The 57,671-nt window shown below is 39.9% G+C and carries 49 protein-coding genes and 1 pseudogene (2 of these 50 only partly in view); 11 read left to right on the forward strand and 39 right to left on the reverse strand.

Annotation, left to right across the window (positions count from 1 at the left end):
* A protein-coding gene (locus BW980_RS05315) for a hypothetical protein (protein ID WP_076453923.1) crosses the window boundary here: on the reverse strand, nt 1–1,242 show its 5' portion. Its footprint begins 438 nt before the window's first position; the window shows 1,242 of its 1,680 coding nt (coding positions 1–1,242); the start codon lies at nt 1,240–1,242; its stop codon lies off the left edge, out of view.
* A gap of 76 nt (nt 1,243–1,318) precedes the next feature.
* Between BW980_RS05315 and BW980_RS05320 the strand changes: the two genes are divergently transcribed.
* Complete coding sequence (locus tag BW980_RS05320; protein ID WP_245799958.1) at nt 1,319–2,911, forward strand: IS1182 family transposase; 1,593 nt, start codon at nt 1,319–1,321, stop codon at nt 2,909–2,911.
* Between the two features lie 76 nt (nt 2,912–2,987).
* Here the strand turns inward: BW980_RS05320 and BW980_RS05325 are convergent, their stop codons facing one another.
* From BW980_RS05325 to BW980_RS05365, 9 genes are all read right to left on the reverse strand, one after another.
* Nucleotides 2,988–3,800, reverse strand: a complete 813-nt coding sequence (locus tag BW980_RS05325) for a hypothetical protein (RefSeq protein WP_217694786.1) — start codon at nt 3,798–3,800, stop codon at nt 2,988–2,990.
* A 229-nt stretch (nt 3,801–4,029) separates the two neighbouring features.
* Entirely contained in the window at nt 4,030–4,446 is a 417-nt protein-coding gene (locus BW980_RS05330) for a hypothetical protein (protein WP_076453924.1), read from the reverse strand.
* A 317-nt stretch (nt 4,447–4,763) separates the two neighbouring features.
* Entirely contained in the window at nt 4,764–5,324 is a 561-nt protein-coding gene (locus tag BW980_RS05335; RefSeq protein ID WP_076453925.1) for a helix-turn-helix domain-containing protein, read from the reverse strand.
* Between the two features lie 10 nt (nt 5,325–5,334).
* Nucleotides 5,335–5,673, reverse strand: coding sequence for a type II toxin-antitoxin system HigB family toxin (locus tag BW980_RS05340; protein ID WP_076453926.1), 339 nt, complete (start codon nt 5,671–5,673; stop codon nt 5,335–5,337).
* Between the two features lie 183 nt (nt 5,674–5,856).
* A complete protein-coding gene (locus tag BW980_RS05345; protein ID WP_076453927.1) occupies nt 5,857–6,405 on the reverse strand; it encodes a hypothetical protein in 549 nt (182 codons plus the stop codon).
* A 105-nt stretch (nt 6,406–6,510) separates the two neighbouring features.
* Entirely contained in the window at nt 6,511–7,044 is a 534-nt protein-coding gene (locus BW980_RS05350; RefSeq protein WP_076453928.1) for a helix-turn-helix domain-containing protein, read from the reverse strand.
* A gap of 207 nt (nt 7,045–7,251) precedes the next feature.
* Nucleotides 7,252–8,031 (reverse strand): toxin-antitoxin system YwqK family antitoxin, encoded by a 780-nt coding sequence (locus BW980_RS05355; RefSeq protein WP_076453929.1) that lies wholly within the window; start codon nt 8,029–8,031, stop codon nt 7,252–7,254.
* A gap of 322 nt (nt 8,032–8,353) precedes the next feature.
* Entirely contained in the window at nt 8,354–9,277 is a 924-nt protein-coding gene (locus BW980_RS05360) for a S41 family peptidase (protein ID WP_076453930.1), read from the reverse strand.
* A gap of 278 nt (nt 9,278–9,555) precedes the next feature.
* Nucleotides 9,556–10,254 (reverse strand): YARHG domain-containing protein, encoded by a 699-nt coding sequence (locus tag BW980_RS05365; RefSeq protein WP_076453931.1) that lies wholly within the window; start codon nt 10,252–10,254, stop codon nt 9,556–9,558.
* A gap of 525 nt (nt 10,255–10,779) precedes the next feature.
* On the opposite strand from BW980_RS05365, the gene BW980_RS05370 reads away from it, so the two are divergent.
* The 6 genes from BW980_RS05370 to BW980_RS05395 all read left to right on the forward strand — a co-directional run bounded on the left by BW980_RS05370 (nt 10,780) and on the right by BW980_RS05395 (nt 17,345).
* Nucleotides 10,780–12,633, forward strand: a complete 1,854-nt coding sequence (locus BW980_RS05370; protein WP_076453932.1) for a tetratricopeptide repeat-containing sensor histidine kinase — start codon at nt 10,780–10,782, stop codon at nt 12,631–12,633.
* Entirely contained in the window at nt 12,630–13,367 is a 738-nt protein-coding gene (locus tag BW980_RS05375) for a LytR/AlgR family response regulator transcription factor (protein WP_076453933.1), read from the forward strand. Before BW980_RS05370 ends, BW980_RS05375 begins: the two co-directional genes overlap by 4 nt.
* Before the next feature lie 107 nt (nt 13,368–13,474).
* On the forward strand, nt 13,475–13,885 hold the full coding sequence (locus BW980_RS05380) for a hypothetical protein (RefSeq protein WP_076453934.1): 411 nt from the start codon (nt 13,475–13,477) through the stop codon (nt 13,883–13,885).
* A 60-nt stretch (nt 13,886–13,945) separates the two neighbouring features.
* Complete coding sequence (locus BW980_RS05385) at nt 13,946–14,599, forward strand: hypothetical protein (RefSeq protein ID WP_139327612.1); 654 nt, start codon at nt 13,946–13,948, stop codon at nt 14,597–14,599.
* A 12-nt stretch (nt 14,600–14,611) separates the two neighbouring features.
* Complete coding sequence (locus tag BW980_RS22520) at nt 14,612–15,844, forward strand: DUF6882 domain-containing protein (RefSeq protein WP_076453936.1); 1,233 nt, start codon at nt 14,612–14,614, stop codon at nt 15,842–15,844.
* A 10-nt stretch (nt 15,845–15,854) separates the two neighbouring features.
* On the forward strand, nt 15,855–17,345 hold the full coding sequence (locus tag BW980_RS05395) for a M48 family metallopeptidase (protein WP_076453937.1): 1,491 nt from the start codon (nt 15,855–15,857) through the stop codon (nt 17,343–17,345).
* A gap of 88 nt (nt 17,346–17,433) precedes the next feature.
* Here BW980_RS05395 and BW980_RS05400 read toward each other — a convergent pair whose 3' ends face one another.
* The 17 genes from BW980_RS05400 to BW980_RS05490 all read right to left on the reverse strand — a co-directional run bounded on the left by BW980_RS05400 (nt 17,434) and on the right by BW980_RS05490 (nt 34,133).
* Nucleotides 17,434–18,606, reverse strand: a complete 1,173-nt coding sequence (locus BW980_RS05400) for a hypothetical protein (RefSeq protein ID WP_076453938.1) — start codon at nt 18,604–18,606, stop codon at nt 17,434–17,436.
* 174 nt (nt 18,607–18,780) lie between these two features.
* Nucleotides 18,781–19,236, reverse strand: a complete 456-nt coding sequence (locus BW980_RS05405; protein ID WP_076453939.1) for a GNAT family N-acetyltransferase — start codon at nt 19,234–19,236, stop codon at nt 18,781–18,783.
* 465 nt (nt 19,237–19,701) lie between these two features.
* Nucleotides 19,702–20,346, reverse strand: a complete 645-nt coding sequence (locus BW980_RS05410) for a hypothetical protein (RefSeq protein ID WP_076453940.1) — start codon at nt 20,344–20,346, stop codon at nt 19,702–19,704.
* Nucleotides 20,347–21,038: 692 nt separating this feature from the next.
* On the reverse strand, nt 21,039–21,806 hold the full coding sequence (locus BW980_RS05420) for a DUF6090 family protein (protein ID WP_076453942.1): 768 nt from the start codon (nt 21,804–21,806) through the stop codon (nt 21,039–21,041).
* 240 nt (nt 21,807–22,046) lie between these two features.
* Nucleotides 22,047–22,388 (reverse strand): hypothetical protein, encoded by a 342-nt coding sequence (locus BW980_RS05425; RefSeq protein WP_139327615.1) that lies wholly within the window; start codon nt 22,386–22,388, stop codon nt 22,047–22,049.
* Between the two features lie 397 nt (nt 22,389–22,785).
* Nucleotides 22,786–23,253, reverse strand: coding sequence for a DUF423 domain-containing protein (locus tag BW980_RS05430; RefSeq protein WP_245799960.1), 468 nt, complete (start codon nt 23,251–23,253; stop codon nt 22,786–22,788).
* 206 nt (nt 23,254–23,459) lie between these two features.
* Entirely contained in the window at nt 23,460–24,227 is a 768-nt protein-coding gene (locus BW980_RS05435; protein WP_076453944.1) for a hypothetical protein, read from the reverse strand.
* A gap of 71 nt (nt 24,228–24,298) precedes the next feature.
* On the reverse strand, nt 24,299–25,078 hold the full coding sequence (locus BW980_RS05440; protein ID WP_076453945.1) for a copper resistance protein NlpE N-terminal domain-containing protein: 780 nt from the start codon (nt 25,076–25,078) through the stop codon (nt 24,299–24,301).
* Nucleotides 25,079–25,290: 212 nt separating this feature from the next.
* Complete coding sequence (locus BW980_RS05445) at nt 25,291–25,932, reverse strand: hypothetical protein (RefSeq protein WP_076453946.1); 642 nt, start codon at nt 25,930–25,932, stop codon at nt 25,291–25,293.
* A gap of 208 nt (nt 25,933–26,140) precedes the next feature.
* Nucleotides 26,141–27,124 carry a hypothetical protein gene (locus BW980_RS05455; RefSeq protein ID WP_076453948.1) on the reverse strand — a complete coding sequence of 328 codons (984 nt, stop codon included), beginning with the start codon at nt 27,122–27,124 and terminating at the stop codon, nt 26,141–26,143.
* Between the two features lie 92 nt (nt 27,125–27,216).
* Nucleotides 27,217–27,876, reverse strand: coding sequence for a hypothetical protein (locus tag BW980_RS05460; protein WP_076453949.1), 660 nt, complete (start codon nt 27,874–27,876; stop codon nt 27,217–27,219).
* Nucleotides 27,877–27,906: 30 nt separating this feature from the next.
* Nucleotides 27,907–28,164, reverse strand: a complete 258-nt coding sequence (locus BW980_RS05465; protein ID WP_175609855.1) for an immunity 17 family protein — start codon at nt 28,162–28,164, stop codon at nt 27,907–27,909.
* A 603-nt stretch (nt 28,165–28,767) separates the two neighbouring features.
* Entirely contained in the window at nt 28,768–29,376 is a 609-nt protein-coding gene (locus tag BW980_RS05470; RefSeq protein ID WP_076453951.1) for a short chain dehydrogenase, read from the reverse strand.
* A gap of 77 nt (nt 29,377–29,453) precedes the next feature.
* Nucleotides 29,454–30,014, reverse strand: coding sequence for a Crp/Fnr family transcriptional regulator (locus BW980_RS05475; protein WP_076453952.1), 561 nt, complete (start codon nt 30,012–30,014; stop codon nt 29,454–29,456).
* A gap of 271 nt (nt 30,015–30,285) precedes the next feature.
* Nucleotides 30,286–30,954: an RluA family pseudouridine synthase gene (locus BW980_RS05480; RefSeq protein WP_076453953.1), complete on the reverse strand. Its 669-nt coding sequence runs from the start codon at nt 30,952–30,954 to the stop codon at nt 30,286–30,288.
* Nucleotides 30,955–30,997: 43 nt separating this feature from the next.
* Nucleotides 30,998–32,950 (reverse strand): YgiQ family radical SAM protein, encoded by a 1,953-nt coding sequence (locus tag BW980_RS05485; RefSeq protein ID WP_076453954.1) that lies wholly within the window; start codon nt 32,948–32,950, stop codon nt 30,998–31,000.
* 307 nt (nt 32,951–33,257) lie between these two features.
* Entirely contained in the window at nt 33,258–34,133 is an 876-nt protein-coding gene (locus tag BW980_RS05490) for an alpha/beta fold hydrolase (RefSeq protein WP_076453955.1), read from the reverse strand.
* 120 nt (nt 34,134–34,253) lie between these two features.
* On the opposite strand from BW980_RS05490, the gene BW980_RS05495 reads away from it, so the two are divergent.
* Nucleotides 34,254–34,619 carry a MerR family transcriptional regulator gene (locus BW980_RS05495; protein ID WP_076453956.1) on the forward strand — a complete coding sequence of 122 codons (366 nt, stop codon included), beginning with the start codon at nt 34,254–34,256 and terminating at the stop codon, nt 34,617–34,619.
* Nucleotides 34,620–34,932: 313 nt separating this feature from the next.
* On the opposite strand, the gene BW980_RS05500 is transcribed toward BW980_RS05495, so the two are convergent.
* The 11 genes and pseudogenes from BW980_RS05500 to BW980_RS22525 all read right to left on the reverse strand — a co-directional run bounded on the left by BW980_RS05500 (nt 34,933) and on the right by BW980_RS22525 (nt 53,118).
* Nucleotides 34,933–35,814, reverse strand: a complete 882-nt coding sequence (locus BW980_RS05500; protein ID WP_076453957.1) for a hypothetical protein — start codon at nt 35,812–35,814, stop codon at nt 34,933–34,935.
* A 250-nt stretch (nt 35,815–36,064) separates the two neighbouring features.
* A complete protein-coding gene (locus BW980_RS05505) occupies nt 36,065–36,481 on the reverse strand; it encodes a hypothetical protein (RefSeq protein WP_076453958.1) in 417 nt (138 codons plus the stop codon).
* Between the two features lie 79 nt (nt 36,482–36,560).
* Nucleotides 36,561–36,701 (reverse strand): annotated as a pseudogene (locus BW980_RS05510) (tyrosine-type recombinase/integrase); the annotation flags it as partial.
* Between the two features lie 110 nt (nt 36,702–36,811).
* Nucleotides 36,812–38,089 carry a chloride channel protein gene (locus BW980_RS05515; protein ID WP_076453959.1) on the reverse strand — a complete coding sequence of 426 codons (1,278 nt, stop codon included), beginning with the start codon at nt 38,087–38,089 and terminating at the stop codon, nt 36,812–36,814.
* Nucleotides 38,090–38,423: 334 nt separating this feature from the next.
* Entirely contained in the window at nt 38,424–39,947 is a 1,524-nt protein-coding gene (locus BW980_RS05520; RefSeq protein ID WP_076453960.1) for a PKD domain-containing protein, read from the reverse strand.
* Nucleotides 39,948–39,971: 24 nt separating this feature from the next.
* On the reverse strand, nt 39,972–40,874 hold the full coding sequence (locus BW980_RS05525) for a DUF1735 domain-containing protein (RefSeq protein ID WP_175609856.1): 903 nt from the start codon (nt 40,872–40,874) through the stop codon (nt 39,972–39,974).
* A 16-nt stretch (nt 40,875–40,890) separates the two neighbouring features.
* The gene (locus tag BW980_RS05530) at nt 40,891–42,705 is read right to left on the reverse strand and encodes a RagB/SusD family nutrient uptake outer membrane protein (protein WP_175609857.1); all 1,815 of its coding nucleotides are present in this window, start codon (nt 42,703–42,705) and stop codon (nt 40,891–40,893) included.
* Between the two features lie 30 nt (nt 42,706–42,735).
* The gene (locus BW980_RS05535; RefSeq protein WP_083690368.1) at nt 42,736–45,561 is read right to left on the reverse strand and encodes a SusC/RagA family TonB-linked outer membrane protein; all 2,826 of its coding nucleotides are present in this window, start codon (nt 45,559–45,561) and stop codon (nt 42,736–42,738) included.
* 19 nt (nt 45,562–45,580) lie between these two features.
* A complete protein-coding gene (locus tag BW980_RS05540; RefSeq protein WP_175609858.1) occupies nt 45,581–47,488 on the reverse strand; it encodes a RagB/SusD family nutrient uptake outer membrane protein in 1,908 nt (635 codons plus the stop codon).
* Nucleotides 47,489–47,499: 11 nt separating this feature from the next.
* The gene (locus tag BW980_RS05545) at nt 47,500–50,673 is read right to left on the reverse strand and encodes a SusC/RagA family TonB-linked outer membrane protein (protein WP_083690369.1); all 3,174 of its coding nucleotides are present in this window, start codon (nt 50,671–50,673) and stop codon (nt 47,500–47,502) included.
* Between the two features lie 585 nt (nt 50,674–51,258).
* Nucleotides 51,259–53,118 carry a hypothetical protein gene (locus BW980_RS22525; RefSeq protein ID WP_076453967.1) on the reverse strand — a complete coding sequence of 620 codons (1,860 nt, stop codon included), beginning with the start codon at nt 53,116–53,118 and terminating at the stop codon, nt 51,259–51,261.
* A 370-nt stretch (nt 53,119–53,488) separates the two neighbouring features.
* Here BW980_RS22525 and BW980_RS05560 point away from each other — a divergent pair, with 370 nt between their 5' ends.
* Nucleotides 53,489–54,661, forward strand: coding sequence for a hypothetical protein (locus BW980_RS05560; RefSeq protein WP_076453968.1), 1,173 nt, complete (start codon nt 53,489–53,491; stop codon nt 54,659–54,661).
* Nucleotides 54,662–54,753: 92 nt separating this feature from the next.
* Here the strand turns inward: BW980_RS05560 and BW980_RS05565 are convergent, their stop codons facing one another.
* Entirely contained in the window at nt 54,754–55,350 is a 597-nt protein-coding gene (locus BW980_RS05565; protein ID WP_076453969.1) for an RNA polymerase sigma factor, read from the reverse strand.
* 106 nt (nt 55,351–55,456) lie between these two features.
* Between BW980_RS05565 and BW980_RS05570 the strand changes: the two genes are divergently transcribed.
* Both BW980_RS05570 and BW980_RS05575 read left to right on the forward strand, forming a co-directional pair.
* On the forward strand, nt 55,457–56,638 hold the full coding sequence (locus tag BW980_RS05570; RefSeq protein WP_076453970.1) for a FecR family protein: 1,182 nt from the start codon (nt 55,457–55,459) through the stop codon (nt 56,636–56,638).
* 101 nt (nt 56,639–56,739) lie between these two features.
* Nucleotides 56,740–57,671: the beginning of a SusC/RagA family TonB-linked outer membrane protein gene (locus BW980_RS05575; protein WP_245799962.1), read on the forward strand. Its footprint extends 2,803 nt past the window's final position; 932 of the gene's 3,735 nt are visible here — the first part of the coding sequence; its start codon is at nt 56,740–56,742; the stop codon falls past the right edge of the window.

The raw sequence follows: 57,671 nt of genomic DNA on the forward strand, positions 1-57,671 counted from the left end.
AGTTTGAGGGTCTTTATTGCCTAAAAAGTTTTTATAAAATTCTAAAAATTCTTCAGGTTTTTGAACTCTAGTATTTATATCTAATTTTTCAAAAACTTTAAGTGTTTTCTTGTAAGACCTTTTATCATTAATAACATAGAAATTGCAGGTTGACGCATATGCTGCGTGGAACGCGTCTTCTGTTGTATTCTTGAAAGTTTCTTTTCTACCTTTTTTAATGTTTACTTTATCTTCTTGATAACCGTGCATATCTAATTTTAGATATTCATTAGATATGTCATTAAACCATTTCGGGGCATGCTTGCCATTGTTTTTGAACTGGTCGACGGTAATACCAAGTTTATCGTAACTTTTGTCAATTAAATCAAATGGGTTTTCAGTATTAAAAATCTTATCCCTATTAATACCCATACCATTTTGTATTGTTTGTCTTAACTCCTTGTAGCCATCATTTTCATTTAGATTTATATTCATTTGAGAAAAACTTTTGAAAAAACCACCCATTGTAGGCTTATCTTTTAAACCAGGGAACATATTTTCCATTATGGCTGCGCTTTCAGGGTTTTTGAAAGCTTCTTTAAGCGAATCATCTAATGGTAGATTTTTAAGTAAATCGAACAATGGTTTAACTATCTTGTTCGTTTTTTCATCATCTTCGAAGGTCTTCATTAATCCTTCAATACTTAAATCTTTAAATGAGTCTTTACTTTCAATTGTGTGCTCAAATAACTCCTTAGGTGGATACTGTTCACAAACAATTCCCTTTCCATTGTTATATAAACAATAGTTCTCTGTTAGTTCTGAAATAAACTCTAAGTCCGAGTTAATCAGTTCCTGTTGTTTTTGATTTTCGCTAAAACTAGCAGATATATCAGTTATATGAGAACTAGAAAAAATAACAAATAAATTGTGATTATTTAAAAGGATTTCTTTTAACTCCGAATGTGCTCCATTTTTAATTTGAGATAGGACATTCCAGTCAAAATAAACTTTAATCATGTTTACTGGTGGTTTTTTGAGCTTGCAGATAACGGTTGAGCTAAGCGTAGTGCGGAGGTACGACATCTGCGACAGCAGTGGGCGAGTTGGCGCGCTGGCCAGTTTCCGTCTTAACACGAAGCTAAAGCTTTTGGTTTTGCTTTTTCTTTTTTTGTCCAAAGCTAAATCCCAAAGATTTAGCGCCATTATAAATATACACAGACCTTTCAATTTTGCCCTAAAGTCCGCATTACGTTTAGGCATTGTGCCTGTTGCACAAGTTAACGAAAAAACCACATAGGATCAAGGCGATCTTAACGTTGCGTTGTTAATTTTAGGTATGCAGGGAAAAAAGCATTACCAAGAAAAACTGTTCGCCCATTTCCAGTTGAGCGAGCGAATCCCCGAGAACAATTTCTACAGGCGGTTAAAGGAGGTTTTGGAACTCCGGTTCCTTTACGGCCTTACCGAAGGCTATTACGGGAACAGCGGCCAAAAGAGCATAGACCCGGTGGTCTTCTTCAAGCTCTGCCTTGTGGGCTATCTGGAGAACATCATCAGCGACCGCAAGCTCATGGCCCATTGTTCCCTACGGTTGGACATCCTTTATTTCATAGGGTACGATATAGACGAGGAGCTCCCCTGGCACAGTACGATAAGCCGTACCCGCCAACTGTTCCCGGAAAGTGTATTCGAGGAAGTCTTCACCACGGTTTTACGTATGTGCGTGGAGAAGGGAATGGTAAGCGGCCATACCCAGGCCATAGATTCCGCACCGGTCAAGGCCAACGCGAGCATGGACACCTTGGAACTTAAGGTGCCCGAAGGGGAACTGGACGAACACCTGCGCAAGGTACGGGTGCTGAGTGCAATGGACAAAGGGGAGCCACACCGTAAATCGCAGAACGACAGGTCGGACAAGGGCCAGCGCAGCGTTACGGCCAACCCCAACGAACTGGCGGCGATAAAGGGCCGGAACAAAAAATGGGCGAAGGACCAGGACCAACGCCCGGGCGCCAAGAACAAGGGGGCCAAGTATACGAGTAACAAAACACATTACAGCCCCACGGACCCCGATGCGAGGATCAGCGTAAAACCGGGCAAGGCCCGAAAGCTGAACTACCTGAGCCAATTGAGCGTTGATACGGCCCACCACGTCATTACGGACATCAGGGCCTACCATGCGGACGGGAAGGACAACCAACAGTTGCCGGATATCGTCCAAAGACTTCGGGCAAGGTTGTGGAAGCAGGGCCTGGTCTGGGAGAACTGTGTAGCGGACACGGGTTACAGTAGCGGGGAGAACTATGCCTTTCTAGAGGATATCGGTCTAAAGAGCTTCATTCCGCCCCATGGCACCTACAAGGGCGGTCCGGACGGATTCACCTATAACAATACAGAAGACCATTACGTATGTCCGCAGGGCAAGGTGATACCCTTCACCAAGGTGTTCAACGATCACCGTACGGGTACGAAAAAGAAAGCGTACCGCGCATCGAGCCTGATCTGTAAGGGCTGCCCGTTGAAATCCACATGTCTGGGCAAGGTGAACGAAAAACAATTTTCGGTCACCTATTACCGTGCGGAGTACGAGCGGAACATCAAAAGGGTGAACAGTAAATTGGGGCGCTATATGAAGGGCAAGCGACAGAGTACGGTAGAGCCCGTATTCGGAACGCTGACCCAGTTCATGGGGCTCAGGAAGATAAACACCATAGGATTGGCACAGGCCAACAAGGTGATGCACCTCTCGGCGATTGCCTATAACCTGAAGAAGTACCTGAAATTCACGGAAAAACGCTCAAAAAGCGGGGCGGGACGGCTTGATTTGGCAGTCTTGGCAAAAAGTGCGCTTCAATACTTGTTCGGGACTTGCATAAAGCATCGAAATTTGGTGCCTCGATTCTGGCCCGACATAAAAAAAGCCCCGTAAAGAGGCTTATATAAATCCGTTTTTTTGCTTTTCAATGGCTTGTGCAACGATTACCTTTGTTGGCATTTCGTACTTTTTATTTCAGATGCATTTTGGTATTGTCCTTTATTTCCTTACCTAAATCTGGTCTTTTTTTTACAATTAATTCTGTGAAAATTTTTTGAATGAATGGAGCCACCCAATACTGTGAATCTTCCTCTGGCGTAATTCCTATGTCCATAGAATCTGAGTAATCACTTGACATAAAAAAATGGTCATTCGAATAAAAAAGATATGCGAAATGTTGAATAAATAATGATTCAATGTCATAAGAAATAATGTCCAGATATTTTATTCTATTTGGATTGTGTATTTCATTGTCGTTCAATAACATATTATGGAAAAAATTGTAATGCGTATTGTCATTACATCTATCTCTGATTTTTTTTAACCTATCATCTTTCTTTAAAAGATTAGTTATTGGCATTAGCGTTTCGGATTCTTTGATGTATTTTGAAATAACTCTAAATTCTGGTATAGTTTCAGTTCCATTCCGCCAATTATCAATTTGTTCAACAATGAAATTGTCAATGCTAAAATTGTCTTGTAGATAAAGATTGGAATAGATATTTATGTATGTAGAATCATAATATTTTCTGATTAAGGCGTATGCATCATTAATCCTGCCTTTGCGTAAAATTTGACTGATAGAATTTATAGTGCCTTTTATCGACGAAATTGCATAAGTATCTAGGTTTATAAAAGACTTTGTTCCTTGCGACATCCAATTCATAATGGAAAATGACAATGACTCGTAAAAATCAGAATATGCAGTCAGTTCTGCGAAAATTCGATGTTTCGTGTATTCCTCTCCTAATTTGTCCTCTATTGTTATGTCTCCAAATTTCAATTTTGATATGATTTTTTAGTATGAATGCCAACGGTTGAGCTATGAACAGTACGGGAGCAAACTAGTGTTTGCTATCCGCCACACACATAGCAAAATCTTTTTGTTTTGTTTTTCTTTTCGTTGTTTAAAGCCAAATCCAAAAGATTTGGCGGACTTAGCAAACAAACCCAAGCCATTAAATTTAACTCATTTTGCCCTATTTGCTATAGGTGTTGTTGTACGCTGGCTTTTATTCGTTTTTTAAATCAATTTCGGTTATTCTTGGTTTTTCATATGCTAAAACAGTCAAACAACCATTAGTCGTAGCTATGAAAAATTCATTTAGGTCGTCAACCGCTCTACTAACATCTAAAATTCCGCTTTGCATTACTTCACCAGACTTCCAACCTCCTTTAATTATTCTAAAAAGGTGATATCCGTTTTTAAAATCAGGTAAATCCCAATAACTTAAAAAATCGCCTTCGTCTAAATATCGAAATCCATTAAATCCGCCAAATTCATATTCAATTCCGATTTGCTTTTCGGAATTTTTCCAAGTCGAAATCGTGATTTTTAAACCGAATACAGTCCATTGAAAATCAATAATATCGCTTTCCCGTTTTATTGAGAAATATTCCTTTCCGATTTTGTCAATTATCATCTTCATTTACGATTTTCAGCTTGCGCACAACTTGTTTATATGCGGAACATTCTGTCTTTTATCCTGCCAATCCGGTACAATATGCGGAGGTTACGGTTTAATTTATCACTATTATTTCAGTTAAGCGATAAAACTGCTATTTTTTATATACGATGTGCTTGTTGCTCAACCATATATTCCATCAATACATACTTGTTAGGTAGTTTTTTTGTAAAGCATAACTAATTGATGTACTGTGTTTAGTTATTTCCAATAATTCAAAAACTATCAATTTATTGCTGATGACGGCTTGTGCAAGGGTTACTTTTGTTGGCAGTAGTAATTTACGCTATTGCTAAATCGTCTTCACTTAATTTCAGTTTTGGATTATCTAATTTTTTAATCGTTGCTCTAATTTTCACTCTATCGGATTGTGGCAAAAAAGTCGGCACCAAATCGGTTAAATCAATTTTCAAAATTCGATTAATAACAATTAAATCCTTTAAAGAAAAAGGACTTACACCATTAATCAGTTCAGACATATAGGATTTGCTTTGGTGCCCCAAAACTTTCCCAAAGTCTTGTTGAGTTAGGTTTAAGTTCTTTAGTTTCTTTCTTATAAGCTCTTTTCTTCGCTGGATAAATAAACGTTCCTTTTCAGCAATCAATTCCGCAACATCGCTTTCACCTAGTTTTTTGTCAGATATTTTAGATTCCGCACTCCAATTCTCATTTTCGTACTGCTCAATTAAATCTCTTAACTTTTTTCGAATAGATTTGAATTTGGGGTTTTCTTTTGAAAGAACACGTAGTTTTCTGTCCGCAATCAATGCTCTTTCAAAATCCAGTTCATTCTGAATTTTTCCAGTTTTTATTAGTTGAGATATGTCAAATTGTGTTTTCATAATATTGTTTTTAAATCCAATCGTTAGACTTTAACCACTTTTTTATGGTGTTTCTATTGTTCTTAAAAGTCATTTCGTATTGCTGGTGTGTTCCTGCCCAAACTACCGTTGCTTCATTATCGTCAAACTCAATCAGAATCATTGTTCTGTGAACATTGATGTTAAAAAAATAAAATCCATCACTATGAACATTATCAGCATCCTGTCTCGTTTCGTTTAATTCCGTTTGGTCTTTCCAATCATTCTCGTCAACATCCTTAATTAGTTTGTCGATAGCTTTAATTAAAGGAGTATTTCCTTTGTTCTTTCTTTTTAGCTTTTCTAATATTTTCTTATTGGTCAGTCTCATTTACAATTGCAAATATAAAAAAAGTTCGGATATTGACCGAACTTTAGAAAATCTCTTTTATTGCTGCAACTAAGTGATATATTATGTTTTAATTAATTCAAAAACTATCAATTTATTGCTGATGACGGCTTGTGCAAGGGGTACTTTGTTGTGCATGGGCTTTTCCCGAAATTTATGTCTATTTTACAATAATCTGATTCCAAAAAACTGGTCGGATAATATTAAAATTGAACTTACTACCGTCGTAATTATTGTTGTCCAAAAGTTGAATTTCCAATTCACTCCATATTTTTTAGAGATTTTAAAGACTAAAAAAAATAGAAATCCAGAAACAATAATTGATATTGTAAAAAGCCCAATACCTAAGAATTCGCTTATTCGGCCTTCATCATTTGGATTGATGAAATTCATTATTCCTGCTAATGACCTCGTATATAAGGGAACGAATATAAAGGGATATATATATTTATTCCAGCCTTTTGTTTTGAGAGTGATAAATGCAATTATTGCTTGAAAAATAGTAATTAAAGGTCCAGTAGCCGAAATGTAAATTTTATGCCATTCCGTAGGTTCCTGTCCTTCAGCAAAGGATACAGAATTTAGTCTCATTATTGAGTCATATCCCAAAGATTCGCTTGTAAGCCAATGAGTAAATTCGTGGAGTAACCAAGTAAAACTAACAGCTACGATGCTTATAAAAATATATTTCCCGTTTATTCTTTGTTGGTTCATCTGTTTTATATTGAAGGGTTTAATCTTATTTTACAAAAATCTGACAGTTAGTATAAATTTTGAAAATAAGATACCGACAATATTGCGTCAATGGTATGACATCTTTTATAACAGTTTGATATTGGGCTTAATATATAATTCCGAATGATTGGTTAGACTTATCGAATTTTTAAAGACAATAAAGACATTGATGCAGATTGATACAATTAATAGAATAATGAGTATAGGAGTGTTTATTTGAAACCAATGCTGAAGGAAAGGACTAACTACTAATGAAATAGATGTAATAATACTCCAAATAATTTGAACGCTTAATATGTCTTTTCCTAGTGATTTTGTTTTTTCATTTTTACTTTTAAAAGTTAAAATAGCGGGTAGAATTATGTTCCCAAAAGGTATGATACAAAAAGAGAGTGCTGATATATTGATGATTTTAATTTTCTCTAAATCTATTTTTTTATTTAATAGGTCTTCTGGTTTAACTTTTAAAGTATTTGCTAGGGATTCTAATGTGAATCCTTTTGGGGTATTTCCTTTCTCAATTCTCTGAATAGTCCGCAATGATAAACCTGATTTTTCAGCAAGTTCGGTTTGGGTCAAATTATTCCTATTTCTATGAAATTGAACTTTATTTTTCATGTTTTGTAGTCATTTTCGAGCTTATGCACAACCATGAATTCCATCAATATGTACTTGTTAGGTTATTTTTTTTTAAACATAACTAGCTGATATATTAGATTTCAATTATTTCTGGTAATTCAAAAACTATCAATTTATTGCTGATGACGGGTTGTGCAACTACCTATTGTTTTTTCCATTACAGCCTTTAAATTAAATTACGATTCATTATTTATCTGAAATCTGCTCGCCATTTTCGTAATACTTTTTTAATTCTAACTTACCTGTTTTGTCAAAAACTTCAACAACACCGTGGTATTTGTCATTTTTAAAATTGGCTGTAAATTCGACTAGTCCATTTGATTGATAAACTGTAAATTTACCTGACCTAATTCCGTTTTCAAACTCAGATTTTTGTTTAAGTTTACCAGTGTTCTCAAAATAAAATTGCCATTCTCCATGTCTACCACTTATGGGAACTGATGTACGACCTAGTTTAGTTTCATCTCCATTTAAATAGTGTCCTTCAGCTTTGATTTTTCCAGTATTATAATAATAATATTTCCACAATCCATTTTGCAAATTATTTTCGTATTTACCAACAGATTTTAATTTACCATTACCATAAAATTCTTTCCAAATTCCGTTTTTTTTATAATTTAAAAATGTTCCGTAAGTTATAGTATCTCCATTTAATTTTAATTGTAAATATGGACCGGTTTTATTTCCTTTTATATAAGTGCTTTTTTGTTTTAGATTACCATTTTCTGCGTAATATTCAAGATATTTTCCATCTATTTTTCCTTTCACGCAATTAAACGTTAGTAATACTCGCCCTGACCTTGTAGTGTCCAAAACTTTTCCTGTAAATGGTTGTTCTTTTAACTTATAGATTCCATCTGCTTTATTCAAACTAATAGAGGAGGTTTGTTTTTCTTGGCAAGAAAATAATGTGAGCGATATTAAAATAGAGAGAGGATAAAGTTTGTATAAAAAAAAAATTTCCATTTTTAAAATAATTGGTAACAACGCGATATAGTTAATGATGCCATCCTTCTTATAGCACCTGCAAATCTATATCCTTCTTTTTAGCACCTCTAATGTACCACCTTTACGCACATCGGCCTTACGGATTTACGTAAGGCTGTTAAGAAATTTTTTAACAGGGGCTCCAGGGGGCTGCGAACCGTAGATAGGTCGGTCTTTGCCTTAAAAACCCTTTGTCCTTCTCTGTGGTCGCTTCAAGGACAAAACCGCCTTAAAAAGCGGTTATGGAAGTCGTTATTCTATTTGGTATGGGCTTGTGAAGGGGTACCGGTGTTATGCTGTGTTATTTCTCCTTTACCAGCCATTCGATCGCTTTTTCTTTGGGATTGTTCGTAATAATGTCGGGTGATATTTGACCTCCATATAATTTTTTTGTTCTATCGGCCATAATCGTTGTTGTTAGGACAAGTTTTGCTCCATCACTCAATGGATAAACCACATTTCCCGTAGATAGTCCGGCAGTGTTTTTTCCAAAGAATTTTGTGCATGGCAGTCCTTTAAACGTTATTGCTATGGCCTCTCCCGAACTGGCGGTCATTTCCCCTATCAAGACAGCGATCTTAGGTGCTTTCTTTTTTAAGGTATATGAGTTTTCAACTTCTAATTTAATATCTTTTCCAGTGTAGACGGTATTATTCGAAAAACTCCACTCGGCGCTATTTTTCTCCCAATCCAGAAAGTAACCTGAAATACCTTCTCCTAAAATTGGTGCTAGTCCTAAATACATCGGCCACATATTACCCCCGTAATTTTCTGATAAGTCAATTATCCAGCCGTTTATTTCGGGTCTATCGAGTTTTGTTATTTTACTTTGGATGTATGTTGCGAACTTTTTGGCGATTTCCCCGTCTTCATTAAATGCCGGAATTTTCAAATATGCAATTTGCCCGTCAAAAATTTTAGCATCAACGAAAGGCATCTTTTTATCAACTTCTTGAAATTCGGTTGCGGGTTGTTTCTTTATAAAGAAACTGTGTTGATCTCCTAATTGTCTTAGAACATCTTCAATAATAGGATATGTTTCTTCGATGGTATTTTTTTCTTTTACTCTCTTGTGCGCGGAATTCCTTAAATTTTTCCAGTCGACATTCTCAGTTTCAATCGAATTTTCCTGCATAATATCTATAGCCGAGTCCAGATATGTTTTCGGTTCGTTATTACACGAGAATAAAAGACAGGCTAAAATTATAATGAATAGTTTGTTCATTTTATGGCTTACGGTAATTTCTTACTTCAAAAATTCTTAAGGAAATAACTCTTGCACTTGATTTATCAGCAAAGTTCCTTAATATGAGTAATGCCGCCTAACAACGCGATATAGTTAATGATGCCATCCTTCTTATATAGACTAAGGTAGTAAATCCTATACACCTTGATCTTAAAAAAAAAAGTGGACTTCAGTGGTTTTAGGGCTTCCATCCAAGTGGCTAAAACTTTTGTCAGGGCAAAAAAAAGCCCCTTAAAGAGGTTTTTGTGGATCTGTTCTTATTCAATTTTTTTAATGAGTTCCACATTATAGCGTTCAATTTCCGTTAAAAATTGTTCGACTTCTTCGTGCTCGGGCCGATACCATTTTTGCTTTTTGAAATACTTATCCATATCCCCTCCTTCCTTAAAAATATAACCGTAGCGCGCAAAAATTTCATTTCTCATTAATTTCAAATCATCCTTACCCATTTGATTTAATTCCTCACGGTGTAATTTTCTAAAAGATGCTTGCCTATATTTTCCGGAATAGATGTCTTCAAACTTGAGCTCCGTTCTAGCGCCAATTTCAAATTCACTGTCTTCGATCCAGCTCGACCAGGGATTATTGATTTTCAGTCCTTTGATATAGTCGCCCGATTCCGTTTTGTATCTAATGAACTGCCCGGAATGTTGGTCACTGGTAAATTTTCCGTTTTTATCTATGGCGATATGGGTGAGGGTGATATAATTCGCTTTCAAGGTTCCGGTACTCTCTTCCCAATATCCGCTCAGAACCTGTCCGATGATACAGCCGTCAGAGAAAAACACACGAAGATCCGATTCGCTTTCACTTTCCCCAAAATGATAGCTTCCGGCGTATTCAATTTCAGATTTTGCAACCCAAGGGCTTAGATCGGACGCATTAATTTCTTGTCCGCCCCAATATTGGGCGAAAGCGAAATTGGAAGTAAATAAAAAGAGGATTACTATTCTCATATCTTGTTTTCAAATGGCTTACAAGGGCTGGGCCGTGGACCCAGGGTGCAAACCGGCGTTGGTTTTCCGCTATATCTTTAGCGGAATCTTTCTATTTTTTTGTCCAAGGCAAAACCCTATCGGCATTGCGATGTTATAAAAATACACAAACCCCGGGATTAAGCTTGAAGTCCGCCATCTTTGTCGCGTATGGCAAGCGTTATTTTTCTGGGTTAATTCCATGGCTTGTCCCCAAAAATCACCCCTATCGGCTTTTCGACCTTCGATTGTGGGGCTTACATAAATATCGGGGAGAAAATCGATGCCGTGCCGAGAAGTCCTTAGCTCGAACAATAGCTCGTTAAGGTCTAAACGACAGAGGGTTCTAGGGAGGTGAAACAGCTTTCGGGCCTTCTACTGCATTGATTTTTGTAAAATATTGCTTTAAAGGTGCTCCAACGACAAGAAAAACAAGGCAAATACCCTTATTTAAACATTGGCGATTTCTTACTTTAGCTTATTCAAAGAACATCGAGTTTCGCTTACATGATTTTAAAGAACAAAAGCTTTTGGCGCTTAGGATTTGCCATTTCACTCTTGCTAGGGTTTACGGCCTGTAAGAAACAAGACAGCATACGCCCCGGTATAGAAAAAAGACTCTCGGTGTTAGACAGTACAAGGCTGACGCGACCTGAAAAATCCCTTTCCGAATTAGATAGCCTATTGCAAAACAGTAAAGACCTGAACGACAAGGAACGGGCCCTGTTATTGTTCAACAAGGGGGAGGCCCTATACTTGAACGACAAATATTTGGAAGCCTTTAATACGCAGCAACAAAGCCATAAATTATTTGTTGAATTAAAGGACGGCTACAACGAGGCCCGTTCCCTCATTACCCTAAGTGGGGCCGCCCTTCATATGGGAGATATAGAAACCTCACAGCGATATGCCTTAGAAGCCTTGGAACTGAGTCGGTCGATAGGGGATAAGCGTATAGAAGGTAAAGCGTACAACCAATTGTTCAAACTGCATTTTAGGTTAAAGGATTACCAAGAGGCCTTGTCGTATATACAATTGACCGACAGTCTATATACCATAGAAGCAGACACCACCTCATTGATCTCAATAAAGGGCAATACGGCCAGTGTATATTTAAAACTAAAGGACTATAACAAAGCTTTGGCCAGTTACTCCGAAGCCATGGCCTTAAGCCAAACGAAAAGAGATCCCAAAACCTTGGTAAGTGTGCTGAACAATATAGGCTACACCTATATGGAAGCCGGGGAATACGAGAGCTCCGAGAAATTTTTAAGGGGAGCCATTACCTTGAACAAGAACATAAAAGCGATAAATGCGGCCCCCTACAAGGGTTTGGGTTCCCTATTTTTATTAAAGGCCCAAAACGACTCCGCAGAGGTCAATTTCAACAAGGCATTGGCCATCTATAGGGCGAACAAGGATATGAAGGAGGAAATAGATGTAAGGGATAAGCTTATTGCCATATCCATTATGTCGGGAGATTACACCAAGGCGCTGAACCACCAGGTCGTTAGGGATAGTTTACAGCTCAACGTAAACCACCTGGAAAAGAACCGGCTTTTAAACTTTGCCAACGTCAATTATGAAGTCAAACGAAAAGAGACCGAAATTCAACACCAGAAGGAAATAAACCGTAGAAACACCTGGCTTTTGATAAGTACGGTCGTCCTCTTTATATTTTTACTTATCATTGCGGCCTTTTCTATCTATAACACCAAATTGCGGGCCGCAAATAGGGCTTCGAAATTGGAACAGCGTTTATTGCGCGTACAAATGAACCCGCATTTTATTTTTAATACCCTTGCCGCCATTCAAAATATAATCTTGGATGGAAACCCCATAAAATCATCGAACCACATTGCCAAATTTTCGAAGTTGATCCGTCAAAATTTCGATTACGTACGAAAGGAATCGATTAGCTTGGACAAGGAAATGGAAATGGTTGCCAATTATATTGAAACCCAGCAACTGCGCTTTAACAATGCCTTTACATATTCAATAGAAATTGAAGGTATAGACGATCCCTCTAGCGTAATGCTGCCCCCAATGCTGTTACAGCCCTTTATTGAAAATGCCATTGAGTATGGCCTAAAGGGGAAGAAAGAAGGCGGGGAGCTTCTGATCAAAATAGAGAAAAACGGAAAGGACCTGTCCTTTGTAATATCCGACAACGGGGTGGGACGATCGGCAAAGGCGAAAGACGAAAAAATAACGGAAGAACTGCACGCAACAAGTGTATTTTTAGAGCGTTTAAAAATGAGGAAAAAGGGAGAGGAAAAAACCTTCGTTATCGAAGACCTATTCGATACGGACAACAACCCTGCAGGAACAAAAGTGTTTTTTAAATTGAAAATTCAATGATTAAGGCAATTATAGTTGAGGATGAATTTAATGCCCTGAACACACTCGACAAACTTATTCGATATACCCAAAAAGACATTGAGGTCGTGGCCAAAATAGACAATGTTCAAGACGCCATAGCCTTTTTGCAAGAGCAGAGTCCGGACCTTGTTTTTCTCGATATAGAGCTTATTGACGGGAATGCCTTTCAAATTTTGGAAGCCTTGGACAGTATCGCCTTCAAAATTATCTTTATAACCGCCTACGACGAATTCGCCATAAAGGCGATCAAGTTCGATACCATAGATTATTTGTTGAAGCCTATAGACTCCGATGAACTATCGGCCTGTTTAGATCGGTTCAGGGTGGCCTATGAAAAAGACCGGGTATATAAAAATGCCTTGGACAAGGTTGCTGAAATCAACGAAAAGGAAGTGCAGAAAACCTTGTTGATCAAAACGGCCGATGCCCAATATTTTCTTCAGATCAAGGATATTGTACGCTGCCAGTCCGATGGCGCTTACACCATCTTTCATACCGTAGACAAAAAAATCATGAGTGCCCGTAACCTAAAGTATTACGAGAATATTTTGAGCGAACATACCTTCGTTAGGGTACATCAATCGCATTTGGTGAATATCAAGTATATAAAAACGATCAGTGGCAATAATTCCGTTTGGCTCACGAATGACGAGGAAATACCGGTGGCCACACGGAAAAAATCGTATTTAAAACAGGTTTTGGATAGCCTATAGGCGCAAATACAAAACGGAAAACAGCAAATGTAAAACGGTTTTAAAATCCCCATTTTCACACCCTAGTTTTGAGGCAAATAAACAAATAACCCTTAAAACAAAAGATCATGGGATTAAAGGAAAACCGATTTACAAAAACATTTCAAGAAGAACAATTTCCAGAATTAAAGGCACAGCTTATAGCCGCGGCAGGTTTTGACGTAGCCTTGAATATTGAGTGGGAAACCTTATTCGAAGACCGTTTTTTACATCTTTATAAGGACTCGTACCCCAAAATATACTTCATACCCCTTATTGAAGCTTTTAAGGCCATTACTGCAGACGACATGGGCAAGGAAGCTTTGGCCGAAGGTTTAAAGGAAGTACGTATTACCAACACCCAAGACCATCACAACCCTAAAAATGCCTATTCGTTCGTCGATGGGATTTTAACGGTAGACCACAGTCCGATACTCAACGCGGATCAGGTAGAAAATAGAACAGAGGTGTTGACCGATCTATTGGAGAAAAATCTTTAAAAACCTTTTCGATCAATTGTTTCGCGACCAGTCGATAAGCATTCACAACCCTACTACCTTATGACAGATACACCGTATTACAAAGCCTTTGTGGCCCAGGCACCTGTCCATGTGATCCAAGCCGTTTTCGAGAATGAAGCACCTGTTTTAATAGGGGTTTCCTTAACTGACGGCGTCTACCTGGAGGGTATCGTCCTAGACATTCAGGACTATAACTATCAAAAATCGATCTGCCTGCTTACGGCGAACGAACAGGTCGTCTTTTTCGATTCACGGCACCTAGTGGCCCTAACGGTAAAACAACCCAAGAAAATGGCCGTGGCCTTATCGAAAGGCGCCATTAGCAGACCGATGGGAGCGGCAAACGAAAACCTTACCGTCTTGCAGCTGAAACGCTGGATACGCACCGAAAAGGCACAGTTGGGAAGTCAAGTCAAGGAATTTAAGATAGACGCCCTTCCCCTCGACGAGCTGAACAACCGGTTGAACATTAAAGATGTGTTCAAGGCCTTACAAACGGTCGTTTCCCAAATTACAAAAGACGATTTGGGACAAAGCGCCTGGCAAGCTATTGATACCATTGTCTTGGAACAGGCCGATAAGCTAAGCGTCAAGGTCCAAGCCGCAACAGTTATAATTTCATTGGCAATCGATAAAGCCTTGCCAAGTGACCTATCGAAAATTTTAGAAGAGCAATTATTACAAAAACTATAAAGAATAAAAGATATGGGACTTAAAGAAAAAAGAATAATCAAAGCATTTCAAAACGATTTGTATCCGGCCTTGGAGGCCGAAATAAACAAGGCCGCAGGTTACGTCGTACCTATGGATATTAAGTGGGATACCTTAATGGAAGACCGCTTTTCACACATCTACCACAACACTTTTCCCAAAATATATTTTCAGCCCTTGATCGAAGCGTTTAAGGCAATCTGTATCGATGAAATGGGAGTTGAACTTTTACAAGCGGGATTAAAAAAAGTAATCATCGTAAACGAAAACAATGAGCATAGTCTAGGGAAGGCCATCACTTTTGAAGAGGGAGTGCTGAAAATCGACCATAGTCCGGTTATCAATGCCGATAATGTCGAAGACAAGGCAAATCGCATTATCGAGTTATTGGAAAACAAACTGGAGGAATTTGCCGAAACCTCTGCGGATAAGGCTCCGGCGGCCCAAGCCCCTGCCGCGGCAACTCCTGCACCTCAGGCCCCTGTTACGGCAGCTCCAGTGGCTGAAAGCCCTGCAGCTACCGGGGAAACCCAAGCATCGGAAAAGCAGGCCCCGAAATTTTCGATGCATGAGCTGTACAACCAATCGTTTGCCCTGGCCTGTGAAAAGCAGGAGATTTTTAGCGAGATCGTAGAAGGCTTGAATTGGAGCTGTGATATGCTCGAAGGTAAACTGACCTACGGTGATGACAAGGTTTTTGATATTCAGGTAATCGGAACCTATTCAGAGAACGAAAAAAGCTGGTTATGGGCTTGGGCCAACAACCAAAGTGGTATTCCCGAAGCCTTCTTGCAAACCTCATTGGGAATGAGGGATTTGGGAAAAGCCTATGACTTGGAAGATCTAACATCGCCGAAACTGCAAACGGATACCGATCCCGGCGCGTATTTTTCCGTTATCGCCTTAGGTGTTTTTAGAGACAGTTGTTATGTACCCTTAACCTTTAAAGGCCTAAAAGTGTATGTGACCGTGCGATCTGCAGAGGTAGACGACAAGTCAAGAACCGCACCGGCATTGATCTGCTCGCATTTCACCAACCTGACGGCAAGCTTCCAGTTTCCCCATAAGTACTGTTTGTTCTATTACCTAATGGCGAAAGGATATCAAGTGGAAAATTCCGGTAATAACATTTTGGCCAAAAAGGGGGACGATCAGATTTTGGGAATTTTTGACCTAAAAGGAAACCTAATGAAAATTTCAAATTCCAAAACAGCGGTTCAAGCTTAAAAAAAGAATTATGTCATATACATCAACAACATTATCAGATTTACAAAAAGAACATCAAGACGCCCTTAATACGGCCCAAGAAGAGATGATGGCCAATTTGAACGCGGCACAGGCAACGGGCGATTTTCAAAAAATACAGGAGGTAAGTGTTTCTTTTCAAAATACGGCCACAAAATTGGCCGATGATTATACCAAACGTATCGAAGAGATCAATGCCTTAAACGAAAAGGTGGAAGCGGAAAAAGTAGCGGATATTTATAGCGACAAAAGGGCCAATATAGACTTGAACCATTTGGTCTATGATGGCGATAGGGATTATGTTATCGAGTTTCAAAACAACGAATTGATACAACAGACCTTAGAAAAAGTCAACGAAACCAATGGCAAGTTCAAATCGAGAAAGCATTTGTTAAAGTCCAGTTTAAGGTTGACCAAAACCTTGGCCCCCATGCTTCACGAAATTGGGGAACATTGCAAACAAGCCTTACAACTGAAACCCGAAATTGAATTTTTCGTCTACCAGAGCGACCAATTCAATGCTTCTTGCTACCCGCCGGATGACAATAGACTTTATATCATTTTGTCTTCGGGAATGTTGGAGCGTTTTACAAAAGAGGAATTGACCTTTGTGATCGGTCATGAAATTGGCCATGTGCTTTTTGAGCATTTTGATTACCCTGTACGTCAAATCTTGGATATTGGCGCAAATGACCTGGCCCCCATACACGCGATGAAATTGTATGCCTGGCACAGAAATGCCGAAATAAGTGCTGACAGGGTCGGATTGCTTTGTTGCCAAGATTTTGAAACCGCCGGCCGAACCTTCTTTAAGCTGTCTTCGGGAGTGACTACCGATTCATTGGACTTTCAACTTAACGCCTATATAGAGCAATTTGTAGATTTGGAGGAAGCCTTGAACGATGCCAACCACGACCCATCGGATTGGTACAGCAGCCACCCCTTCAGTCCGCTACGGATCAAGGCCTTGGAACTTTTTAACAAGAGTGAGACCTATGCTTCCTTTAACGACAAGGTTACGGGAGAGGTCACCGAAGAGGCCATGGAGCTTGAAATTAAACGGATCATGTCGTTGATGGAGCCCGAAAACCTAGAAGAAAATGATGAGCATTCGGAAAAAATACAGCGCTTTATGTTCTTAGGGGGCTACTTGATATCAAATGCCGATGGCGTGGTTGACGAGTCAGAGATCCAAGCATTGAGCAGTATTGTGCTGCCTAAGGTCTTTGCCAATTGCATGATGACGATCAAGGGGCTTACCCAAGACGAGATGATAGAGGAAGTGCAGCAGCTATCGAACGATTTGGACCTGGTGCTCTCGGTAATGCAAAAGTTGAACATTCTCAGGGACCTATCCATTATATCGTACGCCGACGGACAGATAGACGACAGCGAAGTACATGTGCTGTACAACCTGGCAAGGCTCTTACGTATCAACACCGATTTTATAGATCGTGTAATTAGCGATGCCCAAGGCGTTTAGCCCTGATCGCATATGGGAGACAACAAAAAAGGGACGCATAATTGTGCGTCTCTTTTTGTTTTATATAGGAGCTTTGTTGGCAAACGTTTTACAAATCGTGATAATTATTCAGTAAGCTATTATAGAAGTAGGCTATTTCTTTGGAATTTACTCTTCCATAATTCATCTGCCCTCCTGTATATAATAATATATCATTTTCATTTATTCTTGTTTTTTTTAAAATAGCATAATCAAAACTATTTGGCCATTTGGGTTTTTTCAAGAGAATAACAGAGCTACTATCTACAAATTCGGTTTTAATATAATTCTCTCTTGCGCGTAAAAAAGCAATATTATCAGTAATATCCGAACTATTTAGAGTGTGAAAATCTATAAAATTATTTTTTGGTATTTTATGAATTGACCTCCATAGTTCTTCGACTTGGCTATCTGTTTTCATAATAGATAAAACTTCTATATTGCCACCAAATTCAAAAGAATAACTAGCGTTTGTAGCTAGAGTATCAATTGAAGAGATTAGTAGGTTAATCGTATTTTTTAATTTTTTTGATTCTAAATTGGATAGTGACTTTTTATATGTATTCCAGTGCCGTGCTTTATTAGTTTTATGACCTTTAAATAAATTCTTGGCCATTCTTAATTGACAAATGGATAAATCAAGAATATCTGCTTTAGAAGCATTTGAAAAGAAGCTTTCATTCGTTTTAGAGTAAATAGCGAATGAATTTATCTCTTTTAAGTATCTAAATCGAATAACAGCTATATTGTTTCTTGTGTCTTCATATATAATACTTTCTTTATCCGAATAGTATATTTTTTTGTAGGCGGCTTTATTTAAATCTTTAAATTTTTCAGTAGTTATTGCCGTTGAGTCATGAGTTTCTACAAAGTGAATTTTACCTTCTTTTCTACTATTACCGTCATACGGAATATTATTTTCTAACTCATATTGGCTATAACCCGAAGAGTTGTCACTTATAAATAAATCGTATAAATCCCATTCAAAAGCATTTGATTCTTTATTTAATTTTATTGAATATTGAAAAGGGATAGATATTTCGACGTTGTTTAAGTTAAGATTGTTATAGATATTATCAACAGCTAATTTTTTAGATATCAAGGCAGTATCTATTTCAACCTCTATCGCGTTATTTTCAATTTTTATGGGACTAGTTTGGGTTTCTGCAATAATTTTGGTTTGATTATTATTTTTACAACCCATTATAGTCGCTGTAATGAAAACTATTATTTTTAAGTTCATTTCAAAATTAGTTTGAAGGGTGTTTCTATATCGTACCAAATGTTGTACAACGGTGAGGCTACGGTCTGTCACGGAAAATGGCAGTAGGACTTTTCCGTCTAGAATCAAAGTTAGCTAATTGCGCTGATTTCCGTTTAGGAAATCCGTCGCAATAGATTATAGGTTTTTTTGGCATTAGTTTTTTACGGCCTTATACACCTTCGGATTGTGTTTCTCCATATAAAGTTCAGGATGAGGTAATTGCTTGAACCCAAACTTTTTATACAGCCAATCGGCGGTATCGGTTAATAAGATCCATCGTCTTAAGTTCTGTAGGTTCGGATGCTCCATTATTTCACCCATGAGCCATTTGCTCAATCCATTTCCCCTATAGGCTTCTAGCACGAAAACATCGCCCAAATAGGCAATGGTCGAATAGTCTGAAATTATCCGGGCATAGCCGATTTGTTCGTTGTTGTAATAAAGTCCGAAATTCAAGGAATTTTCAATAGATGTTTTTAGGGTACTTATTGGAATTCCCTTGCTCCAGTCCGCTTCGTTCGACAGGAATTTGTGAATACAGGAAATATCTAATTTATCCTTGTCGGTTGAAATCGTATATCCATTTTTATGGGTTTCCCTTATTTCCAATGTAGTTTTTTTTGATTAATGATAACGGTTATGGCTATGCCCCCCTACGGGCGCGCAGCGGAAGGGTTGATGCGCTGGCCAGTTTCCGTCTGAGCACGAAGCTAAAGCTTTTTGTTTTAATTTATTTTTTCTTGTCCAAAGCTAAAATTGAATATTTCACTGTCGCGGAATTTTCAATTTAGCGACCTCATAAATATATACAGGTTCTGAGATTAAGCCCGAAGCCCGTATTGTTTATAGGTTGTGTTGTCTTCAATGGCTCCAAAAAATATAGGAACTCGAATTTACTTAAAAATAACATTTGACCTATTTCGATAGGATTATATGCTCACTGTTTTTTGCAATATCGACTAGATATCACTTCATGGCTTGCGTAACTTCAGAATCTTACTTGAAACGAGCAGTTAATAATGATTTAATTTCAGCATTTATTAGCTCTAAAGTTAATCAAGATGATTGACTATTTCAATGCATTTCAATAATACCATATTCCCCTTGTTTACTTAAAACATCGGTCAAATGTCGCTTTACAATTTGCATAGGTTCTTCATCTACATTAAACTCAGTAGTGAATATGAGAAATAATTTATTGTTCTGCTGCACCCATATCCAACTTATGAAATTAAAATAGAGTTCCCGCTCTTCATACTCAATCAAACTCTCAAAACAAGATTTAGCTGTATTTTCATCTTTAAAATACCATTCTTCTATCCTAATATCCCCTGGGTTTTTTTGTTCTTTCTTTGTTAAAAAGGAGGCATTTATTTGTGTTGCTCTTGTAAAATCGTCGTTATCAAACTGTTTTGCCAAACTTTTGGCAAACCTTTTTAATTTAATGTCATTTATCCTCCTATCTAAATATTCTTTATTATTTATTTTCTTAGCTTCTTTATACAATTCGTTTAAGCTTTCATTGATTGTATTAAGTTGTACCGATGGGTTTTTATAAATGCTGTCAAACACAACACCGATTATTTTAATAGGAGGCTCTGAAACACTGTCTTTTTTTTGTTCCAATCGGTTATTAATTTGTTCTGCATTTTGATTCTTACTTTCCTTACAATTACAGAATATCAAGAGAACTAAAAGAGTACTAATAATTTGTTTCATCCTTATACAAGTGTTAATGGAGGCCGAGTAGCACTTTCATACTCAGCGGTTAATAATTGTCTATTACTTATTTCTGTAAAGCTCGTCAGTCCTGTTAAATTCAAAATTGTATTGTTAAATCGGTCCCACTCGCCAATACCACAAATTTCTACACACCCAATAGAACCAAAACCGAACATTGGATCCCTCGGCCCTCTATGGATAAAAAATCCATCATAGACCCACCATGCATCTTCCTGCATCGTAGTGACCCAATCCCATGTTAGATGGTGAGTTTGAGCTTCGGCCAAACCTACCATTCTAGGATGGCTAGAATAAGGTTTATGTACTCCAAAGCGTACGGCTTCAAAATCTTCTTGCACTAAGTTATTCGCTGCGTCCCTTTCCTCAACATAAACACGGTATAATGGAACTTTGTATAAAATTCGTGAATTTTGATCATCGGGAAAGCTTGTTATGTGTGCATTTCCTAACGTAAAACTGGAAACAATTATCTTGACTGGTCTCGTAATGATAGCACTTGTTGGTATTGATCTAAATTTGAGGTAATTTATTCTTTAAATTTTGTAGGTGATTATATGGATTTTAAAACCTTGACCCTTAAAAATTAATTCAATGGTTATAATTGGCTACAATGCGTTTTTAAAGTAAGCGTAAAGCAGTAATTACTTATCGCCACGGTCTTACTTTCGTTATTTCTCGAGTTCTCGCTCAATTTCCTTTAGTATGGTTTCTATTTCCGTCTTTATGCGGCCGAATAGCCGTGGTCCGTTCGTGGCATTTGCCAACAATCGATAACCCAATAGGTAATTTTCAAATTCAATTGATTCGAACATCAGCTTATTATCGAGCTTTTCGGAAATCGACGGGTACTCAAAATCCATAAATCCTATATCCATCACTATTTTCCGTATACTTCCCTTTTCATAAAGAATAGCGCGCAGTTTTTCGTCTGTGAATTTTGCTCCATCTATCTGTTTGTTCAATAAATTCAATGAACTGTCAAAAGAGGCTAAGTGTTGCCTTAAGCTTTTATTCAAAATGATATTGAGCTTACCTGAGCTAATGATGTCATTTAAAACTCCTGTTGCCGGCATATAGCTAATTTCACTGCCGTAAATGGGGGCGAGCTTTTGAGAAATTATTTGACTATTGACTGTGTCAAGCACATTTTGGTCAAACAAAGTCAATAGATATTCAAGTGACTGTATACGCAGTTCATTTTCTTGAATAGAGGCATTTATTTTTTTCAGGTTCGTTTCAAATTCTGATTGTAGGGATAATAAATATTCCTGCTCTAGACTTCTTTGTTCGTTGTAATTATTGGTATTGTTAATCTGTAAAGCGATTAATATCCCAATCACAACAAGTATAATTTCACCGACAGCATAAAGTAGATATTTACTGAATTTATTTTCAGTCAGCATTTTTTTGCGAATTGTTCTAAAGAATTTTATCATTGGTTATGGGTTGGTTGTTTTTTTAGTAAAATATAACTAGCTGATGCATTGAGTTTTAATTGTTTTTGATAATTCTAAAACTATTAATTTATTCCTGAGGACGAGTTGTGCAACGGTTACCGTTGTTCTAAACCGTTTTCTCGTCGATTCGTTCTTCTGATAACAGTTCTTTTTGTAAGACTACCTTTGTTATTAAAAAAAAGGATTATGGTCAAGGAAATAAAGTTAAATTGACATAGATTATTGTTTTTTGACTCTTAAGAACAATGTGTCATTCTTACCGTTTACAAAATGATGACTTTGAACAAATTCGGGATGTGTTCTTAACACTTGTATTGAATCTATCTTGATTTCTTTGTCTTTAACATAAAGAAATGTTTCAAACCAATTTTGTCTCGTTTTCATTTTAAAATAACCTTGGCTATTGGTCAATGATTTGGTTTCGGAATAATCTCGACCTTCAATTACCAAATTTTCTAAAGGCTTATGATTAACATCGTAAACATACCCTTGGTAGTAGGTTACCTTTTTTGATGAACAAGCGAACATAATGAGTACACATAAATAAAAAATCTTTCTCATATCGTTTTAATTTTTGTTAGCCAAATTAAACCAAGCACATCCTTTTCTGCAGCAACATATCTATCATAGATGTTTAGTGGGGGGTTGGAGGGGTAGTAGGTGTTCATCCCCCAATTTATAGGACAGCTTTTCTACAAATCTAGGTTAATTTATGTTGCTTTTTTAAACAGTTCGGTTTTAAGGGAAGCTTACAATAAAGCATCTAAATTTGGTGCCTCGATTCTGACCCGACATAAAAAAAGCCCCGTAAAGAGGCTTATATGAATCCGTTCCGTGGAGAATCAACGGCTTGTGCAACGATTACCATTGTTACCAAACCTTTTTTCTTCGCAACGATTCGCATTCTATTTTACCAAGATGTTTTTCAAGTCCATTCACGCGAAGATTTTTAATTCCGTCAAGATTCTAATATTTCGGAAATTAATGTTTTGTATTTTTGAATGTCCTTTTCGAATTTTTTCTGTACCCCAATCCATAATGCAATTCCTAGAGCTAGTACTATTGCACCGAACATGTAGATTGAAGGACTGCTATTTATTCCCGCAATAATCGCGATCAATAGACCCAAAACTAAAAAGATATGTGTAAATACTATCAATTTTATCAGAAAGTGCTGATTAAAGGAAATTTCTACATCGGTCTTATTTTCAGTATCTGTTTTTAATAATTTTCCATTGACAATAGTCCAATTTTGAAATACCATATACCAAGCGTAAAGAATCCTTTTACGCACTTTGAATGTTATTGAATTATTTTCATCACGATTTGTATTAAAAACAAATCCAACAGGTGTAAGTGCGGATTCTAATTTAGTACTAATCTCGTTAGGGTTATTTTTTACTTTAAAATTCCATAGTTTCATCATAGTATTTTTCTCAAATGTGTGGTAACAACAGGATATAATCATTAATGCTATCCTAGCTTATAAAGACTAAGATAGTAAATCACATGTATTTATGAAGGTGTAGTCTTACGGAAAAAGCAAGATGGATTACTACGGGTGTTTTAAAAAGGGCAGGGAAGGAGTTGTTTGTTTCCTGCCCTGTTTTTCTATGGTGAGGCCTTGTCCTGCTATTCCAATTGCTCGGTATATTTTAGGAAAAGCAAATTGTGCTTGGGGTTTATTATTTTTTCGATTTCAGCTTCAGGACGATGATATAGTTCTGATAAATCGGCTACGAGGGCTCCGTATTCTTTTTCTTGAAGTTTTTCGTTTTTGACAAAGCCGAGCAGTGAGGCTCCAATCCCTAATAATTCGTATCCGTATTTGTCGTAAAGTCTTTTGGCCAAAACATAGTTTTCAAAGGGATTTAGGTCACAACTGAAATATCCATTGGGAAAGGCACAAATGGCTTCATAGGATTTTTCTACAGGAACTATTTTCGCGATTACATATTCATCGATCCACGCATACGGATCGGTATTTGCATGGATCAAGCGTTCCAGCTCTTCGTCATCTACACTTAAGTCTTTTTGAAGCACGGAAGAATATGCTATTCCTTTTACGAGCTTGTCAAAATTGTTTTTTCTTATAAAGAATTCAGATGGGGTCGATAAGTAGCCAATGTGTTCCCCATCTTCAAATGCTAGCGGGTCGACCGTCGATAAATCGTAGTTTTCCGTTTCATCTAAATCATGGGTCATCGTCGAATGGCCACAGGTGTATTCCGCCTGTGCCAAGTCATCAAGGGTAAGCAACACTGAATTCCCCTTGTTTCGTACTAAAAGTTGCCTGTAGGTATCCATTAGTTCTTCAATGCTTGTATAGGCACTAATGAGAAAGCTTTCGCAAATTATGCCATTGCGGCTTTGCCCTTCTTTAAGGGGTTCAATTTTCATGGTAGTTTATTTAATATGCTAGAACATTGAGGTATGGGAAAAGTTGTCGTTGTATATGGAAAACGGGACTTTTATTCCACCAATTTAAGGCTTACCAAGGGCGCCATACGCGCTTTGTTGATCGTCATTGTTCCGTTGCCGACGGCAATGTTGTCGGCCATGTCAAGGGCTTTGTTGAATTCGGCCTCTAGATGGTCGGGGCAGGCCATCATGGTAGAAATACCTTGGTCGATGGTAATCTTGAACTGATCGGTGATCCTGTAACTTTTAGATAGTACGTTGCAATTCATTTTTGCCTCAAGGCGTCCTTCTTTCGAATGAAAAATAAGGTAGTGCGTTTCCGGAGTACCGTTTACCGGTTTTCCCTTGAGTTCGACTACTTGCCATCTTTGGTCTTCAATTTGCTGATTTCCCATTTTCGAAAGTACATAATGTGCCGCTAATGGGCCGGTGATTGCATTTGCGTCCATGTCCAATTGGCGAAGACGGTTTTCTTCTACCTTAAAAGTGGTCGGGCCGCTATGGTCGGCCATGCCTTCTAACTTGATATGGTTTCCTTGCCATGTGAATTTCCCTTTTAGGGTATCGGACGCGGCAGTGCCCTTTTTTTTCCAGACTCGGGTCAGAACATAGCTGAGGTCGTTATCGAGGCTTAATTCGGTCGCTATGCCCTCACAATCGGCACAGGGCAGTAGGCCATAGTAACGCCCCTGCCAATCTAATGCGATTTCAGGGGTGTGATGGTCCTCAAAATCCTTGCTTGGGCTTTTCTTGTTTTTTACCCCACAGGAAGAAAGTACGATAACTACTGCAGCTAGGGCGAGGGCGGACGTTAATGATGATGTTTTCATCTGTATATATAATGGTTTATGTGTTTATAGTATTAGGGCGCTTAGATAGGGCCATAGGGCAGTGCTAAAATTCAGCTGGCATTTGCTAGGGCCCATTAGTAGATTAATGCTTCAAAGATAAAGGCATTCTTCTAAACTTGTAAAGTTTGGCGGTATTTTCAAGGGAAGGAAGAAGGTTGTAAGGGATGCCCGGGGCTGGAGGTAATCATCTTTTATCGATACCTAGGGTTTCTTCTTTTCGCTTTTTCCCTGGCAATTCTGTCATAGCTGGAATAATACAGATCGTTGGCATCGGGGAAATAATCGGATATTATCAGGTCGATCTCTTTTTGTGGGCAGCTATCGGCCGTTCCGCAGGGTAAACTGTCTCTGTGCAATCTTGTCCTGAATTTAAATTGACGCTTGAGGAAGGTATAGCTGATGTATAGGTCTACATACGAATCGGATACCGGACTCGATTTCTCGACCAAACCCTTGACTTTGGTTCCATTTTCTAAAACGGTTTTTAAGCTGATCGGCGTTTGGGTTATTTTAATTTTAGAATTATATGGGTCGGTAAGGTCGTATTCCACAGGGTAGAACTGGTTTTTGACCGCTTTGCCCTGTCGGAAATATTTGGGCCATCCGGCGTCGTCGGGGTCACTTGTATCGTAATGCTCTCCGTCGACGTAGAACTCATAGGAAATATATCCGTCCTTAATGGAATAGTTGACGTCGGTTACCCTCCCTATGGTTATTTTTCTGTTGGAATTCAGGGATGCTTCTTTTCTCCAGGTATAAATTGATAATAGGGCTATAAGCGTGAAGAAAAGCGAAATAATGATGGCCTTTTGGTTCTTTTTTAGTTGCTCCAAGAGTAGATCTATTTGTTTTTACCAAGGCTGGGCCAAGGCTTGTGTGGTGTAACTGTTTTTCCTTTTTTGAATTACCGAACGAAAGTATAGGGATTTCTTCATAAAAAATGGAAACTGAAAGGGTAAATATAAAACACTAGGAAGCCTTTTGGTGCATGCCCAGGCCAACGGATCTTTTAATATGGTCCCTAACGCAACCTTCATTTTTCTAGGGGGTAATCAGCTTAGTGGATATATGGTCTAACATTATCCTTTTTTCGGTGGGCATACAAATTATATTTATGAGCCTGTCGCCCTTTGTGGTTTTGACATACAGCGTAACCCTCGTATTCCCTTCGTTTCTGTAGTTCTTTTTCTTCCATAATACGCTTGTCCTTTCTCGGTATAACGATTCTACACTAGTAAAGGTATCGAACTCTTTTTCTAATTTAACATGGTTTTCCTGTAGATACCTCGGTAGTTTTTCAAGACTTTCCTCGGAAGTGTTCAATAGCCCGAATTCATCCTTTTGAGGGTATTCTAATTTTAAGTCCTCCAGATTTTTATTTTTGATCAGGGTATATATTTTTTCACCGTAGGCGATAAAATCTTCGCGGATGGTATTGACAAAATAGGGGGGGCTTTTAGAGATTTCCTGTACGGGATACCTTTTAATTTCGAGTTTATTTTTAGAAACCCAATGGGTGTCGGTCTTGTGCAATTCATAGTGGAAAGGGGTAAAAGTCAAGATCACAGAGTCTTTTAAAAAGCTAAAATCGACACTTTTGGCATACTCTACCCGCTTATGGGTTTTATCAAGTCTGTTTACATACACAAAACGGTTGTGGTATTGCCTATCTCGGCTTAGGCCGTATTTGTTTATGGTATCCCTAAGGTTGTTGTAATTCTGGACTAGTCCTTTTTCATGGTCATCTACATAAAGGATAAATTTTTCTTGGACCTCATTAAGGTTCCCCAATGTTTTTAGGCGATTGGCTTTTTTTAGTTCCCGGGAATCAAATTGCCTTCTAAACTTTTCGAAATCATTGTTTTTGACAGCGGTAAAAATACTATCGATGTAAGTTGAGGGCGTTACAAAGGTTTCTTGGCTAGTTTCGTTTCCGGAGCTGCATAGAACAAGGGAAAGGAAGAGCAGTGTTATATAGGTGTATTTCATAGTTCCATAATTGATGGTGTCGCTCGCGCTGAGCATAGGTTAAGGCTAGTCCGTCGGCGTGCCGTTTCGTTTTTCCTGTTCAAATCAAAATCCGTATAGCCTTTGCTTTGCCGTGCCTTCGTACAGGTTCATTCGGTTTTTATTTTGCTATAGATCAAGCCCTTCCAGAAAAGGGGGATATTCGGTTCTAAGGTGTTTTTGAAATGAAAATCGAATGCAGCTTTTAAAGTGCCTTTTTCAAATCGCTTTCGGTCAATTGTAATGCTTCCCTTTGTAAGGGGGAAGATATACTGGCCTAAGCCCCTGATGCTATTAAAATCGACCCAAACCAAGCATGAATCGTTTTGTATTTCTATAATGAGACTGCTGTGAGTGGAAACGTTATTTGCCGATTTCCCTTTGATAGTTCCGTCTTCGGTTTTATGGAATTCGATAAAATCGGTCCCGGAATATTCATACATCCTGTTTTCCGATCGTAAAGAGTGGAATACATGGGTGGTATCGATAAGGGCATAGAAGGCTTGCAAGGAATCTTTATAGATTCTTCCGGACGCATCTTTCATTCGGTCGGCTTCCAAGGGGCAATTTCCATCGCAGCTTAATTGTCCATGTGTGTTGCGATAAATATATTCAGGATAACTCCATTTGTCTTTAAAGGAAAAGTCGCCTTCTAAATTTTCTGTCCACTCGATCTTAAGCTTTCCATGGGGGGTGGCGTTCTTTGAGGTTGTTTTGCACGAAAGTCCGGTTAAGGCCAAAGTGAATAAGATTAGAAGCTTTATTTTCATAGGGTTAGGGGGTAGGTGCGATTTATATAGTTACTCTATGGCCCATAAGAATCCGAATATGCCGGCGATAGCCCCCAGTATAAAAAGCAAGCCTCTACCAAATCTAAAGGCATTATGCCCAAAAGTTTCATAGTTCAATTTTTGAGTACTGTTAGCGGGATTGGTTGCCCAATCTTTGTTCATGAAATTCCCGATTCCGTAAATGAGAAAAACAAGGGTTAAGAGTAAATACGAGTATGCCGGGTTTTGCTCAAAAAAGATTTTTATTTGACTGAATATTTCGTCCATTTTCTTGGTATGACGCACAAGGTTTGAGCCGAGCATAGTATGAAGCCCCGCCGTTCGATAACAGCGGTAGGGGAGTTGAAGCACAGGCCGGTTCCCGTTTACACACGAAGCTAAAGCTTAGGCTTTGGTTTTATTTTTTGTTCTAGGCTAAATCTAAAAGATCCAGCGACATTGCAATTATACACAGACCTTATCGGTTTCGGTCTAAAGTCCGGATTAGGTTGGGTTTTGTTGTTAAACGTATTTTACGCCATTCTATTTTAACGAACCTACAAGAATGCGAGCTTAGGTACAGCTTTTTAAGGTGATTTAAAATGCAAAGCTAAAGCGGTAATGGAGGAATTTATTTGACCTAGGTCAAATAATCGAAAACTTTGAAGTTCTTGGTCGGTGTTATTCCAAGGCCTAAATGGTGAAATGTGGTACGGGCTTGTACGAATGTATTTTTTAAGGGAGGATAATTGGGGGTGCAAGGCTTGGGGCAAGGTAGTTTGCTTTGATACGTCCTTCAAATTATTGCGAACGGGCTGATATATGAGCGGTAGCGGTTCGAATTGGTACTTGAACCGCTATTGCTCATAAACATCGTTGGCAGTAGTTGTTTTATGCATCAACGTAAAGTACCTGCCCCGTTATGAATCCATCTACAGAACGTTCAAATGCTTTCCCTACCAAGTTTCCGGGAACCGGTTGAAAACCGGGCATCATTTCCCCATATACATCCCAAGCCTCTTCTAAAACTGTAGGGTTGATCGAGTTTACTCGAATACCTCGTGGCATCTCGTGGGCAACACACTGAACAAATGTATCTATTGCCCCGCTTGTTGTAGCGTCTGCAATTGCGAAAGGAATAGGTTTAATGTTTAAAATTCCCGTAATTAACGTGAAAGAACCTTTATCGGCAATGTATTCTTGACCAATACGCACAATGTTAATCTGTCCTAACATCTTACTTAAAATTGTCGACATCCATTGTTCTTCCGTCATTTCAGTGAAATTTGCATATTCACAGACACCAACGGTATTTACAACTGCATCAAAATGGCCTACATCTTTAAATAGTTTTCGTAACGATTTTTCGCTAGTTATATCTACTTTGTAATCATAGTTGTCGGCAGAACGTCCGGCAGTTATAACTTTGTGTTTGCTCAACCCTGTTAGGGCGGCTTGCCCCATTTTTCCATTAGCTCCTATTAAAATTATTGTTTTCATACGATTACTGGTTTTATTATTAAATCTTATGCAAACTTATATAGGGGCAAGAGTTCGAGAGCAGGACATTTGTCCAATTAAGAAATATTAGCTCTTATTCGGCTTAAATGTCTTTGGGTTATGCCTAAATACGAAGCAATATAATGAAGTGGGATTTCCTGAATGTACTCTGGTTGCTTATTTATTAAATCTAGATAGCGTTGTTGAGCTTTGTCTTTTTGATGATTAAATATCCATTTTTCTAACTCAACATATTCCTTCTCTGCGATAATTTTTAAAAAACTGAGCCAATTACGATTTGATTCGGTAAGGGGTTCCAGATCTTCTTTTGATATTGAAATTATTTCTGCATCTGTTAGAGACTGTATATTTTCCTCAGATTTGCTTTCTGAAATAAATGAAGAATAAGCCATTAATAGATTATTGGGAAATGTAAAGCAATAAGTGATTTCATCATCCTTGTTTGAATAGTAGAAGGAGCGAAAAATACCGTTTTTAACAAAACTCAGTGAATCGCAAATTTCATTCTGTGTTATATAGTAATCCCCTTTTTTTAGTCTTCTTGTGCGAGATAATCTTAAGAATTCATTTATTTCTTCGTCTGAAAAAAGTTTAAAAGATTTTAAATATTCAGTCATTGTATCATCTGTTGTGTTCGTTTTTTTAAATTAATGCCAACGCTTATGTACCCGGGTTTTTAGCAGGGAATCAGACACAATAAACGGGCGCCGATCTTGCATTAGGCTAAAAATTGAGCAATTGTTTTAAGCATTGTTGTACTTCGTTTTGTTGGCAAAAGTAGTGATACGTTTGGGTAAGAACGTTTTGCTTGTGCAGATTCGAACCTACTGAAATCTGTTCGAATAAAGTTCATTTGCGCCATAGTACTAGTTAAAACGGTCGATACGGTTAGATGGATTTGAATGTCCAAAAATCATTATTGGGCAGAGGGGCTTCAAAGGTGTGGGATTCTTTGGAGCTTGAGTTTTCATAGGTTATTTTCCATGCATGAAGGCAAATGGATAGGGGCAAGTATTTTTGATCTGAGCCATACTTTTCATCTCCGATAATAGGAAGACCTAAATTTGCCAATTGTGCCCTTATTTGATGGAATCTACCTGTTTTGGGCTTAATTTCTAAGAGATAACCGAAATCGTTTTTGTCTATAACTACATAGGAAAGCGAGCAGTTCAGCGAGTCTTTCGATTTTGTCGGGACGATATCCGCTCTTTTCTCTAGGTTGTTTTTTACAAGAAAATTCACCAGCTTCCCTTTGTTCTTTGCCGGCTTATTCTTGACAATTGCCAAATAGGTTTTTTGAACTTTACGACTGCTGAATAGGTTATTGAATTCTACAAGAATGCTCTTTTTCTTTGCAAGAATTAATACGCCGCTTGTAACGCGATCTAACCTATGTATAATGCCGAGATAAGGCTTCCGCTGTTGTTTTAAAAGGTGGTTAAAAACCTGGGTCTCAACTGTGACCGCCTCGTAAGGACTTTTTTCACTTATTAGTCCGGCAGCTTTGTTTACAACAATAAAGTCTTTGTTTTCATGAATGACATCAAGTTCGGGCATTGGAAGTTTTACTTTTCAATTTTCAAATGGGGTAGGAGACGTTTTAACGTCTCTTATTTTTAGATTTACGCTTGTTTTTTGGGCGTGAATGACTTGCAGGAATGGCATCGTTAAAGGTATTTTTAACTTTCTTGGGTTTAATGCTTTTCCAAGAATCATTTTCTTTTTCGGGCACTAATGCTTCTACCAGATCTTTTCTGCCTAATTTATTCAAGGTATTTCTGATCCAACCTTTGTTTTCCCTTTTATACCAAAAGAAGAAGCGATGCTGTTCATCCTTTTCTTGTTTTGTTTTTGGAGTCTTGGTCGGTTTTAGGGTGTAAGGATGGAAGCCACTATAATAAATAACGGTGGCAACCGTCATTGGTGTTGGCGTAAAACCTTGTACTTGTTCTAACTGAAAACCCATATTTTTTGTTTCAGCAGCAAGATTGGCCATATCCTCTACTTCGCAAGCCGGGTGATTTGAAATAAAATAAGGAATCAACTGAAGCTTCAGGTTCTTCTTTATATTGATTCTATCAAAACGCTCTTTAAACTTATGAAAGTATTGAAAGGAAGGTTTACGCATCAGTTTTAATACGGGATCGGACGTATGTTCCGGAGCCACTTTTAAACGCCCCGAAATATGCTTTGTCATTACCTCTTCCGTATAATCGTCTAATTCTTTAGGGTCCGCATTTTTATTGAATTCGGGCACTAACATATCGTGACGAATACCACTTCCGATAAATGATTTTTTTATTTTAGGATGTTTATCTACGGCTTGATATAACTTGGTTAGCGGCTTGTGAGAGGTATCTAGATTACTGCAAATGACAGGGGAAATACAAGAAGGCGCCACGCATTTATCGCAAATGGACTGTACCTTCCCTTTCATCTTGTACATATTGGCCGACGGACCTCCAATATCTGATAAGTAGCCTTTAAAATCGGGCATGTTGGCGACTTTGTCGACTTCCTTTAAAATAGATTCTTCACTTCTACTGGCAATAAATTTTCCTTGGTGTGCCGAAATCGTACAAAAACTGCAACCTCCAAAACAACCGCGATGAATGTTAATGGAAGTCTTGATCATTTCAAACGCAGGAATTGGCCCACGTTTATTGTATTTTGGATGCGGCAACCGAGTATAGGGTAAATCAAAAGAGGCATCAATTTCCTTTTCGGTCATTGTCGGGTATGGTGGATTTATCACCAATATTCTATCCTTTACGCCTTGAAAAATTCTTCTTGCCTTAAGTTTGTTCGATTCTTGCTCTATGACCTTAAAGTTGGAGGCGAATTTTTTCTTATCCTTTAAACAGACTTCGTGCGAATGAATTTCTACATCTTCCCAATTTTTGTTTTTAGGGGTAGCTTCATCCTTATCAATTAAAAAAGCGGTTTGTTTTATGGTTTTTAAACTCGAGAAAGGCACGCCTTTTTGCAAGAGCTCCACAACTTCCCGCAGGGGTTGTTCCCCCATACCGTACACCAACATATCTGCTTTAGAGGTTTCTAAAATAGTGGGCAACAATTTATCGCTCCAATAATCATAGTGTGTAACACGGCGTAGGGAAGCTTCAATACCCCCGATTAAAACAGGAACATCGGGGAATTTATCTTTTAAAATATTCGAATAAACCGATGTGGCGTAATCTGGTCGAAATCCTTTATCACCATTTGGGGTATAGGCATCTTTATCCCTACGTTTTTTACTAGCGGTATAGTTGCTCACCATGGGGTCCATACACCCACCAGTAACTCCAAAAAATAATTTTGGCGTCCCTAATTTTGTAAAATCTTGCAAATCATCGTTCACATTCGGTTGCGGAACAATGGCTACCCTTAATCCATAGCTTTCCAAAATACGACCAATAACGGCGGGTCCGAATGAAGGATGGTCTACATAGGCGTCTCCGCTAAATAGAATAACATCTAATTCCTCCCAACCACGAATTTTTACTTCTTTGTTCGTTGTTGGTAACCAATCTGAAAGTCTGTTTTCTTGCATTTGATCACAAAGGTACGTTTAAATTTGTTATACAACTGAAGAATAAAGGCCACCATAGCAACAGTTTGGCTTGATTTGGGGCTATACATAAACTTGTTGGAAAATCCTTTGCCGCAACATTTGGGCCTGAATAAAATCGATCGGCGCCAATTTGTAGGGTAATGCATTAAGAGTTTGCTGTAAACCTGAAAAAATTGAGGACATAGGTCTCTAAAATGGCCGAGTATTCGAGTGGGGATATTTCTATTTGCGTTTTATGGGGCCATAAAATTTATGTTTGTTTCAAATTTATATCCTTGTGCGTTAATTATTCCAAAAAGTCAGAGATAAACTTTGCCGTTTCATTGGGCTTTTCAGCAAGAACGAAGTGTCCGCAATCTTCTATTTTTTTGAGTTGTAAGGCAGAAGTAGCGTTTGTTAACGACATTTGTAAGATCTCATATCCACTACCGCCAATACCAAGTACGGGTATGTTTAGTTTTTCGTACGTTTTACTGTCTTCAATGTCTTGTGGGAAAGATTGATACCAAGCATTTGAGGCGCGGATTGCATCTTTGCTGTTATAGGCGAAGGCATAAACTTCTTTATCAAAATCATTCATACTATTTTGTTCAACAAGTAAATTTTTAAATAACCATTCGATAATGATATTCATTCGTCCTTCAAGTAGTTGTTCTGGAAGTTCTTTTACTTGGTTAAATGATAGCCACCAAGGATAAACGTGATTTGCTCCTAAAATAGGTAACATTGGTAAATGGTACATTCCTGGGTCGGGATGCGGTGTGTCTAACATTATCAGTTTAGAGGTTGATTCTTGAAAATTTGTTGCAAAACTAAAAGCTACGTGGGCACCAATGTCGTGTCCTCCAATGTTCACTTTTTCATATCCCAATAGCTTTGTAAGCTCGAAAATGTCTTTTGCCATATTCTTTTTTTCATAACCGTCTGCTGGTTTAGCAGAACTGCCCATTCCTCGCATTTCTACGACAATAACACAATATTTTTCGGCCAAGATGGGCATTACTTTATGGTAAGCCCACCAAGTTTCGGGATAACCTGGAATTAAAATTAATGGTTCACCTTGACCGCCTTTCACATAATGTAATCTTGTACCATTCACTTCTATATAGTTATTTGTAAAGTTTGGTACTAGCTTTATAAGTTCTTCGTCTGTGTATTTCATTCCGAATTTGTTATTTATTACTGATATCCTCTGTTTTCAAATACGAAAATAAACACTAATTTTGTAACTAAAAAGTATACAGTATACTACATAGTTTGGTTTTTTTAAAATATTATGACAATGAAATTGATAAGTCAAATTTCCAAGGAAACAGGAATTCCCATAGGAACAATTCGTTTTTACGAAAAAAGCGGACTAATTAGTGGTCAAACAAAAAAAGAAGTAACTACTAACAATTATGTCTATTATAATGAAGAAACGATTGAAAAACTTAGGTTTATACAAATGGCGAAAGCGGTAGGTTTCACCTTGGCCGAAATAAAAGAGGTTGTTGATGCTTGGTATAAGAAGCAGTTAAGTAAAACCGCAAAAATTGATGTTTTAAATAAAAAATTGGAGCAAATAGATGAAAAAATGAAAGAATTAAAAGCAGTAAAAAAGCAAATAGCAATTTGTAAATTAAACATTGAGAATGAAATCGATTAAATTCTTCTCGGGTATTGTGATTTTTTTTAGCTTACAAGGCCAGTAAAGGTGATACACCTCACGGCCATAGCCTATAATCTTAAAAAGTACCTGAAATTCACGGAAAAACGTGCGAAAAGCGGGGCGGGACGGCTTGATTTGGCAGCCTTGGAAAAAAGTGCGCTTCAATACTTGTTCGGGACTTGCATAAAGCATCGAAATTTGCTGCCTCGATTCTGACCCGACATAAAAAAAGCCCCTTGAAGGGGCTTATATGAATTCGCTTTTTTGCTTATCAATGGCTTGCGCAACGGTTACTTGTGTAGGCAATAGTTTATTTCTCCATAAGCCATTTCTGAACAGCATTTTTATTTTTAATTTTACCTTTAAACTGTTTACTATATATAGTTCTTTCAAGTTTAATATCTAATGCGCTTTCTATTTCCTGAATAACTTCTTTTAAACCTCTTAAAGAGGGTTCTGTTTTAAGAGTATAATTCTTTCGTTTTTTTTCAAGTTTGATTTCATTTTTTGAAAGTGTTGGCCACCAAGCAGAAATAGTTTTATTCCAATTTTTTAGTTCAATCTCCCAACATTTTTTGTCTCGGAGTGGATAAACTGAGGTGGTTATTCTTAAACGATTTTCTTTTTCTTTATCTGTCAAATCATTACCAAATCGGAATTTTCCATCTGTAGATATTTCAAAAAACAAAGCCCAATTATTGTCGCTTGGTAATTCTAGCCCTATTTCCTTTGCCCATTTGTATGATTCTAACTCATTTTGCTTAGATAAGAAGTAGTTTTCAATATCTTTAGTCAATGGTTCGTAGGCTGGATCTTTAATAAACTCCAGTATTCGCCTAAATAGAAATAAATCATTGTGTTCTGTTTTAAGAAATTGATTTCCTAAATTTATAGGGAATTTCCTTGCCTCTTCTATATTAGATAAGGCCAATAAACATATGCTATACCAATAAGAAACTATATCAAACGGATATTTACTTTCTTCAGGATATTCGTAATCATCTAATACCTTTAAAACAAAGTTTACTAAAAAATCATTAGATGCAAAAGAAATCATTCGCTCAAATTCTTTTTTGTTTGTAGGAACGTGAACATAAGATTCTAGCCGTTTTGAAAATTTCAAAATTTCCTTTTGCTCAGATTTTGAGAGATTTACTACACTTTCGTTTATTTTGTTAATTAATTCACTCATTATTTGTCAAAATTATTGCTAAGAATTTAGCTATGAACAGAATGGGGCGCGTCGTCTGCGACAGTAGGGGGCAAGTTGGTGCGTTGGCATTGCTTTCCTACAAGCACATAGCAAAATCTTCTGGTTTTGTTTTTTCTTTTATTGTTTAAGGCAAAATTCCATCCCGATGGCTATCGGGATTGCGGACTTCATAAAAATACACAAACTCTGGGATTAAGCCCAAAGCCCGTATTGTTTATAGGTTGTGTGCTTAGTTTTTTTTTACACCTAATGAGATTTCGTCAATCCATACAATTTCCCAGTTTTTGATTGGGTCAGTATCATAACTTTCTAGTGTTATTTTTTGTAATTCAGGGTCCATTTTATAGTATCCGACTACATTTTTTGGTCGATTTACATTGCCACATCTTCCGTATCCTCTTCCTAAACTATGCGATATGCGATACTCTCCGTTTGGCATGAATCTTATTGTGGTATTTATTTTCCTAGTATTACTACATCTTTTACTAACATTACAACGTTTGTAAATTGTAATATTAGTATCATTTTCTTTTATAGTCTCTTCAAAAGTCCAGTATCCAACTAGGTCAGATTCAGAAATTAGTTTTTCCTGGGAGAAACTTAATACAGAGAAAAATAAGAAGAAAAGATGTGTTAATTTAATCATAGGTTAATCGACACAAGAATCGTTCCAACTTAAGCACAACAATAAGATATAGTTATTGATGCTATCCTACTTAAAAGGACTAGGGTAATAAATCCTTAATGTTCATAAGCGATCGGTTCGTCACATGGGTGTAAATTTCAGTTGTTCTAGTAGAACTGTGTCCCAAAAGGAACTGAATGTGTCTTAAATCGGTCCCATTTTCTAAAAGATGGGTGGGGTAGTAGGGTTTTTAAATTTTTATGATGAAGTAAGTATGTCTGTCGAGAGCGAGGCTTCCATAGCATACAGCCTAGCCGCCTAAGGGCTTTTTATGCTGTGAGGATGGTTTTCCTATGCGTCCTCCTTATTTTCCATTTGCGCCCCTATAAAAGGTATTCTTGGGGCTAAAAAATAACCGGTCAAGCTTGCAAACAATATGGGGATAAAATGTCCGAAGCCGGTCAAGGTAGCGAGCAAGATGGTCGTGCTCATCGGGGTTCGGGTTACACAGGCATTAATGGCGGCCATACAGCTGACAATGGCCAATGTTAGGTTGACCGTTGGAAACAATTGGTAGATAATCAATCCTAAGGTCGCCCCGACGAAAAACAGCGGAATAATAAATCCGCCCCTCCAACCTGATGTTACGGTAATTGAAATGGCCACTAGTTTAAACACCAATATGGCCATCAATACCGTCAAGGGAAAATCGCCGGCAATCAGTGCGTTAATCTCGTGATGCCCGAAGTATCGGGTGATCGGAAGGTAAAAGGCGATGGTTCCGAGCAAAAGGCCGCCGATCATCGTTTTAATGTAAATGGGAATGGGTCTTTTCTCGAAAACCGATTTGAAAAATTTGGTACAGAAAATAAAGCCCCAGCCAAAACACGCCCCGATTATGGCAAAGAGAACGGCATAGCCGAAATCGAAAATCCCCGAATATTCATAGGCGGATAAATCCCATATAGGGCCCAATCCTAAATGGACGATCAGGGCAAAAATCAAATAGCTAAAGCAACTTGCGACAAAGGCGGGAATTATAGCTTTGTAATATTCTACCGCGTGCTTGTGGTGGAGTATTTCCAAGGAAAACAGACTACCGCCCAAAGGGGCCCCGAACAAGGCCGTAAAACCCGAAGCCATGCCTGCGATACTTAATGAGCGTAATTCTTCGCCCTTAAGCCGGAAGATTTTTCCGATCCAAGTGCCCGTCGAACCCGTTATCTGTACCAATGGGGCTTCAGGACCGAGACTTCCGCCCGATGCCACGCACAATAAGGACGACAGCACCATTGAAGGATTGTTCTTCGGATCAAGCTTGCCTTTGTTAAACCGAATGTTGTTCACTATCAAATGGATTTCTCCCGGGTCTCCGATAAAGTGGATCACCAAACCCGCCAAAAGTCCGCAAATCGCCATAACGGGAATCACTTGCCAGCCAGTGAAAAAAGCGAATTGGTGGGTCAAAAACTCGAGTGTGATCCAATACGCCCCCGCAATGGTTCCGCCTATCAACCCAAGAAAGGCCCACAACAAAAATGTACGACTAAAAACGAAGGGGTTGAACCTTACGGGTTGGTCTAAGATGTTGAGGTAGCTTACTAGTTTCTTTTTGCTCTTAAGTTTCAATACGTAAAATGGGCTTTTATATCGTGTAGCACTTCATAAAATCGGTGCAATGTACATCATTATGCATCGAATTCCGAACAGGGCCTCTGCCTTTATTTCGTTTTTTGGGGTGAGATGATCCTGTTGGTTTATAGCCATGAAGAGAGCCAAGCGGTTTCACCGTATTGATTTCCCTTCCCAGTGCCTTGCGGGGCCCATGGAATGTGTGCTTCGGGTTGTTTCCTTAATCGCGGGATACGGTAGTGGACGGCTTTCAAAAGAAGGGGGTATAAAAAAATCCGGCGAGCTTTTGGGCTGCCGGATTTTTTCTGTGTATCAAAGTGATATCGATGTTTTAAGGACGGGGATTCGGTTTGTAGATCCTTAGGTTGTCGATCCATAGGGCGGCGGTGTCAGAGTTGCCCCCGTAGCGGAAAAAGGTCAAAAACAATTCGCCCGTAACCCCTTTGGTATCTGCGCTCACATTGATGGTCTTGGTGACCGTGATCCATTCGTTGTCCCCACCATTGCTGTTGGCGCTTGACCAGTTACCGTTGGCATCGTTGCCTCCACTGGCCATTGTTGCAGACATCCTGCGTTCCAGGGCGCCGGCGACGTTTTCTATACGCTTGCCCTCATACGCCAGAACCACCACATCGCCCTCGGCAACGGTGTAACCTTGCATAACGCTCAGGCCGATTTTGTCATCGCCCCTGATGAATCCGATACAGCTGCGACCTTGGTAAGGTTCCATAGGAAGCTCTGGAGAGTTTTCGTCTACAAATTTAAAGAAGCCAGATCCACTGCTATTGGTAGAAAGTGCAAATTTCGATTCATCTTCCGTATCCGTTCCGCTCCATAGGTTATGACCGTAAACACAGGGTTCGTCCGTAATCATTTCCGGAACATAGTTTCCGGTAGCGTCTTTTAAGATTCCGGTAGGGTTGAATGAAATAAGTACCTCGTCATCACTGTACATTTTGTCGCCAAAGACCAATTCAACGGTTTTTTCCCCTGTGGCTTCGATCGATACGATATCCGGAGTTAAAATTGCACCGTTTTTCGTATTGATGGTAATCGCGAATTCACTGCTTGCTCCGGCAGGAATATCTTGAGCTATGGGCTGCGTGAACTGAAGTTCTATCTTACTGTCCGTAGCCACGGCTCGAATCAATTCTACTACCAATTGCTCTACTTTAATAAATCCGATTTTTTCAATGGTATCTTCTGAAATCCCTTCATCCCCATCGTCGCGTGTGGCCGTTAGGGTCACATTGTAGATGCCGGGTTCCATAAAGGTCATTACCGGGTTTTGTTCCGTAGAGGTCAAGGTTTCGGGGCCTTCGAAAACCCAATTGAATTGGGTAGGCGAACCTTCCGAGGTGTCTGTAAAGCTTATGCTGTTACTGGTATAGATAGCCACGGTTTCGGCATCGGCGACAGGATCGGTAATAAAGCTGCTTTTGACGGGAACGCTATTGATCGTTACCGTGGTTTCCGAACTTGTCGTTTTTCCATCCGAAGAGCGGGTAGAGGTAAGCTTTACCGTGGCCACTCCCGGATTGGAAAAATTTAGTCGGACCATCTGTTCCGTAGACGTTATGGTTTCATCGCCCTTGGTAATGACCCATTCACTGGTATCTGAATTTCCTTCGGTGTTATCAATAACAAAAAAGGTTTTGCCCATGTCAATTTCATTGACCAGGGTCCCATCCATGTCTTTTATAATGATCTGGGAATCTAAATCACCAACAAATTCCTTGGTGACCTTCTCTTCCGTATCATGTGTAATGTTTATATCGCTATAATCTTCTTGCTCGCAAGAAGGAGCGGAAAAGACAAAAAACACCGATATTAAAAAGTATATTATTTTCTTCATCTCGTTATCTTTTAAATGATGTGATTATTTCCAACTTTCCATCTTTATTTCTGTATTCGCGTAAATCAGGGTATCGATTACACTGTGCTCGGCGTCGTTATATCGGTAATTGTATTTGCAGATAAACGATTGGCTATCATGGTCGTATTGGGCCGAACCTACCAACTCGGTAATTTCGGAGTTCGGGTCGGCCGATAGGATGGCACTGCCATCGGATGGGCGGAATTTTAAATCGTACATAAAATCACTGCCACTTTCATTGTCGCCTACACGTGGTACGGAAAGCATATCACGTTCCTTGGTAGTGAGGAAGATGAATTTGTTCAATACCAATGCGGGATTATTGTATGCAATGCTCGAAGCGACCGAACCGTCTTGGTTCAGCTCGTCGTCTTTGCCCTTAACATAGTACCTTCCGTCAAATTCGTTCTTGAATTTCACGGCAACGATAGAAAACTTCTTGCTGTCAAGAATGGAATCGGTGGTCCCCCCGGTCAATAGGAAGGGAATGGCATAGGTGTTCTGGGCCCCGGCCGGATATTTCACTAAAGAGTCCCTTTTAATGGTCACATTTACAAAACCTACGTTTGAATCCACAATATTGATCGTAGAGGGGTCTGATAAGGTGTACCATGAAGGTGGCATTACCTTGATCCCCATATCCGTATATTCCGTATTGTTGGTTATCAAGGTATCGGCAATGGTATAGTTGAGGGTTACCGAGGCCCCGTCATAAGAATATTTGCCTCCATAGGTAGCTCCTACATTGATTTCAAAGGTATCTGACCCCGGATCGAGGATAAGGGTGCGTACTGGGTATTGATTGGCAAAATAGGCCGCTGTACTTTCAAAATCTGTTTGGTATTCGTCATAACAAGCAGTCATCAAAAAAGCAAGAAGTAACGGAAGTATGGTAATCTTTTTCATTTTGTTCGTTTTTGAATTATTTCCAACCATCATTTTGTTTCAAATTGGAGCTTGTTAGGATCTCACTTCGAGGTATGGCCCCATATCTCATGTACTCTGGAAATGAAACTTGGTTCGGGTAGACGTTCTCATTAAAGTTATATTCGAATGTACTTCCATTATCATCAGTGGAAACTTCCGATTTTTTTACCGTTGTGTTCAGATCGTCTCCCCATCTTCTGAGGTCGTAAAAACGATGTCCCTCGAAACAGAGTTCTATGCGTCTTTCATTTTTAATAAGGGGGGTGAGGTCGGCCAAACTTGCCAAATAGGGGTCACTGCCTATAGAAGCGTCCCCGTCCGTAGGAATTCCGGCGCGGTTACGAACGAGCCTTAATGCCTGTCTGGCCGAAAGGCCATCGACCATTACATCGGGGCCGACCGCATTGTTGGCAGCTTCCGCAAAATTGAGATAGGCTTCTACCGCGCGGAACATGGCCGTAAAATGCCAAGGGGTTTCAGAGCTGACACCGGTAATAAAACTTGGTTTTTCGGTCATCCATTTTCTCAAATAATAGTTGGTACGCGAAACCCGCGAATCGTCTGAAATATTAGCGGCACCTACAGCGGTATTGCCCCCGTCCCACATTTCAATATTGGTGTCGTGGAATTCCGCATTGTTATAAATAATGGTCATATAAAATCGGGGGTCCCTGCCTTCGTAGGGCATATCTTCGCTGTAGCCTGAGTTTGACGTATCGGTTATGGGATAGCCATTGCTCATAGGAAATGCATCTACAAGGTTCTGGCTGGGATTTGTCGAGCCTTTGACCGATAGCCCCAATGAAGGGGGGTAATTATCTTGCTCCCAAGTTTTCGTTTGGCTGGCCCTCCTTAAGATCAATTCAGGGTTGGCGTCGACCTTTGTGAAGTAATCGTCATCGATGGTTTCCGGATGATAGATGTCGGGCAGGTCTCCAATGGCATCGATAACCTTTTTGGCGGCCTTTGCCGACCGGGTGTAATAGTCCGTGGCCTGAGCTGAATTGCCTCCTGAAAAGGCAGGGCTTGCGGCATAGAGCAGTAAGCGCGATTTCAAGGCGTTACAGGCTACCGTTGTGGGCAGGCCTGCCAGTCCGTCGCCATAAATGGTAGACTGAAGGTTGTCGTCGGGATGTGAATTAACGTACTCGTCGGAATACTCGGGGAGAAGACCGGAAGTTAATGCGGTGTCGATATGCGCTACTATAAATTCTACACATTCGGCGTATGACGCCCTTTTTAACCCTAGGGCCTCTTCTTCCGTAATTACCTTGTCTACAATTGGGACTCCCATGATTTCACCATCTACGGGCCCGGCATAATCGCGTAAGAGCTGGAAATAATTTAGGGCCAACAGAAAGTGGGCCTCTCCTTCCATTCTCTTTTTTATCTGGATATTTCTGTCCTCATTGGAGTTGCGGTATACGATGTCTTCGTTCAAGCCTACGGAAAGAAACTTGTAGATACTTTTTATATACCTGTAGTTATTGCTCCATGTGTAAATGGGATAATTACCAGAGGTAAAGAAATTGGAAACCGTATGCATTTTCCAAGCGGTGGAGTTATAGTTGTTGGAAACCGCATTGTCTGTGGCGCAATCTAGAAAGTCACCTGAAAAAGTGGTGTAACTTCCAGGAATTGCCCCATAAGCCGGTACATATAAACCTTCAACGTACTCGGGGTTCAATTCGTAATCCAATACTGCTTCTTCGCTCAAGTTATTGTTGAAGTTTGGCTCAAAGTAGTCGCTACAACCAACCAGTACGGTAAGCAGTATGAGCGGCAATATATTGTTCCGTATGTTTTTCATCTTTAGATAATTTTTTTTATTCATTTTCATTTAGAAACCTATTTTCACACCTAAAGAGACGGTCGTATATCTCGGTGCATAGCTTAAACCGGAATTAGGCGATTGGGCATCTAGGGCCCAGTCGCTGCGGAAGGTCATAAGGTCGTCCGCTTTTACGAAAATATTCAGGTCTTGGGCTGCAATAGAAGCGGGAACGGCATCTGGAAATTTATAGTTCAGTTCCACATTGTTTAGCTTGAAATAATAGGTGTTCTTTAAAAAGAAGGTAGAGCTATTATAACTGTGGGCCGAATTTTCACTCGTAAGCCGGGGCAGGGTATAGTTGTTATTTGCCAAACCAACGGCATTGCCTTCACTGTCAAAGGTCGGAACGGCCGCATCGTAAACGAACCTCGAATATTTGGCATCCCCTTTATTGGTATAATAGGAAGACCATGCATTCATTCTATCGAAGCCGCCGACGCCCTGTCCTCTAGCATAAAAGCTGAACTTTTTATACTGAAGGTTAAGGACCATCGAATACACATAACGCGGTGTGCTATTGCCTATAACGGTCTTGTCATAGTTGTTGATGACGTTATCGTCATAGGAATATTCGGAGTCTGAATTGGATAGGTTTTTAAATTTAAGGTCGCCAGGTATTATAGGCCCCAGACTAGAAGTCAATGGGGTTCCGTTTTCGGCACCATAGTTTGCGATATCGTCGGCACTGGTGTAAAACCCGTCGGCGACATAGCCCCAGATGGCATCGGTATCTTGGCCTACCGTATTTTGGAACGAAAAATCGTTTAGTTCGTCGTACTTGGCCCATTTAGAAATATAATGGGTAAAGTTACCCCCAATGGAGTAGCCAAAATCTCCCAGTTGGTCTCCCCATTTTGCAGCTACTTCAAAACCCTTGTTGTCAATTGCATTGTAATTGGCTACGATGTTAGGGGTGCCGGCCAGTTTTGGAAATGCGTAGTTTATGGTAGTCGGCATGCCTTCTCGCTTTTCCGTAAAGAATTCGGCATCTAAGCTAAACCTGTTCCCGAACATTCGGGTAGTAAGGCCTATGTTTAGTTCCGTAGAGGTCTCATAGGTTAAATTAGGGTTTCCGGCCTGTACATATTGGGTGCCTACCAATGATTCGGAGTTTTTGACCCCGGTCGAATAACTCCCCGACCAGTATTGGTAGTAGTCGTTGTACAATAAATATGGAAACGATTGGTCATAGCCGATTTTACCGTACGATGCCTTAAGTTTTAAGTAATCGATAGCGCCCACATTGTCCATAAAATTCTCTTCGGATACGACATAAGACACGCCAAAGGCATTGAACAATTTCCAACGGTTGTCTTTGTTGAACCTTGTAGATCCCATATAGGAAGAGGTTATCTCTGCAATGTACTTGTCTTGATAGGCATAGTTCAGCCTTAGGCCGAAGTTCATACTCTTGTCATCTTGGACCGTTTCCATAACGGCAGCGGCGGTTTTTACGGTCTTATTGTCGACGAGATAGTTCAGGGTCGCGTTTATGGCATGTTTTCCAAAAATCCGATCATAGTCGATATAAGCGCCGCCTCCTAGGTTTCTGTAATACGAATCGCCTAAGCGTTGCTCGTTACCTTTTGGGTTATAGACACCGTTTACGATAAGGGTGTCTTGCTGGGTCGCTGTCAATGCAGGTTTTAGCGTACGATAGGTAAGCGTTTTCCCTTCGGCAATATAATTGTTCATGTCAAAGGTAGCATAGGCCCTGGCTTTTAGTCCCTTGATATATCTATTTAAATCAAAGTTCATTCCTATGTTGGTCTGGGCAATAGAGGTGGTACGCCTCTGATAACCGGAATAGGCCAAGTCGCCATAAAGGTTCTTTCCGTTCACTATGTCCGATGTTCCCAATGAATCTACGTCGGCCCGTGCACTAATGAAGATAGGGTAATCGGTCGGTTTTGTGGTGGATAGTTGGTTAAAGAGTTTATTGTCACTGACGTGGCTTCCGTTTTCTGTAAAGAAACGCCCCGAAATATCTAGATTGACGGAAATGATATCATTGATCTTATAATCTAGGTTGCTTCTTACGTTCAAGGCGTTGTTCCTGCCTTTTTCGCCAACTTTGGCAATACCGTCTTCACCTACATAACCGAGGTTGAAAAAATACTGGGTTTTTTCGTCCCCGCCGAGCAGCTGGGCATTGACATTTTTGTAATTCTTCGCATCGTTGACGAACATATCGTAATAGTCGACATCAGGATGTTTATAATCTTTACCGGCCAATGCAATATCGTTATTGGAAAATAAAATGTCCTTGCCATCATTTCTGAGGGCTTGGTTACGATACTTCATGTAATTTCGGGCGTCGACAAACTCAGGGTAGCTACCGGCGCTTCGTATACCCGATTCTACGAGTAAGGAGATTTTTTTCTCGGCATTTTTTCCTCTTTTCGTCTTTATGACTACCACACCGTTAGCTCCCCTGCTGCCATATAACATTTTGGCCGTGGCATCCTTAAGGATGTAGATCATATCCACTTCTTCGAGTTGCAGGGAGCTCAGGAATCGGTTGGAAAGTCCGTCAATGACCACTAGTGGCCCGTCATTGTTACCGCCTCTCGACCTGCCTCTTACGCGGCCTAATGTAAAGCCCGGCACTTGCCCTTCTATAGCGGCCTGTAAGCTAGGATATCCTGAATGCAGCAACTCTTCGCTTGTAATTACGTCTATTGCCCCTACAAGCCTATTTTCGGACACTTTATAGAATGGGAGCAAAAGGGTGTCTTGTTTTGTACTACCCGTTCCATCTTGGGCAATGACCCCGTCTATGTAAAATAGACAGAGCAAGGCGCATGATAGTGTCAATATATATTGTTTCATAGTTTATTCTTGTTTATTGTTACCAACCAGGGTTTTGCTTAAATGATTCGAACATGTTCACATATTTAATATCTAGGGGATACCAATAATGCTTGTCTTCAAAAACCCTCGGAACATCCAGTTTCTTGTTTGTATAGCTAAAGGAGCCATCTGCATTCTTCGTTACACTGGCCTCGTAAATTCCTTCGGCCAATAGATTTTTGGCTATGCGCCATCTGCGAATATCCCTCCAGCGACGGAACTCTCCGTAGAATTCTACGGCCCATTCGTTTCTTATACGATCTCTAAAAGTACCTTTATCGGTTAAAAACTCAGAACGCACATCGGGCATGCCTACCCGGTTACGAATTTTGTTTATGGCCTGACTGGCCGTAGTAACATCGATACCGGCGGCAACGGCTTCCGGAATGTTCGAGGAAGGCCCGTATACTTCATTGCCCAATTCTGCCAAGCCGAGATACATATCGGCCAAACGTATTAGCGGAAAAATTCTGTAATAGTTTTGAGACCATTTGTTGTCATACTTGTTGTATCCTAATTTCCTCCATTTACCTGCGTCGAAGTAACCGGTATACACGAGGCTTTTTCCTCGGTAATACTTGTAGTGCCAACCCTCGTCACCCGGGTTTGACCAGGCTTGGTTTTCGAAGGTAGAGTTGTTGTCCCCTCCTGGATCGGCCAGGTACATCTTGTCACCGGGACAATAAATAAAAGAACGCAAGCGAGGGTCTCTGTTGTCATAGGGGTTTTTCGGGTCGAACGACGGATCGGCCGAAGAGAAATTCTCTACGGGATATCCGTTTATGGTCTCGAACTTATCCACTGCATTTTGGGTGGGTACGTTAAATACGGCCCAGCCTCCGTCGTGTTGGGGAAGAAACCATCCCACTCCCGAATTGCTCCTGTTCATAGGTAGATTCCAGTTATCGGAGTTAGTCGGAACGGGTTGGAACAAGGCTTCGTCACTAATGGCCCTATCTTGTGACATCCAATTCTCCATATAGCTATCCTTGTCGTAAAGTTTGTATCGGGTGGCACCGCTATTGACCAGTTTTAGTGCATTTACCATGGCCTGGATTCCTTTTTTGGCATATGTTTCGTCGTACGAATCTTGGCCAAAGGGCAAGGCATCGCCTTCGGTGTTCATTAGGGGGCTTGCCGCGTACATATAGGCCATAGCTTCAATGGCATAGGCCGAAGCTTTGGTTAAACGCCCCACATCTGTAGGGTCTTTCCATCGGTTGGGCAAATACTTCACCGCATCTTCGCAATCGGCGGCAATAAGGTCGGCACATTGTTGAAATGTAGGTTTGACCTGGTCAAAATTGAACTCTGATGAGAAGGTCTTGCGCTCTCCGCCAGTGGTGTCGACCAAGGTTATGGCGCCGTAGCGTCTTACCACTTCGAACATATGCCAAGCCCTAAGTGCGTGTGCCTGTCCCAACAATTGATTTTTCAATTCTGTTGGGCTGGCCCCAACTTCAGCGGGGAAGTCCGTTAGTTTCTCGATGTTTTCGATGGCCAATCCCATAGCCCTGATCGCTTTCAGCGACTTTCCGGCAGGGGAGTTGTAGTAAGGGTCGGAGCCATAGCTGGTTTCAGAATTGAAATTCATTCCGAAATCCCTCCAATTCGAATCTTGCCATAGGCCTTGGTTTATAGATTTATAAACGGGCATATCTGCCTTTACGGCTTGTTGTTCGTCTCCCATGGCGCCTACATAGGCCCCCCAGTTAGATGAGGTGGCCACATAGTTCATGACCAGCCAGTTGGCCCGGTCTACGGCCCCTTTGTAACTGTAGTATTCCGAATAGACAACCTCGCCGTCTATTCCCATTTCTGGATCTGCATCCAAGTAATCCTCGCAGGAAACCATCCCTAGCGAAAATGTGAATAAAACAATAAGTATTGTAGTATATTTTTTCATGTTTCTCATATTTAAAATGAAAGCCTTAAGCCTACGTTGTATCTTTTGGTAATGGGGTATACCTCTAATTTATTGGCTTCGGGATCGAAGGACCTCGGAAGATATTGCCAAGTGTACAGGTTGTTTCCATTTACATAAAATTCGAAGTTGTCAAAGCCCCCTATTTTTTCAAGGAATGATTTGGGCAAGCTGTATTTTAACTCCACATTTCTCAGCCTTACAAAGGTGCTGTTCCTATACGTGTAGTTGCTACTTTCTTTATAGTGGTCCGTTTCAGAGGTGTGCAGTACAGGTACGTCGGTATCGGTATTGTTCGGTGTCCACGCATCTTTTTGCTCATTGTTCTTTAACATAAACCCGAGACTGGAGTTGGTGTTATAAGCATAAAGGAAGTTGGCGGATAGTTGCTTCGAAATACCGTACATACCGTTGAACATGCTGGTCAAACTCCAGTTTTTGTACGAAAGCCCAAAGGAGAAGGCAAAAGATTTGGTGGCGTAAGAAGGGTCACCTATTGAAACTTGGTCGTTCTTATCGATGATACCATCTGCGTTGTAGTCGTTATACGTAAGGTCGCCTGGTATGTATCCACTGGGAAGCAGGGCCGAAGGGGTGTATGCGTAGGCATCGTCCCAGTTCTGCGCGAGGCCGGTTCCTAACATTCCCTTGGTCCATCCAATGGGTTTGCCCGCTTCTTTTTGATAGTCGGGGGTAGGGGCCGGGTCGTCTCTTTCGACAATCCTGTTCTCGGTAATCGAAAGGTTTCCCTTGAGCCAATATGAAAAACCGTTCTCGTAATAATCGTTCCACTCCAACTCAATATCGATACCGTGGTTTTTGGTCCTTCCTATATTTCCATAAGGATTGGCATTTCCGTACCAGTTGGGAATCGTTCTTCTTTGCATCAAGATACCTTCGCGGTCTTCCTTGAACAGATCCACCGTTGTTCTTAATCTGCTTCGCAATACGTTGAATTCAAAACCAAGGTTTTGTTTGGTTGCCGTTTCCCACGAAACATCAAGTACTGGTGGGTCGTCTTCCGAATAGATATAGAGTCCGTCCGCATTTTGGTTTCCGGTAATGTTGGGAACATAGCCATATGCCATTCGGATCTGATTACTAGAGTACGAACTGATGTAGGCAAACCTGTTATCGCCCAAACCTTTGTCAGAGCCTATTTTTCCATAAGAGTACCTAATTTTGAAGAAATCTATAAATGACAGGTTCTTTTTGGCGAAATTTTCTTCCGAAACTACCCAACCAAGGGCCAAGGATGGGAAAAAACCAAAACGTTTTCCGGGAGCAAAGTTTTCATTTCCGTTGTACGCCCCATTAGACTCAAAGAGGTACTTGTTTTTATAGCCATAAGTGACTCGGCCTACCCAACCTTCTTCGAAGTGGGGAAAGCTCGATCCCCATTTGTCTTTTCTGCGCTGAAATAAGCCTAGGGCACTAACGTTATGGTCCCCAAAACTTTGGTTGTAGTTAAGGTTTAATTCATAATAGATACTACTGTTGTAACCATCTATACCTTCGTTACCCAATTTTGCGGGGTTTTCATAATCATCTAAGGTAATGGGCTCTTGTATGACGTTTCCGTTACCGTCTAAATTAGGGTTGTAACCATCGGAGGAGGGAACGTAGTAATAAATAGGGGCGTCGTTCCATCTTTTGCTGATTTCTGATAGGTAGTTCCTATAATAGTTATAAGACAGTTTTCCTGACAGATAAACATGCTCGCTCAAATCTTGCTTTAAAATGAAGTCGGTAAAAAGACGGTTGCTTTTTTTGCCATAGGAACCTTCGCGTTCCATCATTCCTAGGTAATTGACATTGATGGAGTTGTTGTAATCGTATCCCAACCTGCCATTTTCGTATACCGCCGGGGCGTTGATCAAGGCTGTGGAATACATACGTTGCATAATTGACCCGCCATTACCTGCAATTCCCCCATTTGTGTTTTTAGTGTTGAAGTTTCCGTTCCAGTTGGTCATATCACCGGAAAGCTTCACACTGAACAGTGTAGATTTTGAGAAGTTAAAATCTAGGTTGGTCCTGTAGTTAAACCGATGCTGATACGTACGAGGATCGAATTCCGGTTGTTTTTGCAGGTCAAAAATATCCCCGTCATAATTATAGCCGAACGAAGTAAAATATTTTACACGGTCGTTACCGCCACTGATATTTAAATTGTACTGGTGGGTATAGCCTGTTTTCATCAATGAGTTGATGAAGGAGGTATACTGGTAATATGGGTTGTCCGCATAGGCAGGGTCCCTCCATCGGTCAATATAAAACTGGGGAACGAGCTTATCGTAGTTGCCGTCATTTTGTTGGGCAAGGTTGTAATACTCCAAGTTCGTGGCATAATCGGCCGCGTAATCGGTGTCGATGGTAGGTGATTTCATGCCTACATTGGCGGTAAACTGTATTTTGGGCTTTCCAATATGACCTTGTTTGGTGGTTATAAGGATAACCCCGTTCGCAGCTTTTACACCGTAAACCGCAGTGGCGGAAGCATCTTTTAATACCGAGATCGACTCGATTTCATTTGGGTCGAGATTATTGAAATCACGTTCAACCCCATCTACCATATAAAGGGGAGAGCTATCGGTCCATGAAGAACGGCCCCGAATCAAGATGTTGGCGGCCGTAGACCCAGGCTGGCCCGCTGCTTGCATGGTTGTAACGCCCGGTAGAAGTCCTGTTAAGGCTTCTGATATGGTGGTTACACTGCCCGCTTTTAACAGCTCTTCTCCTTTGGCCTGTGTGATGGAGCCAACGACCGTCTCCTTCTTTTGACTTCCGTAACCCACAACAACCACATCTTCAAGTTGTTCTGCGTTACTTTCCATGGTTACGTTAATGGTAGATTGGATTCCTACCGGTACCTCTATCGTTTTAAAGCCGATGTAGCTAAATAATAATGTGGCTGATTCATCATTCTTGAGTTGTATCGAATAATTACCATCTATATCGGAAACAACACCGTTAAAGGTCCCTTTTTCAATGATGTTTACTCCCGGAAGTTCTATCCCATCGGCATCTTTGGTGGTACCGGTAATTGTCTTTGTTTGTGCACTGGCAGATAGGGTGGCCATGAAAAACAAAAACAGGAGTAAGCGGGGAGAATTGTTCCCAAACCTAACTTTCCATTTTTTATTCATTGTATTGTTATTTCTCATAAATCATTTGTTAGTGTATTTGCCATAGATGCAAGGGAAACAACCGTAGTTGTTATTCCTCGCTGCCATGGGATGTTCCAGTTCCATAAACATGCCCTCCGTTGTAGCTATGGGGAGGGGCATGATGACATAATTGGGACTGTTGATGGGGGGGACTAAAAAAAGTTGGTTTTTCTTCTTAAAATGTAACTTGAATCTCATATAGTTGTAGTTAAAGTTGGTGATACAAAAAAGCTAATTCTATGTTAAGATGATGGCTTCATATGATCTAATGAGCATAACATATGATCACATCTCTTAAAATGTGTTAATATTTTATGGATGTAATATTGGTAGGTATGTGATAATGTCGAATAGTAAATTAATAAGGAATATTTTGATGATTCGAAATTCTTACCCCTCCTGCTTCCTAAAAGGCAGGCCTTACAAAAAAAAAGGAGGCCACCTTGAAGCGCTCGCAAGTGCCTGTGCGAAATGTTTCAGGAAGCCGGGTGTGGATTTTATCAGCTTCGTTTTGTGAGCCAAGGGTAGTTCTTGGGTATGCTAACGACGACAGGGGCCGTTTACCTATTTTTTGACCGGAGTTTATTCTATAAGAACGGACTTGGCCTCGTCAATGGTCATACCCTTAAAAAGGAGGAACCTGTCAATTTGTAAACCATGGGATCTACCGCCAATATGCAAAGTGTATGTTCCAGCCTTGGGAAATCTACCTGTTAGCCATCCATGTCCGGCGCCATGTATTTCCGCTACGCCGTTTAGGGTAAAATTGTCATCGCTACGGCCGTAATATTTTTCGAAATGTTTTAGCTGTAGCTCTTTGGCATATCCAAGATTGTCGCCTAAGTGAATCCATATATCATTGCCTTTATCCGTGCCGCGTTCCCCTTCGGGCTGTCTCATCATCCATTTTATGGTGTAGTTCCCAGGGGTTTCTATCTTGAAAGTGTACGAAATAACATGGTCCGTGTCGACCTTTTGGTAGGTGTTCGGTCCATCATAATAAATAAAGGCGCCGCCTGAGGCTTTTTCGGTATCCTTTCCAAGTTTCCATGCGCCCTTTAGCTCAAAACGTTCGGCTTCGAAAACCACGAAACCTTTTTTTTCTTCTACGGAACGATCTGGGCTGCACTCAAAGGAAATAGACCTCCACCTGCCACGGGCATAGGCATAGGCGTCGTCTTCTGGTATCTTGCCGTTCGAATGCGTGTTCGATTCAATTTGGATTATATCACCCGTTTTTACCGGTACATTTTTAAAAGTTCGGGAATAAGGGGCCATATCACGAGCGGTTTCGGGGTTTTGAAATTCACCGATCAATTTACCATCTATTTTCAGCCGATAGGTGCTTTCCCCATCTTCTTCCGTAAGTGTTGTAAGGGTGATATTGTAATGGTCGGTAATACCTTTAAAAACCTTTTGGGTTGCCGCAAATTCGTTTTTATATACAACGGCGTCAATCGCCACCGCGTTTCTGGAGTGGTCTTTATAGGGTGTTACAAATGGGTCTATTTGTAACATTTCAAAATCTTTGACCCCTATGAGGTGTGTGGCTTTGCATTCTGGTAAAGGGGTAATGCCATCTCCTATAAATTTCTGAAATTTTTGGAGGTTTCCATCTTCGTCGCCCAGAAGTAGGTACCAAACCATACCGGCATCGGAGATATCGGCACCTTTATTTTGTGGATGGAACTGCGTCCTGCTATATAGCCAATTGATATCTGGGTCCGAATGGTCTCTCATCCAGTAGTATGGAGAGAAGTCTGTGTTGGAACACCAAAGTTTGCTAGGATTATCGCATGCATTTTGATCCTTTATTTTTTTGTACTTGATGCGATTTCCGCTTAAGGCTATAGTTTCTTTCATGGTATGATGCGCTTTTCTGCGCAAGTGATTGTCATTGTAGCCACTATGTGAAATAACATACACATGGGCCAAAGCTTCTGTATCGCCATCATCTACAACCTCTTTTACCGCTCTGTAAAAGAATTCGGAAGGTCCCATATGAATGAAATACAAAGGGTCTGTAGCTGTAGATTTTTTCAAGGCTTCTGCCAAATGTGTAATTGCGGTAGCCTTGTCTTCAGGTACATCAAAGAAACGCCCAGGATCGAAATTCCACCGCTTAATGGCACCCTTGACCCCGTCGGCCATGTAATTGGTTTCGGAAGTATGTGGCGGCGCCGCAATAAAATTGTTGTACGAGAAATGTACGAGCTTATCCTGTAGTCCGAGCTTTGCGATCATGGCCAAAGCGGCGGGCGTACCTCCCCAATCATCTGGGTCGGCACGAGGCCATTGGGCTTCAGGGTGCTTGTCCGCTTGATTGTTGCCATCGGCACTAATGGCAATGCGATTGTTGTTGTAGCCCAGGCTTTGGGCGAACAGTATTTCAGATGATAGGCATATGACGCCAAGAAGTAAAATAAAAGGTTTGGTAAGCATCTAATTTGATTATTGGTCAATTATTGATTACGGTTCTGATTTCATTAAATGTACTATAGCATCTTCCTTTTTAATAATCCCCACAATTTTAGGTTTATGCTTCCCCAAGGCTTGAAAACGTATTTAAATTATTGAATGGCGCGCATAGTAACACCGCTTGGGGATATGCAATGTAAACCCCAGCATTGTATTTAATCACAAGAAATACAGTAAGGGAACTGTATGGGATACTGTAGCTTTAACTGTTAATATTTTACAATAAAAAATATTTAATTGTTTGCAAGTCAGTAGAATATGGTTGTATTTGTGTTCGCCCATATTAGAGGGCAGGGCGTGGGCTAATTGAAAACAAAGGTTATATTTGAGGGATATGATATCCGAACCAGACCAAAATACGATCGAAAAAGCGCTTAACGATTTATGCGCCCATCCCATTTTTGTTAATTCGTTAGTGTATAAACAATTGCTACAATACTTGGTTAAAAAAGCGATTGAGAAAGAAGACATCAAGGAATACACCATAGGGGCCGACCTTTTTGGCAAGAACTATTTGAACGATAAAAACGATGGGGCCGTGCGAACCCACATGTATAAGCTCCGAAAAAAAATGGCGGCTTATTATGCGGACAGGAATGTTCAAAACGAAATAATATTCGAAATCAAAAAGGGACAGTACAATTTGGACTTTATTTCCAAAAAAGAGTACGACAGGCATAAGAGGTCGCTTGAATTTCAAATTCCGTTAAAATGGGTCAAGGGCATAGGCTTGGTTCTGCTATTGACCTTTGGGGCCATATGGGGCATATCTTATTATTTGGGCCGTCCACCGGCCTTATGGGAAGATTTTTTGAAGAACGGGGATAAAACCCTAGTGGTCATTTCGGACCAGTACATGCTGATGCATACCAATATCCAAGGTGAAAAGCATCCTACGATGTATTCTAAGATTAACAGCGATGAAGATTTATTTGCGTTTAAGAAGGAACATCCAGACCGAAAATTGGAAATGACGGATTTTACATTGGTATCGAAAATGGCACCTTACGGTATTAAGAATTTAGATGAATGGTTTTTTGGGTGGGACAGTGATTTTAAGCTTGGTTTGGAAAGTAATCTTACGCTCAACAATATCAAGGAAAACAATATTGTATTTATCGGACAATTTAAGACCATGAACCTTTCCAAGTCTTTCTTTTTAAGGGATAGTAAGGTTTTTTCTACCTATGGTGATGGTTTTAAGGTTAATGTCAAGGGGAAGAAGAAAGTTTATACGACACAATTTGCGCCCAATAAAAAGGTCGAATATGCCCTCGTTTCCTTTACCTCGTTGAGTCCGGACAAGCGCGCCCTTTTTTTTGTGTCCAATAACGATATCGGGGTTATGGCTACCTTGCGTTTGTTTACCGATCCAACCTGGCTTAAAACCTTGGAAGAAAAGCTGCCCCAAAAAAACAGCCGCTTCAATGCCCTATTTGAAGTAAGTGGAATGCAGCGTACCCAAATGAGTAGTGAACTGATCGAGTTGGAGATTCTTGGCGATTAATGGGCAAAGCTGTGAGCTCCCCGTTCTTGCCGAATGCTATCTTTGTTAGACCTGGAATACAATTGGCAGGGAAGCTGAAGCGGTAGGGATATTTAGTGTGGATCGGAATTTGCAAGGTCAAGACCAAATATTAAGAATAGAACGGGTTCGATCTTGCTTTGCAGTTTTTTCCTTAGAATTTTAAAAGCTTTGTTCATCTGGTTTTCCACTGTCTTTATGGAGACGTTCATAAAACCTGCAATTTCAATATTGGTGAGCCCCTCTCTTTTGCTAAGCATAAAGGTTTCCCTGCATTTCGGGGGGAGTTTTTGAATTTCCGATTTAATAAGGCCTATTTGCTTTTCCAACAATTCTTCGTCCTCCTCTATGACCTGATACAGACGCTCCATATGTTTCTCTTCTATGGCCAACATTCTTTGGTCTTTTCTGAATTCATTGAGAAAACCATTGTAGACGGATTTGTACAGGAAGCTTCTTAAAGATTGTACCTGGGATATCCTTTCCCTATTCTCCCATAAATTAAGGAACACGTTTTGCACAATATCTTTGGCCTTCTCGTAATCGTGGGAAAGACTATATACGTATACACAAAGTGAATGGTGGTAACGATCCATTAAATACGCCAGTGCTTCGTGGTTTCCCTTGGTAAGCTCTTCTTTAAGTCGCTGTTCAGTAGAAAATAGTTTCAATCCACTAATTGTATGATTCTTAATAAAATATGACACAATATAAAAAAATAATAAAATAGCATGGGTGTTTTTATAATTTCATTTGTCATATACATATAAACTAATAATGTTGAACGAGGGAATAGAAGATATTATCGTAAAGTATCTGGCCAAATCGGCCTCGGATAAGGAAATAATCGAATTGACGGAATGGTTGAAAAATGAGGCCAATCTCTTGGTTTTTGAAGATTTTATACGAACGAATTATGTAAGTAACCATCATATGCTTGATTTTGATACGGAATTTGAAAAGAAGAAAGTACTTGATGTGATTCAGGACGGAGAGAAGAAACGGGCCAGGTTAAAAAGGATGAACCACTTTTTTAAATATGCGGCCCTAGTTCTGGTTCTCTTGGGGCTCGTTTATGTCTACAATTCAAGGTCCGATACACCTACTATCATTGAAAACGGACAAACCTTCAGTGTGCCAAAGAACGATGTGCCTCCCGGTCATGATAAGGCTGTGTTGACGCTTGACAATGGAGAGGAAGTGGTTTTGGAAAAGGAAAAGGAGGTCAAGATCAACGGGGCAAGCCAAAATGGCGAAAAGTTGGTCTACGATCGCCACTGGTCGCAAGAAACGGAAGCTTCACTGTTTAACTACCTCACCATTCCAAAAGGAGGGCAGTTTTTTGTGCAATTGTCAGATGGCACCAAAGTATGGCTGAACTCCGATTCAAAGCTTAAATATCCCGTAAAGTTTATGGAAGGGCAGACGCGGGAAGTTGAGCTCTTATATGGTGAAGCCTACTTTGAGGTTGCTAAAAGTTCGGAGGGAGGCGGCACGAATTTCACCGTCAAGACAGGAATACAGCTAATAGATGTTCTGGGGACCCAATTCAATATCAAGGCCTATAATGGCGAGAGTGATATCGTAACCACCTTGGTCGAAGGAAGGATCGCCATTGAATCCGGTACCACAAAAGAAGCCCTTGCCCCCTTGGAACAGTCGATCATCGATAGAGATAGGCCCGGGGCGGTTTCCATAAGAAAGGTCGAAAAGGTATTTGATGAAATAGCATGGAAACACGGTTACTTCAGTTTTAAAAGGAAATCAATGGAAGACATTATGACCATTCTTGCCCGGTGGTATGATGTTGATTATGAGTTCAAGGATTCCGATAAAAAGAAAAAAACCTTTACGGGCGTATTGGACCGTGAGAGCACTATAAGTCAAATATTAATTAATATCCAAAAAACCAATGAAATAAGATTTGAGATCAATGAACGGAAAGTAATTATCGAATAGACCTAAAAAGGAAAACAAAACTCATCTATTTCGTGTAGAGGGGCAAGTTTTCTTATCGACCAAAGACCATTTAAATTATTAACTAATCGAAATTTTTATGTATGGAAACTAACTCAATCGAAGCTTTCTTCCGGTCTGGAAACAGGAGTTTCTTAAGGCTAATGAGCGCGCTTTTAATCTTATCTTTTTCAACAACTTTTGGGTTTTCGCCCAAAGAATCGTTTTTCCAGAATTCAAAAATACTCATAAAGGCCAATAGAAAAATTCATCTATCCGAGCTATTTGAGCTACTCAGGGAGCAGGCGGGCTATAAATTTGTCTATAGTGATGAACAAATTGCCAATGCACCAAAGGTTAAACTAAAAAAGGGCTCTGTTATGGTCAAAGACTTATTGGACAGGGGCTTGTCTCCCATAGGCTTGACCTATGAGTTTACCGATAACAACACCATTATCGTCAAAAAGAAAGTTAGGGATGTGGCCCAAGGCTCCCCACAATTTTTGGTGAGGGGGAATGTCACTGATGATCAAGGCGTTCCGCTGCCAGGGGTCAATGTTATCGAAAAAGGAACGACCAATGGGGCCTCGACCGATTTCGATGGAAATTTTGAATTGAACGTATTGGAGGATGCCACCTTGGTTTTTTCTGCTTTGGGTTTTAAGACCATTGAACGTAACGTCTCGGGCGATTCGAATATTGCGGTAGTCATGTTGGAGGATGCGGAACAATTGGGAGAGGTGGTTGTAACGGCCCTAGGGATCAAGCGAGACCAAAAGGCCTTGGGTTACGCCATGACCGAAGTAGAAGGTGAAGAATTGGCCCAAACCAATACCGTTAACCCTGTTTCGGCTTTACAGGGTAAATCGGCGGGCGTTAGCGTAGGAGGTTCTGATGGGGGACTTTTTGGAAACAGTAAGATCCAGATCAGGGGTATCTCTACATTGAATTCGAATGACAACCAGCCTATTTTTGTAATCGACGGGGTTATTCTTGATAATAGCATATCGAACGAAAGTGCCGATTGGGCCAGTAG

Origin of the sequence: Zobellia uliginosa (genome assembly GCF_900156625.1) — a bacterium.
In the GTDB taxonomy this organism is placed as follows: Bacteria; Bacteroidota; Bacteroidia; order Flavobacteriales; family Flavobacteriaceae; genus Zobellia; species Zobellia uliginosa.

Coding starts and splice junctions, on each gene's coding strand:
- BW980_RS05540 (WP_175609858.1), bottom strand. CDS start 47,488: ATGAAAAAATATACTACAATACTTATTGTTTTATTCACATTTTCGCTA.
- BW980_RS05435 (WP_076453944.1), bottom strand. CDS start 24,227: ATGAAAATTGAACCCCTTAAAGAAGGGCAAAGCCGCAATGGCATAATT.
- BW980_RS05345 (WP_076453927.1), bottom strand. CDS start 6,405: ATGAACCAACAAAGAATAAACGGGAAATATATTTTTATAAGCATCGTA.
- BW980_RS05530 (WP_175609857.1), bottom strand. CDS start 42,705: ATGAAAAACATACGGAACAATATATTGCCGCTCATACTGCTTACCGTA.
- BW980_RS05380 (WP_076453934.1), top strand. CDS start 13,475: ATGGGATTAAAGGAAAACCGATTTACAAAAACATTTCAAGAAGAACAA.
- BW980_RS05340 (WP_076453926.1), bottom strand. CDS start 5,673: ATGAGACTGACCAATAAGAAAATATTAGAAAAGCTAAAAAGAAAGAAC.
- BW980_RS05535 (WP_083690368.1), bottom strand. CDS start 45,561: ATGAAACAATATATATTGACACTATCATGCGCCTTGCTCTGTCTATTT.
- BW980_RS05335 (WP_076453925.1), bottom strand. CDS start 5,324: ATGAAAACACAATTTGACATATCTCAACTAATAAAAACTGGAAAAATT.
- BW980_RS05525 (WP_175609856.1), bottom strand. CDS start 40,874: ATGAAAAAGATTACCATACTTCCGTTACTTCTTGCTTTTTTGATGACT.
- BW980_RS05355 (WP_076453929.1), bottom strand. CDS start 8,031: ATGGAAATTTTTTTTTTATACAAACTTTATCCTCTCTCTATTTTAATA.
- BW980_RS05375 (WP_076453933.1), top strand. CDS start 12,630: ATGATTAAGGCAATTATAGTTGAGGATGAATTTAATGCCCTGAACACA.
- BW980_RS05440 (WP_076453945.1), bottom strand. CDS start 25,078: ATGAAAACATCATCATTAACGTCCGCCCTCGCCCTAGCTGCAGTAGTT.
- BW980_RS05330 (WP_076453924.1), bottom strand. CDS start 4,446: ATGAAGATGATAATTGACAAAATCGGAAAGGAATATTTCTCAATAAAA.
- BW980_RS05400 (WP_076453938.1), bottom strand. CDS start 18,606: ATGAACTTAAAAATAATAGTTTTCATTACAGCGACTATAATGGGTTGT.
- BW980_RS22525 (WP_076453967.1), bottom strand. CDS start 53,118: ATGCTTACCAAACCTTTTATTTTACTTCTTGGCGTCATATGCCTATCA.
- BW980_RS05490 (WP_076453955.1), bottom strand. CDS start 34,133: ATGAAATACACAGACGAAGAACTTATAAAGCTAGTACCAAACTTTACA.
- BW980_RS05455 (WP_076453948.1), bottom strand. CDS start 27,124: ATGCTCAGCGCGAGCGACACCATCAATTATGGAACTATGAAATACACC.
- BW980_RS05395 (WP_076453937.1), top strand. CDS start 15,855: ATGTCATATACATCAACAACATTATCAGATTTACAAAAAGAACATCAA.
- BW980_RS05480 (WP_076453953.1), bottom strand. CDS start 30,954: ATGCCCGAACTTGATGTCATTCATGAAAACAAAGACTTTATTGTTGTA.
- BW980_RS05420 (WP_076453942.1), bottom strand. CDS start 21,806: ATGATAAAATTCTTTAGAACAATTCGCAAAAAAATGCTGACTGAAAAT.
- BW980_RS05505 (WP_076453958.1), bottom strand. CDS start 36,481: ATGATTAAATTAACACATCTTTTCTTCTTATTTTTCTCTGTATTAAGT.
- BW980_RS05385 (WP_139327612.1), top strand. CDS start 13,946: ATGACAGATACACCGTATTACAAAGCCTTTGTGGCCCAGGCACCTGTC.
- BW980_RS05545 (WP_083690369.1), bottom strand. CDS start 50,673: ATGAGAAATAACAATACAATGAATAAAAAATGGAAAGTTAGGTTTGGG.
- BW980_RS22520 (WP_076453936.1), top strand. CDS start 14,612: ATGGGACTTAAAGAAAAAAGAATAATCAAAGCATTTCAAAACGATTTG.
- BW980_RS05370 (WP_076453932.1), top strand. CDS start 10,780: ATGATTTTAAAGAACAAAAGCTTTTGGCGCTTAGGATTTGCCATTTCA.
- BW980_RS05365 (WP_076453931.1), bottom strand. CDS start 10,254: ATGAGAATAGTAATCCTCTTTTTATTTACTTCCAATTTCGCTTTCGCC.
- BW980_RS05485 (WP_076453954.1), bottom strand. CDS start 32,950: ATGCAAGAAAACAGACTTTCAGATTGGTTACCAACAACGAACAAAGAA.
- BW980_RS05495 (WP_076453956.1), top strand. CDS start 34,254: ATGAAATTGATAAGTCAAATTTCCAAGGAAACAGGAATTCCCATAGGA.
- BW980_RS05320 (WP_245799958.1), top strand. CDS start 1,319: ATGCAGGGAAAAAAGCATTACCAAGAAAAACTGTTCGCCCATTTCCAG.
- BW980_RS05410 (WP_076453940.1), bottom strand. CDS start 20,346: ATGAAACAAATTATTAGTACTCTTTTAGTTCTCTTGATATTCTGTAAT.
- BW980_RS05475 (WP_076453952.1), bottom strand. CDS start 30,014: ATGACTGAATATTTAAAATCTTTTAAACTTTTTTCAGACGAAGAAATA.
- BW980_RS05430 (WP_245799960.1), bottom strand. CDS start 23,253: ATGATGAAACTATGGAATTTTAAAGTAAAAAATAACCCTAACGAGATT.
- BW980_RS05500 (WP_076453957.1), bottom strand. CDS start 35,814: ATGAGTGAATTAATTAACAAAATAAACGAAAGTGTAGTAAATCTCTCA.
- BW980_RS05360 (WP_076453930.1), bottom strand. CDS start 9,277: ATGAACAAACTATTCATTATAATTTTAGCCTGTCTTTTATTCTCGTGT.
- BW980_RS05520 (WP_076453960.1), bottom strand. CDS start 39,947: ATGAAGAAAATAATATACTTTTTAATATCGGTGTTTTTTGTCTTTTCC.
- BW980_RS05570 (WP_076453970.1), top strand. CDS start 55,457: ATGTTGAACGAGGGAATAGAAGATATTATCGTAAAGTATCTGGCCAAA.
- BW980_RS05465 (WP_175609855.1), bottom strand. CDS start 28,164: ATGGACGAAATATTCAGTCAAATAAAAATCTTTTTTGAGCAAAACCCG.
- BW980_RS05350 (WP_076453928.1), bottom strand. CDS start 7,044: ATGAAAAATAAAGTTCAATTTCATAGAAATAGGAATAATTTGACCCAA.
- BW980_RS05470 (WP_076453951.1), bottom strand. CDS start 29,376: ATGAAAACAATAATTTTAATAGGAGCTAATGGAAAAATGGGGCAAGCC.
- BW980_RS05460 (WP_076453949.1), bottom strand. CDS start 27,876: ATGAAAATAAAGCTTCTAATCTTATTCACTTTGGCCTTAACCGGACTT.
- BW980_RS05425 (WP_139327615.1), bottom strand. CDS start 22,388: ATGAGAAAGATTTTTTATTTATGTGTACTCATTATGTTCGCTTGTTCA.
- BW980_RS05560 (WP_076453968.1), top strand. CDS start 53,489: ATGATATCCGAACCAGACCAAAATACGATCGAAAAAGCGCTTAACGAT.